Raw genomic sequence first — 55,846 nt, 5'->3', positions numbered from 1 at the left:
CGCCCCGCTTGAGGGGCCCTGGCCGGGGCCGGGTCGGGCAGCCTGGTCGAACCTGCCGTGGTCGCGTCCTGCTCGCGCGTTGGGGCGAAGTCGACGCCGCGCTTTGGGTTGTACCCCTCAGGCTGGACGATGCCTGCCAGCCATGGTCATCGCCCGGCCTGCTCCCGGTCAGGATGGCGGGGCAGTCAGGACGGCCTTGGCCGCCAGCCGGAGATTCCTGATCATCGGATTCGGGTCGCCCTTGCGGCTGACCAGGACGACCCTGCTGGGGGGTGCGCCCTCGATCGGGACGGTGACGAGGTCAGGACGTAGTGAGCTGCGCCGATCTCCGACCGGTAGTACGGCGATCGCTCTGCCACTCGCGACGAGTTCGAGCTTGTCCTCGTAGCTCTCGATCGACGGCATGTCGGCCCCGAGGATGCGGTAGGAAGTCCAGTCCGCGGTCTCGAACGCGCACGGCGCCGCCGTTTCGCCGGCCAGTTCTTCCGCGGTCACCGACGCGCGGTCGGCCAAGGGATGGCCGTGCGGGACCACGAGCATCCGGGGCTCCTCGTACAGCGGGGTGGTGAACACGGCGTCGTCGGCGAGCGGCAGCGGGGCTCGCGCGATCAGGGCGTCGACGCGCTTGTCGGACAGCGATCCGACGTCGCGGCAGCTCAGATACCGGGTGGCGATCTCGGCGTCCGGGTGACGGCGGCGCAGTTCCCGTACGGCGGCAGTGATCACGAGGTCTTCGAGGTAGCCGATGGCGATTCGTTCGGTCTGGGTTTGTTCGCGCACGGCCAGCTCGGCCCGGTGGGCGGCCTGCAGCAGGGCTTGGGCCCGGGGGAGGAATGTCTGGCCGGCCGGAGTGAGCCGGGTGCCCTGGGGGGTGCGGTCCAGCAGTCGTGTGCCGAGATATTTCTCGAGCCGTTGGATCTGGCGGCTCAGCGCCGGCTGGGCCACGTGCAGGTCGGCGGCGGCCCGGCCGAAGTGCTGGTGCGCCGCCACCACGGTGAAGTAGCGCACCAGCCGCAGTTCCAGGTCCTGTCCGAGATCGTTCACCCTTGCAGCGTACGTGTCATGCCGTTTCGGAATGACGAGGTTGCCGAACCGGTCTTGGACGGCCGTGCCGTCCTGGATCTTGACTGAAGGAGCAACGTCTCCCCGAGAAAGCGACGCGATGAAGGCGATTCAGTTCCACGAAGCAGGCGGGCCGGAAGTTCTGCAGTACGACGAGGTGCCGGTCCCCGAGATCGGCCCGGGCGAGGTGCTCGTCCGGGTCCACGCGGCGGGCATCAACCCGCCGGACTGGTACCTGCGTGAGGGGATGAAGGTCATGCCGGCCGAGATGAGGCCGGCGCTGGAGTTCCCCCTGATCCCCGGAACGGACATGTCGGGCGTGGTCCAGGCGGTCGCTCCGGACGTGCGGGGGTTCGCCGCCGGTGACGAGGTCTTCGGCATGCTGCGGTTCCCCGGATTCGACGGCCGGACATACGCCGAGTACGTGGCCGCACCGGCTTCGGAGCTGGCTCACAAGCCGGCCGGTATCGACCACGTGCAGGCGGCCGGGGCACCGATGGCCGTGCTGACGGCCTGGCAGTACCTGGTTGATCTCGGCCACGACGTGCCGTCTCCCTTCACCGGCCAGGTGCACCGGCCGGTGCCGATAACGCCGGGGATGACCGTGCTGGTCAACGGGGCAGCCGGTGGAGTGGGCCACTTCGCGGTGCAGCTGGCGAAGTGGAAGGGGGCACACGTCATCGCGGTGGCCTCGGGCCGGCACGAGCAGTTCCTGCGCAAGATCGGCGCCGATGAGTTCATCGACTACACCACGACGCGGGCCGCGGACGTGATCAGCGGCGTCGACCTGGTGATCGACACCGTCGGTGGCCCGGACAGCTCACACTTCCTGAGCGTGCTCAAGCGCGGCGGCACCATGCTTCCGGTGTTCTTCGCCGAGTACGACCCGGAAGAGACGGCGCGTCTGGGCATCACCGTCTCGAACATTCAGGTGCGTTCCAACGGCCCCCAGCTCGCCGAGATCGGGCGCCTGTTCGACGAGGGCAAGCTCCAGGTCGGGGTGGACAGCACCTACCCGCTGTCCGAAGCGGCTAGCGCACACACGCGCGCCGCGCAGGGCCACATCCAAGGCAAGATCGTGCTGACGGTGGTCTCGTGATCGCCGAACTCCAGCAGGCGGTGGCGCGCTACGCCCACGCCCTGGACGAGCTGAATGTGCCCGAGCTGGAAGCGGTCCTGGCCGAGGACACCACCTGGACCTTCACGATGCCTGGGCAAAGGGCGCTCGGCCCGGTCTCCGGACGCACGGCGGTGCTCGACTTCATCCGTGCCGGACACACGGCCCAGACCGGAAGAACACGGCACCACTTGAGCAATGTCGTGGTCACGACGGTGGACGCCGCCACCGCCGAGGTGCGGGCCTACCTGCTGCAGACGAGGAACACCGGCGAGAGCATCCAGATCATCTCGACCGGGGTCTATACGTTCGGCCTGCGTCAGTCCGACGGTGAGTGGCGGATTGCCGAGCTCAACCTGACGCTGGACAACGTTTTGTAGGGCGCCGCCGGCACGGGCAGTGCGTCCGGCGATCACCGGATGGCTGGCAGCGGCGCCCGGGCATCGATTGTGCCGACGCCGAACAGTACGGCCCCGTGCGGGGAGATGATCAGCCGGTCGACGGGTTGTTGAACGCCAGCGGGCCCGGTTGCCCCATGGCCGATCGGGCAGACGGTCGGGGACAGCCAGAGTGGTGATGGCCCTTCCGACGGTCGCGGGGTCGGAGCCTTCGACGTGGAGAGCAGGTAGGCGGCGATAGCGCCTGGCGGCGAGAGCTGTACGCCTTGTCACCGCTGACGTGACTGGGCCGGTTGCGGGGCTGCTTACCCTGCGGGCAAATACTGCAACTCTCGAATACCGACACTCCACCAGTGAAACAGGATGAATTGCATCTGATGCAACACTCCGCGCGGAGCCCGGAAGGCCATTTCGGCTGGTCGGCGAGGCGGGCCCCGAAGGGGCCCGCCGAGTCGATCAAGCCCTGACCTGCACGCTAGCACATAGACTCATCATTGTTGCGTTTGATACAACAGGCGGGTGAGCATGCAAGCACCCGGTTCAGCGCACCTTGTCCTGGCCCGCAACGTCATCCATCTCGACCCGGCGCCAGCGGTGTTCGACGCGATGAAGGAGGGGTGGGCGAGGCAACAGTCAGCTCGGTTTCTGAAGTCGTCGACGATCGACCCGCGGCTCCGGTTGATCGAGCGGTTGGAGGAGTTCACGGGCCAGTACCCCTGGCAGTGGACGCCAGCGGACGGCGAGGCGTTCATAGCGCACCTGCGAAGCGGCAGCACGCCGATCCAGATGTCGACCGCCCGCAGCTACGAGGTAACGATCGGCCTGTTCCTGGAGTACCTCCTCGACTCCCGTTACGGCTGGCTGCACGCCTGCTCGGAGCGGTTCGGCGAGGTGCCGCAGCATGTCTTCCACGAGGGCAACTCAGTCCTCCATACGGTCGAGTACGAGGGCGACCCGCGCCGCCGACCGCTGGACTACGACGAGATACAAGCCCTGTTCGACGCTGCCGACGCGCGGCCGAGCAAGATCCGCGGCCAGGGCCGCAAGGGCGCCCTCTGTGCTCTGTGCGACGCTGCCGTGCTCAAGACGATCTACGCCTACGGGACGCGCCGCACGGAGTCCTCCCGGCTCGACCTGGTCGACCTGCGGCGCAACCGAAAGGCCCCGCAGTTCCGCAACTACGGCAGTGCGATGGTGCGCTTCGGCAAGGCCCAGAAGGGCTCGCCTCCGAAGCGGCGGACGGTGCTGACCGTTCCGGAGATGGACTGGTGCGTCGACGTGCTGGATCAGTGGGTGACTGAGATACGCCCGCAGTTCTCGCCCGGGCGACACCCGGCGCTCTGGATGACGGAGCGGTGCGGGCGGCTGTCGCCCCGGTCGATCAATGAGGCGTTCGTCGCCGCCCGCAAGGCGGCCGACCTGGACGAGGATCTGGATCTGCACTGCCTCCGCCACAGCTACATCACGCACCTGACCGAGTTCGGCTACCCCGCCCGGTTCGTCCAGGAACAGGTCGGACACTCGCACGCGTCCACCACGGCGATCTACATGGGGGTCTCGAACGAGTTCCGTAACAAGCTGCTGGAAGCATCACTGAAGAACCGGCTGGGCGACGACTGGGACGTGACGACATGATCAAGAAGATGGGCTATCAGTGGCACCTGCGAAAGCTGATGGCCGAACAGGAGATGTTCCAGACCTCCGACCTGGTGCCGCTGCTGGCTGAGCGAGGCGTCACCCTTTCTCGCGAACAGGTCTACCGGTTGGTGACCCAACCGCCCCAGCGGATGAGCATGGACACCCTCGTTGCGCTCTGCGACATCCTCCAGTGCACCCCGAACGACCTGATCAAGCCGGAGGCCGTCAACACCCAGCTCCCCAAGGTCGTCGGCGACGCCGACCCCACCCCGATCACACCGCGCCGAGCCGTCGTTCGCCGCCCCGGGAAGCCGTGAACCAAAAGCAGAGAAATCAGCGGGACCTCGCGGAGGCCAGGGCCAGCATCATCGGTCACGTCCAGCAACGGATTCCGGAACTGACCGAGCAGGCGGCTCAGGCCGTTCTTGAGCGAGCGAAGGCATGGGGCCCGATACCCGCACGCGAGCTGGCCCGACACTTCGCCGAACGCGGTGACGCGCTCACCCCCTCGCCCCACTGTCCGGCCGCGCTGGACCGGCTCCTGCGTCAGCTGGATGCCGAGGGGTTCGGGGAGGCGGTCACCCAGTTGTCCTGCGCCATCTGCGGCCGCAGCGACCGGGAACTCTCCCGCCCGACCCCCCAGGGCCGCTGCTGCGGGTGGTGCGTGAGCCGCACCGAGCTTCGGCAGTGCGCCCGCTGCGGACAGGACGGCGTCATCGTCCGCCGACTCGAGGAGGGGCCGATCTGCAGGCGTTGTTACAGCAGGGACTCCTCCCTGTCCTGGCAGGAGTGCGCCGGCTGCGGACAGCGCAAGTTGCCAAAGAGCCGGCGCGAGGACGGCACGGCACTGTGTCAGTCCTGCGCTCCGAAGCCGAAGCGGAAATGGATCCGATGCGGAAAGCTCCGACCGGCCCAGGCCAACACCGAGGATGGACCGGTCTGCAACAGCTGTTACGCGCCCCCGCCTCGACTCTGCGGAGGCTGCGGCAGCATCCAGCGGATCAGAGTCCGTGCCGTCGACGGACAGCCCGATCTCTGCCAGAACTGCAACACGGGGCCGCTTGGGGTGTGCAGCGTCTGCAACCGTCAGGCGCGTGTCTTCCGCGTGAGGGAGCGACAAGGCGCCCTCCACTGCGACGCCTGCCGACCGCGCACGCTCGCTCCGTGCGCCGACTGCGGCCGCGAGCGTGACGTGCGGGCCAACTGGCCCATCGGCCCGGTCTGTGACACATGCTTCACTCGGCGCAGGCGGAACCCCGCACCGTGCTCACGATGCCAGACCACCCAGGTCCTGATCGGCTGCGCTGACGACGGAGGCGATCTCTGCGGACCCTGCTGCGGCACGGACATCACCTACAGCTGCAGTCGTTGCGGCTTTCCCGGCGACATCTACGCGGACGGACTCTGCCTCCGATGCGCGGTCGGTGACCGCGTGCACCAACTCCTCGCGCAAGGGAACGGCCCCGTCCCGCCGGCCCTCCGTCCGCTCGCGGACGCACTCGCCTCGGCCGACCATCCACGGTCCGTGCTGACCTGGCTTCGGACCAGCTCCGGCCCGAAGATCCTCGCCGAGCTCATGTCCCAGAACACGGAGATCACCCACGCGTCTCTGGACGCCCTGTCCCAGGACTACAACACGACCCATCACTTCCGGAAGCTCTTGGTGGCGACCGGCGTCCTGCCGGAGCGAAACGAGAACCTCGCCCGTCTGGAACTGTGGTCTGCCGATGTCCTGGCGCGACTTCCGCAGCATCAGATGAAGATCATCCGTCCTTTCGCCGAGTGGCACATCATCCGCGACGCACGACGCCGGTCATCCCGCGGCCGGTACACCACCAACGCCGCCACCAGCGATCGCAGGGACATCCGCGCCGCGATCGACTTCCCGAACTGGCTCGATGAGAAACAGCTCGACCTGGCCGCAGCCGGCCAGGAGGACCTGGACCTCTGGCTCACCACTCATGCCACACGCCGAAGGTCGATCGGAGCCTTCATCCGATGGGCCGGGGCCCGACGACTTAACAGGACGATGGCCCTCACGGCAGAGCGAACCGGTCTCCCAACCCAGTTCATCACCGAAACCGCGCTGAACGAGCAACTGAAACGCTGCCTGAACGACGACCAACTCCCCCTCGCCGTTCGCATCGCGGGCGCTTTGATCGGGCTCTACGCCCTGCCCGTCGTCCGCCTGGTCGAACTGACCACTGACCGGTTCGAACGCACTGGGGACGACGCCTACCTCACCATCGAACGCAACCCCGTCCTCCTGCCGCCCAAACTGGCACTGCTCATCGAGGAACAGATCGCACGACCGACGGTCCGCTCAATGCTCCGGCCGCCACAGGACGGTCGCCTTACCTACTTGTTTCCGGGCGTGCCCGCCCACCGTCCGATCACGGCCCAGAGGATCGTGAACAAGCTGCGAAAACACGGCCTGGAAGTCATCAGCGCCCGCAACACCGCCATGCTCGAAGCCGTGGCTGACCTTCCTCCCATCGTGATCAGTGACCTCTTCGGCGTCAGCGCAAGCAGCGCCCACAGGTGGGCTCGGTTCGCTCAGGACAGCTGGACGGACTACCTCGCAGCCGTCCAGGCCACCGACGTGCGCGGGTAAGAACCTGCTCGCGACTGACGGCGAACAGATCAACGCCAGGCCCCGCCGGATGGATCCGGCGGGGCCTGGCGTCCGCTGATTCTGCACCGCAAGAACCATGGACCTCCCCCGCTGAGCTGATCGCTCAACCGTCACTCCCGTCCGGCGGCGGGGGAGGGGTGGGCGCCAGATACCGAGTGAGGGTGTCGGCCGCCTCGGGGGTGAGGGGGGTGGTGGTGTCAAGGCCCAGGTGTCCTGCCAGGTCGCGGGCGTGCAGACGGGTGGCGGCTTCCAGCAACAGGGCGTACGCGTCGGCGGCCGCGCGCGTACGGGCCCGAGCGGTGAGGGCGAGTACGCAGGCGACCAGGGCGGCCGGCCACCACTGGACGGTGAGGGGCAGGTAGAGGAGGGCCCAGGCGGCCAGCGTGGTCGCGCGGGTGAGGGCCTGGCGGGCGGCGGTGACCTCGCTGCGGGGCCCCTCGGGGAGTGCGAGCCACAGGTGCGGCCATACGGTGGCCAGGTCGAGGCCCTGGTCGCGTTCGATTCGCACCGCCGCCGCGTTGAGGCGGTCGCCGCTCCAGGTGGGACGCATGGGTTCTTCGAACGCGATGCGCGTCATGGCGCGTTCCGCGGCCTGCCGGGCGGCGGGATCGGCGGGGTTCCTACGGGCCAGGGAGCGGATGTCTTCGTCGCGACGCCGGTGCCAGGTTAGGGCGGCGGCGATCCACGCCCGACGCCTGCGGGCCGTGCGCCGGGCGGCGAGTCGGCGGGCAGGGCGTGGCCAGGCGGGCCAGTCGGCGGCCAGCCAGAGCCGTTCCAGCAGGGAGCCGAGGGCCTGCGCGGCAAGTCCCGCCACCGCTGCGCCTGCCAGCACCGCCACCAGCAGTACCACCTGGCCGCCGCCCCTGGTCGCGGCCGAATGGTTGGCCCAGGCGGTGATCCGGTCGGTGACGCGGGACAGGTCGAACGGGTGGGTGTGACCGAGGGCGACGGCGGCGGTGGCGACGGCGAGGTAGAGGGCGCCGGGCAGGACGAGCAGGGACACCCACTTCTCGGCGAGTCTCTTGCCCACCTCCGTCAACAGCCCGCCCACCGGGTCAGAGCCGTTTCCTGCGCAGGGCGGCGCCGCTCATCCCACACTCCGGCACCGGTTCGGTGGCCCGCCGCGGCCACCAGGAACGCGTGCACCGGTCGGCGGGACACAGATACACGTGCTCACCCGGGCTCGGCCTCGCGATTCCGTCCGGCCATATCCCCCGCAGGCCGGATCCGTCGTCGGCGTAGCCGTCCAACCCCCATGGATCGCCGGCGGCCTGCAATACCGCGTGCAGCCCGTCTAACGCGCCTGCCACGTCGGCCCCGTCCCGTACGGCTGCCAGTACCCGTTCCACCGGGCCGTCGTCACCGCCGGGCACCGACCGCAGATCCCTGCGGATCTCGTCCAGGTGCCCACACACCGCGGCCAACCGCCCCGCCGTGTGCCCTCGTTCGTCGGCCATGGACCCCCCGTAGAACTGGTTCGGCCGCGGTCCCGCGCCACGGCCGACTAGTCTGACATCCCATCGGATTGTTGCACCAAGCAACGGGCGTTATGCCGGTTCACCCCCACGTACCTGGTAGGGCGTGGCCGCGGAGCGGGGTACTGACAGGGGGGCGTGGGGTGCGCGACGAGTTGTTGGCCGCGGTGTGGGCACGGCTGGGACGGCTGGCCGAGACGGGCGACCCTTCCGCAGTGATGGAGCCACAGGCCCTCGCCGACGCTCAGCGGCTCGCCGCACTCCTTCGTACCGCCGACAAGAGCGGGGACAGCGACGTCACGGCCTGGTACGCGCTCGGCTGGTTCCACTGGAACCGGTGCTCCGCGCTCCCCCCCGGCGTCAACCACACGGATCTGATGGCCGCGGTGGCGGCGTTCGTTCCGTGCTTCCTCGACGGCGCCAAGGGCCTGCCGGAAGGCGTGCTGCCGTTCGTCGCGGGGCACGCGGCACCGCACGCGGTCGAACTGTTCCAGCGAGCCACGAGGTCGACCGACCCGGACGTGCTCTCCGCCGCGGTGCACCTGTGGGAACGCGTGGTGAGCGCCACCCCACCCGGCTTCCCCCAGCGTCCGGTGTACCAGTCCTACATGGGGGGCGCGCTGCGTACGCGGTTCGAGCGGACCGGGGACCGTACGGACCTGGACGAAGCCATCGTCGTGGCACGAGACGCGCTCAGGGCCTTTCCCGCCGACGACCCGCAGCGAATGAACTGTCTGTCCCTCCTGGGAGACGCGCTTCGCGTGCGGTTCACGCGAGCCGGCGACCGGGCGGACCTGGACGAGGCCGTCGACCACCTCAGGGCCACGGTGAAGTCCATCCCTGCCGACGGCCCCGATCGGGCGGGGTATCTGTCCAACCTCGGGATCGCGCTGGTGCCGCGGTTCCAGCAGACCGGGGACCGGGCGGACCTGGACGAAGCCGTCCACAGTCTCCGGAGCGCGGTGGAGGCCGCCCCCGTCGGCCACCCCGATCGCGCGACGTACCTGTCCAACCTGGGGACCGTGCTGAGGACCAGGTTCGGGCGCTTCGGGGACCAGGTGGACCTGGACCAGGCCATCACCGTCGAGCGGGAGGCGGCGGACGCCGTCCCCACCGACCACCCGAGGCGCCCTCTGTACCTGTCCAACCTCGGGGTCGCGTTGATGGAACGGTTCGAACGGACCGGAGACCGGGCGGACCTGGACGAAGCCATCCACAGTCTTCAGAGCGCGGTGGCGGCCACCCCCGACAACCACGCGGAACGCGCCACGTACGTGTCCAACCTCGCGGACGCGTTGCAGGCGCGGTTCGAACGCACCGGGAACCAGGCAGGTTCCGACGAAGCTGTCGTTGCCGCGCGGGAGGCGCTGAGCACTCTTCCCGCCGACCACCCCGACCGGCCGAGTTACCTGGCCAAGGTCGCCATCGCGTTGATGGCACGGTTCGGGCGCACCGGGGACCGGGCGGACCTGGACGAAGCCATCGACGGCCTCCGTAGCGTGGTGGCCGCTGTCCCTGACGATCACCGCAACCGGGCGGGGTACCTGTCCAACCTCGCAGTCGCTTTGCAGTCGCGGTTCGACCTCGCCGGGGACCGGGCGGACATGGACGAAGCCATCGACGGCCTCCGTAGCGCGGTGGCCGCCGTCCCCGACGACCACCCCGACAGGGCGGGGTACCTGTCCAACCTCGGAACCGCGTTGCAGTCCCGGTTCGACCACGCCGGGAACCCGGTGGACATCAACGATGCCATCGCTTTTGAACGGGAGGCGGTAGCCGCCACCCCCAACGAACACCCCGACCAGGCCGGCTACCTGTCCAACCTGGGAGTCGCACTGCAGTCGCGGTTCGACCGCGCCGGAAACCAGGTGGACCTGGACGAGGCCATCACTGTCCTGCGGAAGGCCGTGGACACCACCCCCGACGACCATCCCAACCGGGCCAGGAGCCTGTCCAACCTCGGGCAGGCGCTGCGAGCCAGATACGAGCGGACCGGGGACGCGAGGGACCTGGAAGAGGCCGTCACCGTTGAGCGGGAGGCGGTGGAAGCCGCCCCGGACGACCACCCCGACCGGACGCTACGGCTGTCCAACCTCGCGGTAATCCTGCAGGCGCGTTTCGGGCGCACCGGGAACCAGGCGGACCTGGACGAGGCGATCCGCGGTCTCAGGACCGCAGTGGCGGCCACCCCCGACAACCATCCCCAGCGCCGTTTGCTCCTGTCCAACCTTGGGCAGGCGCTACGGGCCGGATTCGAACGGACCGGGGACGTAACGGACCTGGACGAGGCCATCACTGTTGAACGGAAGGCGGTGAAGGCCACCCCGGACGACCACCCCGATCGGGCGCGGCACCTGTCCAACCTCGCGGCCGCCCTGCAGGCACGATTCGGCCGCACTGGGGACCGCGCGGCCTTGGACGAGGCCGTCGACCGCCTCCGAGCCGCAGTGGCGGCCACCCCCGTCGAACACCCGGAACACGCCAAATACCAGTCCAACCTCGGAACCTCGTTGCTGTCGCGATTCGACCGCACCGGAAACCCGGCAGACCTGGACGAGGCCATCACTGGTCAACGGAAGGCGATGGAAGCCACTCCCGACGGCCACGTCATCCGAGCGCAGCACCTGTCCAATCTGGGGCATGCGCTGCTGGCCGGGTACGAGCGCACGGGAGACCGGGCGGCCTTGGACGAGGCCGTCGACCACCTCCGAGCCGCAGTAGCGGCCACCGCGGTCGAACAGCCGGAACACGCCAAATACCAGTCCAACCTCGCGGTCGCGTTGATGTCGCGGTTCAAGCGGACCGAGGAGGAGACGGATCTGGACGAAGCCATCGACCGCCTCCGAGCCGCGACAGCAGCCGCCCCCGACGACCAACCAGAACGCGCCACAGGCCTGTCCAACCTGGGTACCGCGCTGTGGACCAGGTCCGAGCGCACCGGGAACGGGGCGGATCTCGACGGAGCTGTGGCCGCGTACACCGAAGCGTACGAATCGGCTACGGCAACCCCGACGGTCCGCGTCAAAGCGGGAAGTGCCGTGGCCGCGCTGCTGGCCATGTCGGACACGGGGCGGGCGGCCGACGCAGCGGAGGCCGCGGTGCTGCTGCTGCCCGAGCTGGCCGCACGGCAGCTGGGGCGGGGCGATCAGCAGCACGCACTCGGTGAGTTCGCCGGTCTCGCCGCGCATGCCGCAGGTCTTGCCCTGGCCGATCCACGAACGGGCCGGCACGAACGGGGCGCCAGAGCAGTGCGGTTGCTGGAGGCGGGGCGGGCGGTCCTCTACAGCCAGGCGCTGGACACCCGTGACGACATCACCGACCTGAAGGGCCGCCACCCGGACCTGGCCGCACGGTTCGTACGCCTGCGCGACCACCTGGACCAGCCCGCCGGCGACTCCCCCCTCGACGCGCTCCTGGACACGGCCACACTCGCGGCACACCAGGAGCACGGCGCTGCCCCCGACCGGCACGACCTGGTCCGCGATCTCGCCCGGACCCTGAGCGAGATCCGCGCGCTCGACGGGTTCGGCTCGTTCGCCCTACCGCCCAGCGTCGAGGAACTCCTCGCCGAGGCCGCCCAGGGCCCGGTCGTGGTGTTCAACATCAGCCACTTCCGCAGCGACGCCCTGGTACTCACCCACGACGGCATCACCCACCTGGAACTCCCCGGCATCACCGTCCCAACCCTGAACGAGCAGATCATCACCTTCCACCAGGCACTGGCCACTGCCTCCACGGGTGCGAGCGCCGCTCTCCGGCGCGCGGCGCAGGACGACATGACAGCAGTCCTGGAATGGCTGTGGGACAACGCGACAGGACCCGTGCTCGACCTGCTGGACCATCACCGGCGGCCGTCGGCGGAGGCCGACTGGCCGCGGGTGTGGTGGGTGCCGGGTGGAGCGCTGGGGCTGCTGCCGTTGCACGCCGCAGGCCACCACACCGATCCCGCCGACGACGCGTGCCGACGTACCGTCATGGACCGGGTGGTCTCCTCCTACACGCCGACCGTCCGCGCCCTGCGCCACGCCCGCCGCACCAGTGGCGGTCGGGTCCTGTCCCCCGACGCGCTCGCCCGGGGCCTGATCGTCGCCATGCCCACCACTCCCGGCGTGCCCGGCCTCGGCCGCCTTCCTTACGTGGCGGCCGAGGCGGAACTGCTGCGCCGGCACCTGCCGGGTGCCGTCCTGCTTCGTGAGCCCGACCCCACGGAACCGGACGGACCCGCCACGGACCTGCCCACCAAGGCCGCCGTTCTGCGCCACCTGCCCGACTGTCCGATCGCGCACTTCGCCTGCCACGGCGCCAGCCACCCCGCCGACCCCTCCCGGAGCCTGCTCCTGCTCCACGACCACGCGTCCGACCCGTTCACCGTCGCCGGTCTCGCCCCCGTCCGCCTCGACCACGCCCAGCTGGCCTACCTGTCGGCCTGTCGCACCGCGGCCGTCAGCAACGCCGAATTGCTCGAAGAGTCCATCCACCTGACCTCCGCCTTCCAACTCGCCGGGTTCCCCCATGTGGTGGGCACCCTGTGGGAGATCAGGGACCAGACCGCCGCCGCCGTCGCCGACGCCTTCTACACCCACCTGCGCACCCCCACCGGAGCACTGGACACCGGCCGTTCGGCCTGGGCACTCCACCAGGCGGTACGCGACCTGCGCGACGGCCACGACCTGCCGGGCACGCTGGACCGCGCGAAAGTCCCCTTCCTGTGGGCCGCTTACCTCCACACCGGCGCCTGAACGCCCGAGGCTTCGCCGGTGCGTACGAACGGTGACAGCCCCGTTGCAGGAAATGTGACCCGGATCGCAGATCCCGCGCCCCCGCCTTGGTGAACTCACCCGGTGGCGTACGCGCTCCTGATCCTCCCAAGAGCGTTCGCGGCGCGTCACCCCTGACAATCAACCACGCACACCGAATAGCGCAGGGTTGGAACACCGCCTCTTCACCAGTCCGCCCACTGAGCCGGGCGCCGTCCCGATCACCGCCATGCGGCACCCCGCCGCACCGGCAACCGCCACCATCATCCCCACCCCTGACCAAGGAGCGCCCGCCACCTGGGCACCCTGACGGACGCGACTGAGCATGGGGAAGGCCCGTACTCCCGCGAAGAAGGGTTCTCGGGAGAGGGACTTCGCCTTGCTGCTGGACGCCGCCCACCAGCAGCTCGGCGGCAACATCGTGCTGGTGTGGGACAAGTGCGCCGTGAGGCGCTTCGTTGTATCCCCGACTCACTCGGGAGGAATTTGGAGGAACATTCCTGGGCCACCGGGCTTACCTGGAGGTGAAAGCCGAAGGGGACAACAGCATGTCCGGAAAGCGATGACCGCCCGGAGGCGTCCGAGACGGTGCGTCGCAAGGCCCGCGCGATATGGCCAAAGCTGGATTGCCTGAAGTCCAATCTCCTGTGGTGTAAAGACCCACCCGTCGGAATGACGCCTGATACCGACGCCACACCGTGCCCGACCTTGATTGTCCCGGCCGGGCAGCCTCCACGGTGACGGACACCGCCCAGCGAGGGCGGTCAAGGAGATGAGTGGGCGGCCTACGTCGCGCTCGATACGTACAGCGAAGACGTACCACGGGATCGCCTAAAGGGCGCGAGCCCCAAGGTGACAGGGCTTGATCAAGTTCCGTTGGGGTCGGGCTTGTAGGTGATGCCCAGGATGGGGAGGGCTCGTTCGGGTTGGTCGCGGATGGCGCGGGTGGTCTTCGCGATGTTGGTCGCGCCGAGGGCTTTGAGGGCTCCGATCGCGAGGTTGCGGAGGGTGGCCATGACGCGGGGTGCGTTGCCGGCGTGGACAGTGGAGGCGTCTTCGGCGAAGGTACGGTCGCGGATGTGGTGCTGGGCTTCCACGGTCCAGTGTCCGCGCAGGTGAGAGGCGAGTTCGGCCGGTTTCGCCTGGTGGGCGTCGAGGCTGGTGACCGCATAGACGGTCTCGCGGGTCTCCTTCCTGCCGGTCTCTTTGCGGCGGCGGTGGACGCGGAGGGCGAGCTTCGCGTGGGGGAAGGCGATGCCGCCAAGGTTGTCGGCGATGGCGAGAGTCTTGATCGAGCGGGACTCGCGACGGCCGTGTCCCTTGTTCGAGGCGGTGTGCTGGATGGCCACCGCATGCCAGTCCAGTCCGTCCAGTTGGGCCCAGGCGGTGGGCTGATTGGGCTTGATCACGGCTACGTAGTGCGCCTTCTTGGTCTCGGCCAGCCAGGTGACATTGGCCTTCACGGAGTGCAGCGCGTCGAAGGTGAGCACGTCTCCGTCCAGGTCGAGCGGTGCAAGCAGGGGCTGGAAGTGCCGTGTCTCGTTGGTCTTGGACCCAACCTCAGCCTGGGCGAGGGTGACCGGGCAGCCGTGGGTGACGGCGGACAGCAGGTGCCGGCGGGGCTGGTCCAGGCGGGCGGAGCCGCGCAGTGCCTTGCCGTCCACGGCGATCACCCGTCGCCTGCCCGGGGCTGCGGCGGTATGGCGGTGAGCGAGCCAGGCTCCCACGGCCGCGTCGAGTGCGTTGGTGTCGAGACGCTCGAGGACCCTCCCGATGGCCGACCTGGACGGTGCATGCCGCCAGTTCTCTCGCCTATTGCGAGCTGTTGCTTCCAATATCCCGCCGAGTACCGGTCTCAGCCGTGCCCGCAGCCGGTGCACCTGTAGCGGCCCTGTTCGGCGGACCGGGACAGGTTCGAACAGCAGCACGTTCTCGCACGCAGCTCAGTCACGGGAAAGAGCGAGCCGGGCTGAGGCCGGGAACCGGAAGAAGGGCCGGAGCCCATGGGCGGTTTCTAGGGTTCGGCCCTCCATCATGCGTACATCGATCAGGCGGCGCCGGACGCGGCCTCGCCGTGGATCAGACCGATGACCTCGACCAGCTGCGTGGCGACCTCGGCATCGTCGGAGGGGTGCGTCTCGGCGAAACGGACCACGGAACCGGCGATGGACGGCTTGGCGTCCTCCAGCACCCTGGCGCCGACGATGCCCGCGGCCTTGCGGGTCGCGTTCTGCGCCCAGACGCCGCCGAACTGGCCGCGCTCAACGAGTGATCGGGCGCTCCCGCGTGTCTTCCGGGAGCAGGGAGTGTTCCTGGCCTGTCACTCAGTAGGGCTCGGAGCCTCCGGTGCCGGGAGCAGGCGTCGCAGCAGGGACTCCTCCAGCTCGATCAGGACGTCTTCGCTGCCGGCGACGGGGCTCGGCAGGGTACGCCACAGGACGAGCTGGCCGTGCAGGGCGGTCCACAGGTGGATGCCCAAGTCCTGCGCCTCCGCCCGACGGTCGGGGGCTGCTTCGGTGAGGTAGGCGTCGGCCGTATCGGTCCACGCCTGGAGCACGGTGCCGATGGGGTGGTCGGCGGAGGGATGGTGCTGGGGCTCGTATTCCAGGCTGAACATCAGTCGGTAGCGGCGGGGCTTGTCGATGGCGAACCTGCGGTAGGCCGTGACGGTGGCCCGCGCGCGCGCCCACGGGTCCGCGCCTGCGGCGGCGGCCGACTCGCCGGCCTCCCTCATCGCGACGGCCAGTGCGCGGTAGGTGGCGTCGAGGACGGTGGAGACCAGGTCGGCCTTGTCCTTGAAGTGCCGGTAGACGCTGGGCGCGGAGATGCCGACCTCGCGGGCGACTCCGCGCAGGGAGAGCGCGTCCTCGCGGCCCGTCTCCTCCAGGATGCGGGTCGCCGCGTCGAGGATCTCCTGCCGCAGCCGCTCGCCCTCGCCCCGCACATTGGGCACCCGCTTGACCTGCGACTTCATGGCCTCCTCCTCGCTGCCCGCAGCAGCCTACCGACCCTCGTGCGCCCCGCCTTCAACGGTCGGCGCTTCGTCAGGTCCGACGTGGGGGCTTGACGATTCCTCGATTAACACTGTTAGTCTAACAATGCTTCGACTAACAGCGTTAGCCAATGTTGGAAAGGCACAGCCATGACCTCATTGCCGACCGTCCCCGCGTTCACGCTCACCCGCCCGCAGGACGCTCCCCTGGACCCCCCTCCGCTGTATGAGCGGCTGCGTGAGGAACAGCCCGTCACGCGTGTCTCCCTGTGGGAGGGGCGCCTCACTCCGTGGCTGGTGACCCGCTGGGAGGACGCCCGGGCGGTACTGGGCAGCCCGGCGTTCAGCACCGACCCGACGCACCCTGGCGCACCCAACTTCAAGGAAGATGAGCAGCCGGCCCCGCGCGGCTTCTTCCAGAACTACGACGACCCCATCCACGCGGCGATGCGGCGCACCCTGACCCGCGAGTTCATGGTCAAGCGCGTCGACGCGCTGCGCCCGGCCATCGCCCGCCTGACCGACGAACTCCTCACCGACCTGAGTGAGCTGAGCGGCCCCGCCGACTTCGTGGAGCACTTCGCGCTGCCGCTGCCCTCCCTGGTCATCTGCGAACTGCTCGGCGTCCCCTACGAGGAACACCCGTTCTTCCAGGAGCAGTCGAAGACCCTCGTAGACCTGAACGCCACGGGAGAGGAGGCCGCCCGGGCGTTCGCCAACCTCGGCGAGTATCTGCTGCGCCTCGTGCAGACCAAGCGCGCCACCCCCGGCGACGACGTGGTCACCCGGCTCGCCGCACAGGTGGACGAGGGCGTCATCACCGACCAGGACGCCGCCGACCTGAGCGCCTTCCTGCTGTTCGCCGGGCATGAGACGACGGCGAACATGATCGCGCTGAGCACCATCACCCTCCTCAACCACCCCGACCAGATCCCGCACATCCTCGGCGGACCGGACCAGGTCGCGAGCGCGGTGGAGGAACTCCTGCGCTACCTGTCCATCGTGCACGGCGGACTGCGCCGCACCGCCATCGACGACGTCACCATCGGCGGCGTGACCATCCACGCGGGCGAGGGCGTGATCATTCCCGTCAACGTCGCCAACCGCGACCCGGAGTTCTTCACGAACCCCGACGACCTGGACCTGGAGCGTGCCAACGTCCGCCAGCACCTGGCCTTCGGCTACGGCATCCACCAGTGCCTGGGCCAGCCGCTGGCCCGCGCCGAACTCCAGATCGTCCTGCCCGAAGTCTTCCGCCGACTTCCCGACCTGAAGATCGCCGTACCGATGGAGGAGATCGCCTTCAAGCAGGCCACCGCCGTCTACGGCGTCCGCGAACTGCCCGTCACCTGGTGACCGCAACCACCCGATCCCCCCCACCGAGAGCAGGGAAGAAACGTCATGCATGTAGAAGTCGACGTCCCCAAGTGCGTCGCGTCGGGCCAGTGCGTACTGCTCGCCCCCGACGTCTTCGACCAGCGCGACGAGGACGGCATGGTCGTCCTCCTCGACGACAACCCGCCGGCCGAACTCCACGACGCCGTCCGCGAATCCGCCACCGTCTGCCCCGCGGCCGCCATCCGCCTGGAGGAGTCGTGAGCGCGACCCCGGCCGGCCGCGTGGTCATCGTCGGCGCCTCCGCGGCCGGACTCGCCGCCGCCGAAACCCTCCGCCGGGAGGGCCACACCGGCCCCCTCACCCTCATCGGCGACGAACCCGCCGCTCCCTACGACCGCCCGCCCCTGTCGAAGGAGATCCTCTCCGGCGCCTGGCCCCCCGACCGACTGCCACTGCGGACTCCGGCCGACCTCGACGCCCTTGACCTGGACACCCGTTACGGCCGCGAGGCCATCGGCGCGAGTGTCGCCGAGGGCACCGTGCTGCTCGCCGACGGTACGGAGGTGCCGTACGACGGACTGATCGTGGCCACCGGAGTGCGCCCCCGGCGCCTGCCCGGCGCACCGGCCCACGTCCTGCGCACCCTGGACGACGCCCTCGCCCTGAAGGACCGCCTCGGCCCCGGCCGCACACTGGCCGTGGTCGGCGCCGGATTCCTCGGCGCCGAGGCCGCGTCGGTGGCGGCCGGCCTGGGCACCCACGTGACCCTCCTGGAACCCGCGCCCGTCCCGCTGGCCCACGCGGTCGGCGAGGACATCGGCCGCATGCTCTCCCAGGCCCACCTCGACCACGGCGTGGACCTGCGCACCGGGACCGGGGTCAGCGAGGTCGTCCCCGGCGGCGTCCGCCTCGACGACGGCAGCGTGGTCGAGGCCGACACGGTGCTGGTGGCCGTCGGCTCCCGGCCCAACACCGAATGGCTGACCGGCAGCGGCCTCCCCCTCGAAGACGGGCTGGTCTGCGACGAGTTCTGCGCCGCCGCACCCGGCGTGTACGGCGCGGGCGACGTGGCCCGCTGGCACAACCCGCTCTTCGGCACGTCGATGCGCATCGAGCACCGTACGAACGCCGCCGAGCAGGGCATGGCCGCCGCCCGCAACCTCCTGGGCGCCCAGCGGCCCTTCGCGCCCGTCCCCTACTTCTGGTCCGACCAGTACGACCTGAAGATCCGCGCCTACGGTCACCTGCGCAGCCACGACGAGATGCTGATCGCCGAAGGCAGCCTGGAAGAACGCAAGTTCACCGCCGTCTACCGCACCGGCGACCGTCTCACCGGCGTCCTGGCAGTCGGCATGCCGCCCAAGACCACCCGCCCCTGGCAGCAGGCCATCGCCGCCAGCACCCCCTGGAGCCAGGCGACATCCCTCCTGGAAGGAGCGGCAGCATGACTGACACCACCGACTTCGAAGGGCGGGGCGTCGTCGTCACCGGCGCCGGATCCGGCATCGGACGCGCCACCGCGCTGCGGTTCGCGAACCTGGGGGCCAGAGTCCTTGTCGCGGACATCAATCCCGTCGGCGCCGAGGCCGTCGCCAAGGAGATCGAGACGAACGGCGGCACCGCCCGCACGGTCGTCGGCGACCTCAGCGACCAGGGCACGGTCGACGAAGTGATCACCACCGCCGTCGAGTCCTTCGGCAACCTCGGCGTGCTCGTCAACAACGCCGGAATCATGGACACCATGACCGCCACCGCCGACGTGAGCGACACGGAATGGGAGCGGATCATCCGCATCAACCTGACCGCCCCGTTCCTGCTCACCCGCGCCGCCCTGCCCCACATGCTGGCCCGCGGCAACGGCGCCATCGTCAACACGGCCTCGGAGGCGGCTCTGCGCGGCAGCGCCGCCGGCACCGCGTACACCGTCTCCAAGCACGGCATCATCGGCCTGACGAAGTCGACCGCGATCATGTACCGGGACCGCGGCATCCGCGTCAACGCCATCGCCCCCGGCGGCACCCGGACCCACATCACCGACACCGTCACCTTCGACGGCGACGGCGCCTCGATCGTAGGCCGCTACCAAACGAACGTGGGCCGCGTAGCGGCGGCGGAGGAAGTCGCCGCGGCCATCGTGTTCCTCGCCTCGGACGCGGCGAGCAACATCAGCGGCGCCGTGCTCCCCGTCGACAACGGCTGGTCGGCCGTCTGACCCAGCCACCCATGCGGTGCCCGGCCCACACATCGGGACCGGACACCGCATGCCCATACCCTGTGAGACCGCTTCCCAAGGGGCAAGCGGATCCTCGTGCGGGCGCGGACGCGGCACAGGACGGAGTGCGCGTCCCGCTGCGGGCACGGCCCGACCGGGTGCGGCCCTCACGAGCCGACGGTTGCCGATGCCCTCCCGACGGAGCGCCGGCATGCAGGAGTTGCGCAGTGCAGCGGCTGGAGGCGCTCGGCCTCGGCACAGGGGCCGACACCGGCCGGGCCGAGGGCGGGTTCAGTTCGGGTCTGTGCTGAGGTCGAGGGCCGGGGTGATCATCGCGAAAGCCTGGTCGACCAGCTCGTCCATGGCCTTGGTGCCGTCGCTGTCCACCCAGCGGCGCAGGGCGGTCTGGAACGCGCTGAGGGCGACACCGGCGGCAAGTGCGGGGCTCAGGTCGGCGTCGGGCTCCACTCCGGCGCGTCGGGCGAGGATGTCGGCCATCTCGGCCTGCCACTGCGACTGCCGGCGCTGTCACGTTGTTGGGTGGGTAGGGCCTGACGGTGTGTCGAGGCATGAGCGACTCTGTCGGGGATCTTGGTTTTCCTTGATCACTGTCCTTGGCGCCACCAGCGGGGGCGGGGCAGTTCGTGGTCGTCGAGGTACTGCTGGAACGCCGTCGGTGGTCGGGGCCGGTAGTTGGAGTCTTCTGGCTCCTGGGTGCTGAGGCGTTCGATGTTGACGGCGATCGCGGTCAGGACGTGCTGGACGTGGGCCTTGGCCACGCCGTGGTAGCGGCAGCGGCGCATCCGGTGTCCGTTGACCAGCTCGTTCATGGTGCCTTCGACCCCAGAACGGGAGGCGTAGAGCCGCTGCCACTGCGGGTCTTGTTGGTCGGCGCGGTTCTGGGCCTGGAGGTCGTGGAGACGACGGGGGAGGAAGTAGACGGTGCGTCCCTTGCGTGGGTCGTTGGAGCGGGTGCATGAGGCGCGGTGGGGGCACGGGCTGCAGTGCCGGGTGTCGAACGGCACGACCGTGTAGGGCGCCTGGGCGGGCGGCTCGGTCCAGTTTCCGCTGACCTTTCCGCCTGGGCAGGTGACCTGGCGACGGTCGAAGTCGACGGTGAAGTCCTCGCGGGAGAAGCCGGTACCGGCCTTGCGCTGCCAGGAGTTATCGGGCGAGACCGGTCCGATGACCTCGATGTGGTGGGTGCGGGCGGCGGTGTCCATCAGCGTGACGGAGGTGTAGCCGCCGTCGACCAGGTGCTGGGCGGGGAGTAGTCGGCGTCGCTTGAGCCGGGTGTGGATGCCGGGAAGGGCGACGCTGTCGCCGGTGGGGGCGGTGGTGGCCACGTCCGTGATGACGTTGACGCTGCCCTCGTCGCAGGTCTCGGTGGCGTGAGCGAGATAGCCGGTCCAGGTGCGGTGACCGCGGCGGACGTAGCGGGCCTCGAGGTCGTAAGGAGACTCCAGGCGCCGCCCGGTGGGTGGCAGACCGTCCTTCTCCGTCCGTGGGCGCAGTCGGCCGCGGGCGTCGATGAGGAAGTGCTGCACCATGATCTGCCGCAGCGCCTCCGCCGCAGGCCCCGGCGCCGCTCCCGGACGCTGGCTGTGGATCCGGTCGAGGAGGTCGGCGGCGTCGGCGCCGGCCTGTTTGAGCCGGGCGGCCGGATGGCTGGGCTGGCTGACCAGACGGACCTGCCGCCCGTAGCGCAGCGCCCAGTCCTCGGTCACAAGACCGTCGAGGATCTCGGGCGAGGTGCGGGCGCACTCCTCCAGAGCAGCTCGAACTGCTTCCAGCACCAGCTCCAGCCGCGTCAGTTCACGAACCGCGGCCCGTAAATAGGTGGAGTCGGTACGCTGCCGGCCCCGCGCCTTGACCAACCCGGCTTCCTGCAACCGGGCAAGTGCCAGATCGAGGAGAGCGTCGGCGCGGTCGTCCTGGGCCAGCCGGTCGCGGAAGTCGGAAAGCACGCTGTGATGAAAGCCGGGATCTTCGAGATCCAGCGCGAGGGCGTACTTGAAGTCGATCCGGCAGCGCACCGCCTCCGCCGCCTGCCGGTCGGAGAGGTTCAGCAGGAACTGCAGCACGCTCACCGTGGCGAGTTGGGCCGGCGACAGCCCGGGCCGTCCGTCCCGCGGATACCAGGCGTCGAAGTCCTCGTCGTGCCACAGCCCGTCCAGCCGGTCCCGCACCCACATCGCCGTCGTGCCACGGGGATTACTCGCCCGCGCCACCCGCGCGGTCGCGGAGGGCACTTGTTCACCACAACGGGGGCGAAGGGACACCGGCTCACCTCGGAGAAGACGCACGACCTGCGAAACCAAGCCGAGCCTGCCCGATCACCATGCCCTTCCGCCTGAGAATTCCAAGATCCCCGACAGAGTCGCCCACTCGTTGAGCGCGGCCAGTTCGGCGGCCTCTGGGCGCAGGGCGCGGCCCACAAGGCGGCGGGCATCGCCGGCGCCAGGGTGCTGGAGGACGCCAAGCCGTCCATCGCCGGTTCCGTGGTCCGTTTCGCCGAGACGCACCCCTCCGACGATGCCGAGGTCGCCACGCAGCTGGTCGAGGTCATCGGTCTGATCCACGGCGAGGCCGCGTCCACCGCCGCCTGATCGATGTACGCATGATCGAGGGCCGAAGCCGCATAGGCTCCGGCCCTTCTTCCGGTTCCCGGCCTCAGCTCGCTCGCTCTTTCCGGTTCCCCGGTCTCAGCCCAGCTCGGCCGCGCGCCGCACCGCCGTGGCCACGAACTGCTCGATCCAGGCCGCCTGCTCACCCGTGCGCGGACCCAGCATCACCGTCTCGATGCCGAACTTGGCGTAGCCCTCGATGTCCCGGACGAACGCCTCGACGACGTTCTCGACCGGAGCGTCGCCCATGCAGATCGGAGTCGAACATCTCCGGCACGTGCTCGGCCGCGGTCGTCCATGGACAGGAAGGAACTCGCCACAAGACCAGGCTCGGCGGATTCCTGCGCGACGCGAGTAGTACGCCTTCGATTCCCGCGCCGGCCGGATCACCGAAGTCCGCGACTGCTACACCTTCACGCCGCTCCGCGCGGATGGCCGGTCCCAGGTCGAGCTGGAGAACTTCGACTGCGGCGCCTGCTGGGGCTACCGCCCGTCCTGCCCGGTGCATCGCCCGCATGCGGACGCCGAGTACGCCAGGAGCGGTGGTGCACAGGCCACCGGCTGCACAGTGACTCGCCGACAAAGCAGGCCGCTGCAGGAGCCGGCACCCGCGGTCGGCCGTTCTCGGGCCGAGGCCGCACACCTGGTGTCAGTGTGCGGCCCCTGGATGGTTGGCTCGCCGGAAGGACGGACTCAGCCGGCCAGTGCGTGGAAGCCGCGTTGGAAGTAGACGGTCGCCGGGTCCTGTCCGAGTCGGACGTCGTGCACGCGTCCCACCAGGATGGTGTGGTCGCCGGAGACGTGACGGTCGTATGCGGAGACGTGCAGGCGCGCCGACGCGTCGGGTAGGTAGGGCACGCCCTCGGGGTCGAGGTGGAACTCGTCGCCGGCGAACTTGTCCGCGCCGCGGGTCGCGAACCGGCGGGCGAGCGGTTGGTGGCCGTCGTTGAGGATGTTGATGGTCCAGTGCGTGGAGCGCTCGAACACCGGGTGGCACTCGGCGGTCCGGGACAGGCACACCAGGACGAGCGGCGGTTCGGCCGAGACCGAGGAGAAGGCGCTCGCGGTGAACCCCCAGGGGCGTCCGTCCTCATCCACCGTGGTCACGATGGTGACGCCGCTGGGAAATGAGGCCATGGCCTCCCGGAAGCGTCCGGCGAGTTCGAGGTCGTCGGGTGCGGTCATGGGAGTTTCTCTTCTTGTACCGCGCTGGGCGAGGCGGTCATTGCCGGCGAGCCTGTCAGACACGGACGTAGACCTCCATGCCGGGGACTTCTCCGGCCAGGTGGTAGCCGCCGACGAAGTACTGTGCCGCATCGACCTTGGGGTCGTGCTGGGAGAAGGTGCGGATGTTGCGCCAGAAACGGTCGATGTTGTACTTGGCGGCGGCGCTGCGGGTCCCGGTGAGGTCGACGATCCCGGACGCGACCTCGACGGCGATGCTGGTCGCGGCGGTCTTGGCGGAGAGCGCGTCGATCATGAGCTGGGCGATCTCGGTTTTGTCGTCGGCGTTCTCCACGGCACGGACGAGTTCCATCAGCAGGGCTCGGGCCGCGTCCAGCTTGATGCGGAACTCGCCTATGCGCCGGCGGACGAACGGGTCGGTCTGGATCGAGTCGTAGATCTTCACGGTGGGAGTGGTGGAGGCCCTGACGTAGTCGATCGCCGCGTCCAGTGCCCCGTAGGCAGGGCCGAGAACGATGATCGCCTGGCCGGCCTGTGCCACGGGGAACAGCAGGGGGTCGCGCGTGGCCTGGACGGTGTACCAGCCGTCGGGGACGAAGACGTCGTCGTAGGTGATGCGCTGGCTCTGGGTGCCGCGCATGCCCATGACGTCCCAGTCGCCGTGGAGGCGAACGGCCAGGGCGTCGAGCGGGATCAGGGCGGTGACCAGGGACGTCGAGCCCTCCAGTTGGGCGGAGACGCTTGCGTAGCCCTCGGCCGCGCTGCCGCTGTTGCTGTTGAAGGACTTGGTGCCCTTGACCAGCACGCCGCCGTCGACCTTGCGCGCGGTGGTCGGGCCGGTGGCGACACCGGTCTCGGAGGCGGACGCGACGAAGCGGAACCTCCGGCCGGTGGCGATGTCCTCTGCCACCTGACGCTTGGTCGCTTCGGGAAGATCGCTGCTGAAGAGCTCGGCCAGGACGACGGAGCCGACGACGGTGTTGAGCAGGACGGCGGCGTCTCCTCGACCGATAGACAGATAGATCTTGTACAGGGCCTCCAGGCCGAACGCGACGCTGCCGTCGCTGTACCCGCCGTATGCGGCCGGGACCTGCAGACGCCAGAAGCCGGCTTCATTGAGCAGCTTCATCGCCTCCGTCGGGTCCTCACTCAGGCTGTCCGAGCGGTTGCCGATTTCAGCCAGCCGGGGAACGAGTTCCGCAGCTTTGTCAACAAGCTCCTGAATTTCACTGTCCGTGATTTTCGATTTCTGTCCCATGGCTTTCTCCTCAGAACGGCGGCACCGGGAAATTCCTCGTGTTGACCGCGCCATGAGCATCACGGTATGAGTGACTATCCATAGAAGCAAATAGTTCATTTGCTTACCTGCTATAGAATGCTTCTATGGGTCACGTGAGGAGAAACCGATGAACCTGCGCCAGTACGAATACGCCTTGGCCATGGCCGAAGAGGGCTCTGTCACTGCGGCCGCCGCCCGGCTCGGCGTCGCCCAGCCCACGGTCTCCCATCAGGTCGCGGCGCTGGAGAAGGATCTCGGCGTCCGCATCTTCACCCGGATCCCGCGCGGAGTCGCGGTGACCGTCGCCGGGCGGGCCTTCCTCAAAGAGGCCGAGATCGCCGTGAGCGCCGCCCGCCGAGCCCGCGCCGCGGCACGTGCCAGCGGAGGCGATCTGACGGGCGAAATCCTCGTGGTCGCCTCAACCGGCCTGGCGACCAACCAGCTTGCCGCCGCCCTGGGAGAGTTGCGGTGCATCCATCCGCGCCTTCATGTGACTCTCGTGGAAGAACCCACGCCGGTGGAGATGGAACACCTCGACCACTTGGGTACGGTCGATCTGGTGCTGTACCACCACCTCGCACCCGAGTGCGGCTACGACGTCCACGAACTGGGCGAGGAGCCGTATGCCGTGATCCTTCCTCCCCAACACCCCCTGCACCGGGCAGACTCCGTACGACTGGAGGACCTGGCCGGCGAGGGCTGGGTGCGGTTCACCCGTGGCGGCCTCCTGGACGAACAGATCGGCCAGGTTCTCAGGCGCGTCGGGATCACTCCCTCGACCGTGGCACGCGCCTCTCAGATCGCCACGGCGGTACAACTGGTCGCGCATGGCCTGGGTGTGACCATGGTCCCCGCCTCCACCGTCCCGCCCCCCTATACCCAGCTGGCCAGGCCGCTGGCCCCCGCCCTCTCCGAACGGGTCCTGGTCGGCGTGCGTCACGACCCGGGGCCAGCCGAAACCGCCCTGCTGGACCTCCTTCGCCAACAGGACTGGTCAACGCCCGCTGCCTTCAGCAGCGCGCGGGCCCTTGCCGCCTCCTCGGCGTGACGCCGACCGGGCTTCCGTGCGCCGCTGAGGAAGTGTCTTGTCGTGGCGGGTGGCCAGCCTCCGCCCTTCCTTGAGCTTGTTGATGGCGCGCTCGACTGTGTTGCGGTCTTTGTAGAGCGTGGCTTCGTGGCTGCTCTACCTGATGCATGTCAGCAGCGAGGACCCGGACGTGGTCTGGATGTGCGCATGCTTCGCCGACGAGGCGGCCTTCGAGCGCGCCGTGTCGCTGGTGCGCGCGGAGGTCACCAAACGCCTCCGCGAACTCCGCGGCGCGGGGACGGAACACGTACCGGCTCGGCCTGGTCGCCGGGAAGGGGCTCCCCGCGGCGCCTTGAGACAACGACGCGTCCCGACGGTCAGGCGCCGCAGGCCCCGTTTCCGCCGAGGCCGATCATGGCGCGGTACAGCTGCTCCTCGGTGAGCGGCGGCGCCGGCAGCGGGTGGGCGCGGTCGGTTCGGAAGCCGTCGAGCAGAAGGTAAAGGTGGCGGCGCCAGGCGTCCGGGGCGATGGCGTGGGTGGCCTCGGTGACGCGGCTGTGCGACCAGATGACGAAGGCAAGGTCCTCGGGGGTGAGGTCGGGGCGCAGGCTGCCCTGCTCCTGCGCACGCTCGACGATGTGTACACCGAGTTCACGGATGCGGGTCTGGGCGCCCGCAAGGCAGGCGCTCTCCGGCAACCGCATGGAGGCCAGATCGTTGAACCCCCGGTCCTGTGACTGGAGTTCGCACATGGTCTCCAGAAAATGGCACAGCCCCGCCCAGGCGTCATCCATGGTGACGGCCTTCTCGGCGGCCTCCCGCCAGAGGGCCAGCTTCCCGGCGAAGGTCGCCTGCACCAGGTCCAGCCGGGTGGGGAAGTGCCGGTACAGCGTGCCGATGGCCAGCCCGGCCCGCCTGGCCACCTGCTCCAGGGGGGCCTCCAGGCCCTGCTCGGCGAAGCAGGAGCGGGCCGCGGTGAGCAGGGCCTCGCGATTGCGCTGCGCGTCGCGCCGCAGGGGGCGGACAGGGGCCGGGTTCCCGGCGGAGGCGGACGGAGGGTCGATGGCCATGCCCCTCAGCCTACCAACCGGAGGGATGCCTCATTTTCTCTGCTACGATCCAAGAACATGAGGCTGCCCTCGACTTTCAGTCCCGACCGCTGTCGGGGCGGGAGGTGCCCCTCATCCGTCCAGCCCGTCCGACCACAGGAGCACCACCCATGCCCGTCATCGCCGTCATCGGAGCAGGCCCCGGCCTGGGCCTGTCCATCGCCCGCCGCTTCGGAAGGGAGGGTTTCCAGGTCGCCCTGGTCTCCCGGACCCAGGACAAGCTCGACGCGCTCGCCGCGCGGCTCGCCCAGGAGGGCATCGAGGCCGCGGGCTTCGCCGCGGACGTGACGCGTCCCGACTCGCTGCAGTCGGCGCTCGCCGCGGTCGCCGACCGGTTCGGGGCCGTCGACGTACTGGAGTACTCACCCGCCGACCCCACGTTCGCCGGCGCCGCCGCCGTCGACGCCACGGCGCAGGACCTCCACAAGCAGCTCGACTACTACCTGTACGGAGCGGTCGCCGCGGTCCGTCAGGTGCTGCCCGCCATGGTCGAACGCGGCAGTGGCACCCTGCTGTTCTCCACGGGCGCCTCCTCCATCCGGCCGAGCGGCGGCGCGTTCGGCAGCATCGGCGTCGCGGCGGCGGCCCTGCGCAACTACGCCATGGCCCTGGGCATCGACCTCGCCGAGCGCGGAGTGCACGCCGCGCACGTGGCCATCGGGGTGTTCATCGGCAGCGGTCCCGGCACCGAGCCCGAGACCATCGCCGAGCACTACTGGGACGCCTACACCAAGCGCGACCAGGCCGAGATCGTCCACACCGCCCCCGGCGGCATCCGGTGAGCACCTCCGGCACACCCGCGGCGAACGCGACCAGGCCACCCATGGTGAAGATCTTTAGAGCCGCCAACAAGGTCGTACGGCCGCTGCTCGCCTCCCGCTTCCACAAGCCGCTGAGCGGACGCCTGATGCTCCTCACGTACAACGGGCACAGGACGGGCCGCGAATTCACGGTCCCCATCGGCTACTTCGACTGGGATCCCGGCACGGTGCTCGCCATGTCCTCCCGGCTCGGCTGGATCCCCAGCATGCGCCAAGGGTCCGCCGTCCGGCTGCGCATCCGGGGCCAGGACCACGGCGCCGTCCCGACGGTCGTCGAGGACCCTGAGGAAGTCGCCGCCCTGCTGGCTGAGTTCGGCCGGCGCAAAGGGCCCAAGGCCGCCAAGGGCCTGATGCTCGGCCTCCCAGGCGACCGGCAGCCCACCGACGACGAGCTGCGCACGGCCGCCGCCAAGACCCGCTTGGTCTGCTTCCGGATGGAGCCCGAGCGGCCGGGCCAGTAGCACTCGACCGGCTGATGCGGTCGACGGAGTTCCCCATCCCAGACACGCATCGCAGTTCTTGTGACACGTACCAGGCTTGGGAAAGGGTCAGCGCCGCGACCGCCTCGCGCGTCAGGTGATGCTGGTGGGGAGGCTCCGGACGGGGCTGGGCTGGGTGCTGTTGTCGGTGCGCCGGTCCAGCTCGGTGCGGAGTTCGTGGATGACCTGGGCATAGACGGCGACGCGCTCGCGGAGCCGGCCGTTGTCTTCCCGCAGTGTGCGGGCGGCGGCTTCGGCGTCTACTACGCGGGCGTGCAGATGCTGGAACGCGGGCGGGATGCCGTTTGCCTCGGACTTTCGGCGGGTGAATTCTTCTTTCAGGTCGACGTGCTTGTGCGTGAGGACCCAGCGCTTGACGCCTGCCTCGGCGGCGAGTTGCAGCGTGGTGAGCGCCCCCGTGGACCGGGTTGGACGGCCGTCGAGCAGCCGCTGGATCGCTGCGGTGATGGCGTCGCGTTCGGCGTCGCGGTCAGTGGCCATCGTGGGGTTCTCCGGTGTGGTCGTGGGCGGTGACGATGCGTTCCAGGCGGTCGAGTTCGTGCTGTTCGCGGGCGTGGCGGAAGGCGGGAGCCAGCGGGTCGTCGACGAGCGGCCGTAGCCGTTCGATCTGGACGTGGACGTGTTCGATGTCGCGATCGGTCCGGGCGATGTTGACGCAGTTCGGGCGGCAGTCGTCGAGGTCGGGGGTGCGGCGGGTGCCGTCCTCCTCGCTGCGCAGGCGGCAGGCTGCCCTCTTGGGGTCCAGGACGCAGGTCATGCCCTTGCCGGGGAAGATCTGCAGGTCGGGGTTGGTGAGCATGGCGTTGGCGTGCCGTTTGGTACGCAGGACTCGGCCGGCGAAGCGCGTGGCGGCCTGGACGCGGTGCCGGTAGGTCTCGGCTGCTGGGCCGCTGACCTGCTCGCCTTCACGTAGGCGCTCGTGTGCGTCGGCGAGGGTGTCCAGTCGGGCCAGCCAGTCCTCGAACGCGAGGTCGTCGGGGAAGCCCGAGGCGTAGCTTCCGGCGTAGCCGAGGGTCATCTGGACGCGGAGATGTCCGTATTGGATGGCGGCGGCGACCAGACCTCGCGGTCGGCGGACGATGAACCAGGCCAGGGTGCGGCGCAGGCGCCCGGTGTAGATGACCGGGTGGACCGGGTCGGGCGGGATGTGGTCGCTGCGGCCGTGCTCGGTGCAGTAGGTCTCGACCCAGGCCAGGAACTCGGCGATGTCGTGGTTGATCCGGGTCTCCGACCGGGAGCCGCCGACGCGGCTGCGGAGGATGGTCGCGCTGTCGCGGCCGTCGGTGAACATCGTCGCCGGGAACAGCCAGGTGCTCGTGTGCAGCCGTTCCAGGACGGCGACGGCGGTAGCGACGGCCTCGGTGACGACCCACGGATCGGCCCGGATCTCGCCCTCGGGCATCTTGTCGCCGGCAGCGTCGCGGACGCCTTTCCAGTGTCTGCCGCGCAGGAGGACCAGGCCGTGGGCGTGGTCTCGTTCGACGCAGCCGCGTTCAAGGCTGAGGACTTCGCCTGCCCGCATCCCTGACAGGTAGCTGATCACGATGAAGCAGGCCGTGCTCAGGTGCCGGGCCAGCGGACCGGCCTCGGTGTAGTCGATGGCCGCGTCGTGCCAGGGCCGGCCGTCCAACCGCCCGGTGACCGGCGCGTCCAGCGGTGCGCCCTCGATGACGGGCAGTCCCATCTCGGCGAAGACGGCTCGGTTGCTGGGGGCGTTCAGCGCGCCGCGGGCCGTGTCGAGCACCTTTCCCAGATGCGAGAGGTTGACCCGGAGCATGCCGTCGTTGTCACGGATGCCAGGAAGCGGACGTCCCCGCTCGCGGTAGCCGTTCAGCAGGACGCGCAGGTCGTCGGTCAGCGCGCCCTTCGGGCGCCGCGGTGGGGGAATGTCCCGGCCCATGCGGCTGCGGCCGCTGCGCTCGCTGAGCACGAGGTACTCGTCGAAGGCCGCGGTGATGTCCTCGGCGAACGTCTCGACGAACCGCAGGGCCCAGGCCAGCAGCACGGACATCGTCTCGGGGTGGATGCGGGGGGTTCGGTTCTCTTCGCGGATGGTGCGCCGCTGCTGGAGGATGTCCTGGATGCGCTCGCCGCGCCAGGGCGGTGTCTGCGGCAGCCGGTCGTCCTCGGGCAGCAGGTCCCGGTAGGACCACACCCGGTTCACGATCGAGAGCCGGTCTTCGCGCTGGGCATGGCTGGCCTCGGCCGCTTTGACGTGCGCGGCGTAGTCGTCGAGGTCAGCCAGGGACACCTCGCCGAAACAGGTCCGGCCGCACTGGTGAAGCCAGTCGGTGAACAGCCGCAGGTTCCGGAACGTGCAGGTGATCGTGGTGATCGCCAACGTGCGCGGGCGGAAGTAGAAGGTGGAGACGCCGGCGCTGGTGTGGTTGAGCAGCAGCCAGGTGAGCGTCTTGACCGTATGCAGGAACGGCGCGGCGATCGGGCTGAAGTCGATCGAGAACGCGGTGGTATGGCCCTCGAAGACGGCGGGCGAAAGGCGCCAGCGCTGGTCAGCGAATACCGACAGGGTGCTGGGGTCGGTTCCGGGGCGCAACGGCCGGTTGAGCAGTACGAGTGTGCCTGGCTCGGGCAGCAGAGCCGCAGATGTGGCCGGGGCCGTGTCCGGGAGGATCATGTCAGGTCGAGTCCTCGGGTCAGGAACCGCTCGACCAGGGCGCGCTGCTCGGCGGTGATCTCGGTGCGGGTCGTGGCGATCGTCGCGGTGGGGAAGCTGGCGAGCAGATCGGCCAATTGCGCGACGGGCCCGGCGAACCGTTCGGCCCAGCGCAGAGGCGTCATCTCCTGCTTGCGGGCCTGCAGCCCCTCGTGGACGGCGATCAGCACCGGCAGGTGCGCCGGAGTCGCGCGGGCGCACGGGCAGGACAGGCAGAGCAGGAACGAGGCTCGGCAGGGCTCGCCCGCCGGGCTGTGCGGGCCGGCCAGGTGGTCGGTGCACCCTCCCAGCACGGTGTCCAGTTCCCCGGCCAGCAGCTTGCTCAGGGTGGCCGGGTCCAGGCCGTGGCGCCTGGCGACGGCCTCGGGCCTCTGCCGGGCCTCGGCGACGTCGACGGCCGTCAGCACCCGCATGACCTGCGCGGCCCTCGCGCCGGCCAACTGCTCCTCCAGCACGGCCGCGACGACCTTCTGGTACCCGGCGAGGTTGCCGCGATTGCGAGCCAGATACTCGTTCGCCAGCGTCCGTTCCGTGTGCGCGACCGGCTGCTGGTGGCGCTCCAGCCAGCTCATCCGCAACCGTCGGCTGTCGACCACCAGCGGAATCGGAAGACCGTCCTCGCCAAGGGCGTCGGCGCGCAGGTTCGCGCCACGGCTCCAGCTGGCCAGGATCGCATTGGGCAGGCCGGTACGAAACCCGCGAGCCTTCTCGACGCCCTTGGAACAGAAGAAGACCAGGAGCAGATCCGTTCCGACGTGCGCCCGCGCCGCACCGGCCAGATCGACCAGCAGCGCGTAGACCCCGAACGGCGTGTGCAGATCGAACTGCCGGTGAGGGCTGCCGCCCGGCCCGCCGGGCGCGCTGGAGGAAAACGCGGTCGGCATGTGTGCGCGGTCCCGGCCGCGGCGCGGCTTCACCAGGTCCACCACCGCAGTTGCGGTGGTCCCGGTGTGCCCGTCGGCGCGGTGGTGCGTCGCCGTGGCTGTGGAGATCGTGCTGTAGTTCTGCCCGGTCAGGCAGAGCAGCAGCACGCCGGCCGCGCCGACGTCGGAGAAGGTCAGGTGCAGGTCCGCCATCAGCCGGCCCGCCCCGAACGGGCGGACGCAGTAGTCGGGCTGCCGGCCCCAGCGGGTGTCCCTGCGCGGGACGTCGCCGTGGCGCTCCACGTAGTCCAGCAGCTCGCCGTGCTGCCAGGTTCGCGGATCCGCTTCGGCGTCGATCTGTCCGGCCCGCCAGCGGGCCAGCAGTTCCCGCCCGGCGAAGATTCGGTCGGCGGCCCGCCGCAACTGGGAGCGCGCGGTGGTGGTGATGCGGTCGAACTCGGCCGTGGTGTAGCTGGCGGCGGGCGTGGAGTTGCGCTCCAGGCCCTTGCTGGCCAGCCGCGCCAAGAAGTCCTGCCCGGCGCCCTCGGGTGCGAACCGCAGCACCGAGCGCAGCGTCGGCAGCTCCCGGTTCAGGTTCGGCGTGCCCAGTCCGGCCATCTGAAAGCTCTCCAGGTGGGCGGCTCGAAGCTGCGCCGGATGGGCTGGCGGGCGGTTCAGCGAGGCCAGGTGGTGTGCGAATCGGCGCAGCAAGCCGAAGGCGCTCGTGGCCGAGGAGGTCGTCCGGCGCCGCCCGGCCGGGGCGGTCGACCCGGCGAACGCGGTCGCCAGCCACACCACCAGCTCGCGGGCGATGGGGAAGGCGGCGAAATCGTAGTCGACCGGCGGGCCGCCGCGCTCCGGGAAGAAACGCACCAGGCACTGCCCGTCGTCGAGGAACAACCGTCGCGGCGCCTGGTATCCCGGTTTCGGCAGCGCAGCCGGGCGCCCCGCAGCGCGGGTCATGACGGCTGTCCGGCGAGCGGGTCGGACAGCACCTGTGGGTGCCCGGCGAACATCGACGCCATCAGAGCCGACAGCGCAAAACCGTGAGCGTGCTCGATCAACAGCGAGACGTCCAGGTCGCGGAAGGGCTCCAGGTAGGTATCCATGGTGGTGGTCACGTCGGCGTGCCCCAGCAGCGTCTTGACCAGATACCAGGTGTCGCCGAACCGGGCGCGGAAGTCGCGTACCTCCTCAGCGTTCAGGTGCGCGACCTGCCGCTCGTAGAGCAGTCGGCCGACCGAGTACCAGCGCAGCGCGAACGAGTGCCGCATCATGTGTGCGTTTGCCTCAAACGAGGTCAGTCCAGCGCGGGCGACCCGCTCGTTGCCCGTGTCGAAGGTGTGCTGCCAGCCGTGCGCCTCGCGCGGCAGGCCGTCCTCGTTCAGCCAGATCGCCAGCGGTTCCAGTCCGGCAGCGGTCCGGCGGAACAGCCTCTTGCGGGCGCCGGGGTCCAGCGAGTCCAGCGACGCGGCCACCTGGCGGCCGTCGGTGTCGCGCATCTCCAGCCGCCGGTTGCGGGTCCTGCGCTCGACCAACAGCAACCGCGGCAGCCGCTCGTAGCGGCAGGCACGCTGGGCTCGGCGGACCGCCGCGGCGCGTTCGCCCTCCTCGTAGGCCAGTACGTCGGCCAGCACACTGCGCGGCATCCAGAACCGGCGCCCGCGTCCACCCTTGGCGCAGGCCGCTGACAGGCGGCAGGTGTAGTAGGTGCGGGTCTCGTCATCGGCGGGCAGCTCCAGACGCAGGACGCTGGCCCACTCACTCAGCCGCAGCCCGGTGCCGTAGAGCCCGTCGACGAACGCGCAGTCACGCTGGCTGTTTCGCCCGCGCCACCCGTCGATCTCCTGACCGCGCAGGTCCAGTCCGCGCAGCCCGACGTCGACCCAGCGGGCGTAGCCGGCCGGGTCCAGCCACTTCACGTCCTTGCCGCGCACGATATGCGGCCCAGCCTCGAACGACTCCGTACTCGTGCCCGGATCAGGGCCGGGAACCTGCCGCCGGGCCACCGGATCGCTCACTCCGAACCGGGACCCGGCCCAGCGGTAGAACGCGCTGATCGCGACCAGGTCGTCCAGCACCGTCCCGCCGGCCACGCGCCGGACGTTGGCTTCGTCGGTCATCCGCCAGAACTTGAACCCGGCGACGTCCTCTTCGTCGGCGTCGTGCCAGGCCCGGCCCGCCGCGTCAAGGAACCCCAGCCAGACGGCTACTGCGAAGGCGTACTTCCTCCGCGTGCCCGCGCTCGCGTTGCGCATCCGCGCCGAGGCGAAGAACCCGTTGACCTCCGGCACCGACCAACCATCGGCCCGCAGCAGCACCGGCTGTCCGCTCTGCGTGCCGTGCGCGTGCGCCCACTCCGCCAGCGTCGGCAGGCCCGCCAGCAGCGGATCGGCCGCGTACCACGACAGCTCCCGCCGCGGGTCGCACCAATGCACCTGCCACCGCGCCAACGGACCGGCTTCCACCTCAAGTTCATCGATCATCAACGAGTAAACGTACAGCCACCCACAGTCACTGAAATCCCAGCAACAGTTGCTTGTGGCTAGAGACCTCCTGCGCAGCAGGTGACGGCGCACGCCCAGCGTGGCGAGCAGTCCTGCGTCGGCGCGGGCGCCCCACTCGGCGAGTTCGTCGATGGTCCGGGCTCCCGAGACCGCGGCGGCCGCGCAGACCAGCAGAATCGAGGTCAGCGAGTACCAGCGGCCCCGACGGGAGCGCGGATCGGGCACCGCCTCCAGGAAGAGCCGCAGGTCAGACATGCCGTCCGGATGGAGCGGACCCAACTTGGCCAACACGGCAGGAATCGGGGAAGATGAGACAGCGGACACGGGAACCCTCTTGATCACTTGGCTTAGACACCTGAATGATCACGGATCCCGTGTCCGCTCTGTCATCCACCCCAACCCGCAGCCTCCTCACGCCAGTTGGGCGATCCCGGGAACTTGCGCAAGCCCTGCCCTGAAGAGCGGCGGGCCGCACTCGATGCGCCTCATGGGCGCTGAAGGCTTCATCCAAGCCTGCTGCGACCTCGCCTCGCAGACCGTGCTCGCCTACGGTGGGGACTCTGCCGACCTTCCCAAGTGGCCGGAACCTGAGTGGTCGGGGCTCTCCGCGGAACGGCGTCCGTCGCTGCCGCTGTTGGACTGATCACTTCCGCCCGGCTACTTGCTCCATCGCTCACTGTTGTCCACATCGTTGTCCGGTGCACTGACGGACGCCGCACCCACTACCCGACAACAATCCGGCGAGATCAGTAGGACCCCGTCCGGGGCGCCGAGCCGCTGGGCCACGTACTCCTGCACGTCGTCCCGGAGTTCGTCGGGGTCCCATCTGCTCCGCGACAGCAGGTGCTGCAGCCCGTACGGGCCGTTGTGACCGGCGCATTCAGCCAGCTGCCAGCTGTTCGTGCGGCCGACCGGGCCCCAGCAGGCCCCGGACGTAATCCGCGTCCGGCGCGGTACCTCGACCCGGCCGAACCGTCCGCTCACCCGCCTCCCCTCGTCAAGCCCCGCTCCAAGGATCCGCCTCGCGTGCCAGCTTCGTCGCGCGGTGGCGTACGTCCGGGGGGAGGTGGTCGAGGAGGGTGCGGACCGCTCGGCGGAGGGTTGGGGAGGAGGTGGTGCGAAGGAGGAGGCTGTGCGGGAAGGTGGTCTGGGTCGGGTGGCCTGCGTACAGGCAGAGTTGGCTGGTTGGGCCGGTCCAGCCCGGGGTCACCAGGCGGGGTGGTGTGCCGGTCCGCGCCGCGGTAAGGCGGAGGCCGGCGGCGTTGGGGCCGTCGTCGGGTGGGCTCAGCCGGGCTCGGCGACCCACCCCCAGGAGTTGGGCGTTTGCCCAGACCAGGTGGGGGCCGGGTGGCATCGGGTGGCCGCCGCTCAGAGTGACCGGGTCGATGACCGTGTCTCCGGTGAGGATGACGCGGTGGCGGCCGGGGCCCAGAGGCTGGGTGCGCGGGGACAGGTCGGCGGGCGGGAACCACCACAGGTTGCGGGGCGTGTCGTGCACGAGGATCTCGGCGTGGGCGTGGCTGAGGGGGTGGGGGGCCTCCCAGTCCTCGGCCCCCTTGATGCCGGCCAGCAGGTCGGGGTCGAGGAGCAGGCGGCCGTAGCGTTCGATGAGGGCGAGGGGCCGGCCGTCGGGGTGGCTCATGCCGAATGTGGTGGTGATGTGGAGTTTGTCGGCGTACCAGTGGATGTCGTCGACCGTGAGCTCAGGCTTGAGGTCCTTGGTGCGGCGGGCGAGTTCGACGAGGGAGTCGAGGTGGCCTTCCTCCAGCAGGTGTGCTCGGAGCCTGGTGAGGGCGGGGAGGCCGTCGCGTACGCCGGGCGGGTAGGCGTCGAGGGCCATGCGGCGTACGACGGTGAAGTAGCGCTCGAGGGCCTTGCCGGTGCGTTGGAGGACGCGGGGTTCGCCGACCGGGCGCAGGAGTTCGACGCGGTAGGAGCGGCGGAGCAGGTGGTCTTGCAGGGGACCCGGCCGGGTGTCCTGCTTGATGGCGTCGACGACTGTGCGGAGGTGGCCGTAGTAGTCCTCGGGGGTGGCGGCGCGGCTGCTGGTGTTGCCGCCGTCGTCGCGGCGCTTCCATACGTAGCAGGGGTGGTCGCCGAGGATGGAGACCGTTTTGGCGCGCAGGTAGGCGCGGACCATGAAGAGCTGGTCCTCCAGGCGTACCGGTCCCTCGGGGAAGGTGATCCCCTCGCTGAGGAGGAAGTCGCGGCGGAACATCTTGTGCGGGGTGAGGCTCTCGAAGAGGGGCGCGTCCTCGACCGTGCAGCGCTCCACATTGCATCTGAAGACGTTGCTGGGGCCCTGCATGGTGCCGATGACCTTGCCCAGCACGATGTCGGAGCCGTTGCGGACGGCCATGCGGTGGAGGTGTTCGAGGGCCTCGGGGGTCAACTCGTCGTCCTGGTCGACGAACTGGACGTACTCGCCGCGGGCCAGCCGGACCCCGACGTTGCGGGGTTTGCCGGGCCAGCCGGAGTTCTCCTGGTGGACCACGCGTACGTGCGGGTGCTCTGCCGCCAGTCGGCCGAGGCGCTGCGCGGAGTCGTCGGTCGAGCCGTCGTCGACGTAGACGATCTCGTACGCGTCCTCACCGAGGGTCTGATGGAGGAGCGACGGCGAGCAGAGATCGATGTACCGGCCCGCGTTGTACACCGGCACCACGATGCTGACCTTGAGCGTGGGCGCTTCCTCCGCCGGGGGGCAGGTCTCCTGTTGTTCCATGGCCGTTCATGCTCTGGCATGGAGCGGCCGCGGCGGCGTCGTTGAGGCGAGTGTCTTGTGGAATGACCCGATCGCTTCGTACAGGGCCCGCGGCTGGTCCAGGTGTACGTCATGCCCGGCGCCCGGGAAGCAGGTAGTCGCCGTCGAGGGCGTGGGCCCCGTGTAGTTCCATGGCGTCGCGCCCGGTGGCGGCGGCGAGTTCCTGCCCGGTGTGTTTGGCGCCGATCAGCACGCTGTCGCAGGCAGCTCCTTGGTCGAGGAGGTGGACGGCGTGGTAGGCGGTGCAGGTGGCGTGGTGCAGGCGGGCCTGCATGGCGCCGAGGCGGTCGCGGACGACGGGGAGGTCGGCGAGGTGGGCGCCGTAGCGTGGCCGCGCTTGCAGCCAGGTGGCGGTGGTGGCGACGAAGGCTTCGTGCAGGCCGAGGCTGAGGGCGGTGAGGTTGGGGCGCCCGTAGACGATGCTGCTGCTCTGCGCGACGTGCAGGCCCTGGCCGAGTTCGCCGAGGATGGCCGTGGCGGGCACGCGTACCCGGTCCAGGATGAGGCGGCCGGCGCTGAAGCCGTGCAGGCCGAGGCGGGCCTGGTGCGGGGCCAGGCTCACGCCCTTGCGGGCGTGTTCGACGAGGAAGGCGGTCAGGGCCCTCGAGGCGGTGGTGTCGGCCGGTGCGGTGCGTGCGACGACGACGTGGAGGCCGGCGAGGTGGCTGTTGCCGATGTGGAGTTTCTCGCCGCTGATCACCCACTGGCCGTTTCCCGCGGGGACGGGTGAGGGTGCGCCTCGGGGGATCGGGGCGCCGTGCTCTTCGTGTTGCGCGTCGGCGGGCCTCCGCGCTCGCGCCGGACGCAGCCGGCGCAGCAGACCGGGCGTGGGGCAGCAGGTGGAGGTCGACGGGATCACGAGAAATGACGTCAGTGCATGGGAAGGCCCGCCGCCCTCACGGGCGGCGGGCCGTCGAGGCGGGTCAGGCTGAGGTCAGCCAGCTATGGCGGAGTCGAGATGACGGGTGTCACCGAGGCTGACGACTTGGCGGTTGTGGAAGAAGTCATCTTCGCGGAGCGTGGTGATGCTGCCGGAGGGCGCCCGGAAACTGGCATAGCCGGCCGACTCGATCGGCATCTTGATCCAGGACGCCACGACGAATGTCAGTGAACCGCCGTGCGTCACGATGATCTGGTGCTCGCAACGGTTCTGCAGGATCCCGTCCATGGCCGCATAGATGCGCTGCGCCCACGCAGCCTTGGTCTCGGAACCCTCCACGCCCTCGTCGTGGTCCATTCGCTCCCCGACAGCGGGCGGTGGGATGAAGCGCCGGTCCAGCCACTCCTGCGGCTTTCCCCCTGCCTCACCGTAGGACTTCTCCCGCAGCCTGCGATCCACAATCGGCTTCACACCGAACAGTCCGGCCACCTCCTCGGCCGTCCGCAGGGTGCGCTGCAGATCCGAGGAGAACAGCTCCGTCTCGGCGCCGTCCGGGATCTGGGCCCGCAACGCCTGGGCGATGGAGACCGCTGCACGGACGCCAGCGGGCGTCAACTGCGAGTCATGCCATCCGCCGACGACTCCTTCGACGTGGTGCGTCGCCTCCGGATGGGTGACGACGTAAAGAGTGCGCATCAGTGCATGCCCTCCTGTAGATAACGTCCTGCCTGATTGCAGTCCGCAACTATGGAAGAGACAGCTCAGAACCCTCAAGCGGGTTCTTCGGCCCGGGCTCGGGTGCTCGCGAGGCGGTAGGAGTCGGTTCCGGTCTCGATGATGGTGCCGTTGAAGGTCAGCCGGTTGACGATCGCCGCGCAGAGGCGAGGATCCGTAAACGTCTGGGTCCAGCCGCCGAAGGTCGACGCGCCCGTAGCGGGCGATCGTCTTGTTCAGCTGCTTCTCGTCGGCGGCCTCGATCAGATCGTCGCCAGTTGGCGCAGTGTCAGGTTCGTCCGCCAGTACGCGGCGACCAGCAGCACGCGGTCCTCCAACGGCAGGCTCCACGGCCGGCCCTTGGGCACCGGATCCGCGCCCTCGCGCCGCACGTTCCTCGATGTTGCCGCTATCACCGGATTAGGACGGCTCCGACGCCGTGATCACACCAGCCACACCAAGATCATTTCATAGAGGGACTGGCGACCGACCTGCCTCTCAGCTGCCGCTCAGCGGAGACGCCCAGGTGGGGTCGTGTCGGGATCTCCTCGTGAGGTGGGCCAGCAGGTGCTCCGCCGCGATGGAGGCGGTGTCTTGGGGCGCGCCGACCACGGCCAAAGCGGCCATAAGCCTTGCCGATGCTGTATCCGGCATGTCCGGGTCGGTGAGGAGGGGAAGCAGCAGCAGGAAGCGGATGGCAGTGTCCTGGACGCCATCGGCCGCAAAGGACGGGCTGTCAGCAATCCGGATCAGTTCACGCCATGTCAGCCCAGTGCCCGAGAAGTCGACGTCCCAGCTGGCGATCTGCTCGGCGCAGCTTCTGCCGGGATGGGTGAGGAGGTAGTCGGTGCCGTAGTCGCCATCCAGGTTGCGGTAGATCACCACAGCTCCGGGGCCGTCTTCTGCCGGCACCCTGAACACCGGCCAGCGTTCGGGATCGAAGAGGACCTCGGACAGGGCATCGACATCGGCGCCGTCCTCACCGAACCACTCTGGAACCGGCCGCTCAGCACACCCCCCGTCGCTACACATCGACAGAAGGTAGTTCGACCAGAAGCCCGGGCGGGCCAGCAGTGACTCGCCCGCCACCAACGGGCTGACGTCGTATCCCTTGATCAGCACCCGTCGATTCTGGCACCAGCCACCGACACGGTCCGATCCGGGATCGGCAAGGGGGACCCGTCAGTTACGGGACAGCCCTTAGGTGCAATGCTGTTGTTTTAGTCTGCGGGCGTACGCTGCTGCGTAGTGCTTCCCGGGGGTGGTGCGGGTGTCTGCGGATGTCGGCGAGTTATCGGGGCTGGGGCTGCTGACCTGGGTGTATCGGCCTGGGTTGGTGGATCGTGTGGTGGCCGCTTGCGGTCGTGGCGAGCAGCGCAGACGTCTGCTGCCGGCCCGATTGGTGGTGTATTTCGTGCTCGCCCTTGCCCTGTTCTCGCCGGCTCCGTATCTGGAGGTGATGCGGCATCTGGTCGAGGGCCTGCGGAGCCAGGGCCTGTTGGGTGAGTGGCGCATCCCTGCGAAGTCGTCGCTGTTTCGGGCTCGCCAGCGGCTGGGATCGGAGCCGCTGCGGGTGCTGTTTGCCACGACCGCGAAGCCGATGGGCACGGAGACCACTCGGGTTGCTTCTGGCGAGGGCTGCGGCTGCTGGCAGTGGACGGCACCTGCTGGGACGTGGCCGACAGTGTGGCGAATGAGGCCGCCTTCGGCCGTCCCGGGAACAGCCGTGGCCACGACAAGTCCTCCTTTCCTCAGGTGCGGATGGCCTGTCTGATCGAGGTGGGCACCCACCTGGTCCTGGATGCGGAACTGGCCGGCTGCCGCACCGGTGAAGTCACCCTGGTGGGCCGCCTGCCACGCTCCTGTCAGTCCGGCGAACTGGTCCTGGCGGACCGGGAGTTCCTCGGCGTGCCGCTTTGGCGGGCCTTCACCGATGGGTGTAGATCTTCTGAGGGTGCCTCGTTGGGGTGATTCGCAGAGGTTCGGGATGCGGTCGGTCGTGCTGACTTCTACCGTCGCCGGGGTCGAGCCCGCCGTGAGGCGTGCGGGTGCTGAGCGAGGGTGGGTGTGGTGTGCCGTCGTTGATGGAGGCGTTGGAGGCCAGGCGAGCTGAGGTACTGGGCCATGCCGAGCGGCTGCGTGAGCAGATCGCTGGTCTGTCCGAGGAGTTGTCTGGGGCCGAGGAACGGCTGGCGCGGTTGCAGATCGCGCGGGAGACGGTGGAGGAGGTGTTGGCCGCGCCGTCTTCGCCGGTGCCGGGCTCGGACGGCGCGGGTGGGCGTGACGGCGGGGTCGCCGTGGCGCTGTTGAAGGCCGAGTCGGAGCTGGATGTGACGGTGATGTCGCCGGAGTACCGGGAGATCATCGCCTTGTTCGCGACCTCGGGAGCGGCGATGCGCTGCAAAGAGGTCTGTCGGCAACTGGGTCTGGGGACCGAGCCGCGGCACGTCGAGGGGATGCGCTCGAAGCTGAAGCGGCTGGTGGAGCGCGGAATCCTGGCCGAGCCTTCGTCCGGGCTGTTCAAGGTCGACGGCCGAAAGCAGGGGTGGTGAGCGTGGTGAGGCCGTCCGATGGTGCGCTCGCGGAGTGTGAGGACGCTTTCGCCGCCTCGGCGGGTCTGTTCGCCGCGGCGTGTGCGGAGCTGGCGGCTCCGGAAGCTGCGGTGATGACGCACGCGCGGTTGGAGGACCTGCTGGGTGCGCGGATGCGCGAGGTCACCCGGCAGTTGTTCCAGGACCACCTGACCCTGCGGGCCAGGGACGAGGTGCGCCGTGAGGACGTCGTGGACGCTGCCGGTGCCGGGCGCTCCCGGATCGAGCGGGGCCGGCGCCGGATGCTGGCCACGGTGTTCGGCAAGGTCACCGTGGTCCGGATCGCCTACCGCGGCACCAGGGTGGCGGACCTGCACCCGGCTGACGCGGTGCTGAACCTTCCGGACGCACTGCACTCGCACGGGCTGGCCAGGCTCGCCGCGATCGAGTCCGCCCGCGGCAGCTTCGCCGATGCCTGCGAGCGGATCAACGCCGTCACCGGCTCCGGAATCGGGCACCGGCAGGTCCAGGAACTCGCCGTCGGCGCCGCAGTCGACATCGACGCGTTCTACGACGCCCTCGTGCCGGCTCCCTGCACCGGCACCACGCCGCTGATCTTGTCGGTCGACGGCAAGGGCGTGGTGATAAGACCCGAAGCACTGCGTGAGGACACCGCGAAGGCTGCGGCCGCCAAGGGCGGCAACGCGATGAAGACCCGGCTGGCGTCCGGGGAGAAGCACGGCAGGAAACGGATGGCCACCCTGGGAGCCGTCTACGATGCCGAGCCCGCGCCGCGCACGGTGGACGACATCTTCGCCGACCCCGACCGGCAGGACGACGCCGCCCACGGCGCGACGCCCGAGCGCCGCCAGGGGCCGAAGGCCCGGTCGAAGTGGTTGTGCGGCTCGGTGACCGACACCGCCGCGCAGGTGGTGTCCGCCGTGTTCGACCAGGCAGAGCACCGCGACCCCGGCCACCGCCGTTGCTGGGTCGTCCTGGTCGACGGGGCCCGCCATCAGATCGACCTCATCAAGGCCGAAGCACTACAGCGCGGCGTGGACGTCCACATCATCGTCGACCTGATCCACGTGCTCGAATATCTGTGGCGAGCAGCCTGGTGCCTGCACGACAACGGCGACGCCTCCGCCGAGACCTGGGTCGCCCGCCACGCCCGCACCCTCCTGGCCGGCGGCGTGCAGCAGACCGCCGCCGCCATCGAGGAAGCCGCCCGCACCGCCGGACTGCGTGGCGCCCAGCGCAAAGGCATCGACGAGGCCGTGAACTACCTGACCGGCAAGGCCGAACACCTGCACTACGACACCGCCCTTGAACGCGGCTGGCCGATCGCCACCGGAATCATCGAGGGAGCATGCCGGCACCTGGTCAAAGACCGCCTGGACATCACCGGCGCCCGCTGGGGCCTGTCCGGAGCTGAAGCCGTACTCAAGCTGCGCGCCGTCCGCGCCAACGGCGACTTCGACGCCTACTGGACCTGGCACCAGCAGCAGGAATTCACCCGCAACCACCAGACGCGCTACCGCGACCAGGTCATACCTACCTGATCGACAGCGCCCTCATTAGATCTGCACCCAAGGGCAATTGGCCCTTGGGTGCGGATGAGTTGGCAGCGTAGGGGGCCGCCCTAAAGGGGTGGGGCGGCGCCTTTGGTCGGGCCAGTGGCCTGCTCTGCTCGCTGTCGGCGGCCTGTGAGAAGTATGCGGTTACGTTGGAGAGGCGCTGATCAGCCGTTGGCCACTGGAGGACGGCGGGAGACGAGGGCTGGACACGACTGCCTGGCGGGCGCAGGACGTTTGGCCTGCGCCTTCACCGCACCGACGGACTCGGCGAGACCGTGCTCTTCGCCTGCGGGGTGAGGACGACCTGCGGCTGGCCCGCGACCGGGGGTGGCGGGGTCGTGTCCCGGGCCGGGAGCTTGGGCGGCGTGGTTTGCCGGAAGACGGCCTGGTCGAAGTCGACCAGGCCGGTGTTCTCCATGACCGTGATGTGGTCCAGGACGGTGTCGTTGACCTGGTCGGCCAGGGCGCGGATCAGTGAGTTCTTCGTGGTGGTGCGGACGTTCGCGATCGTGGGGAGGAGCTGGCCGTTCGTCGCGCGCAGGATGGTGGCCATGTCGGCGTCGAACTGCTTGCCGCTGTCCACGTTCAACTGGGCCACGAAGCCCTGCTGTTGCGGCGACGGCTGGTCGGGCAGCGTGATGGCCAGCTCGCCGGCGACTCCGCGGCAGGCGGCGTCCAGCGAGGCATGCCCGTCGATCAGGTGCTCCCCGGCAGTCTTGACCGCCCTGGTCGTGCCCTTCTGTAATGCCATCTGACCGACGGGGTACTCCCATAATCCGGCCGCGCGCACCTGGACGACGAAGTCGCGGTCGGCTTCCGTGAGCGGTCCGGTGGCCGGGTGGGCGATGACCCGGTCGGGCGCGCTGGTGACCTTCTGGACTCCGAGTATTGCGGGGTAGAGGAGGGCGCCGAGGGTGAGGGCGAGCGCGCCGCCGACGAAGAGAGTTCCCGCTGCTTTGCGTGAAACGAGCACCGTGTCTCCTGCTCCGGTTCGGGGTCCCGCACGTACGGGAGTACGGATACGGGGTCCCGCAGAATCTTTCGGATTCGCAATGAGTTCGCAAAATCGATCAGTGTTCGGCACCCTGCCGGGAGGTCGAGCGAGTCCAGAGACAGCCCACCAGGGCGAGGCCGGCACACAGGCCACACAGATCCAGCGTCCCTGCCTGCGGCGGGGGCGTGCGGGAGTCACCTCGATGGGACAGTCTCGCCGCAGCTGCTCGAACCGGAACCGTGGGAGCCGCTATGACGTATGGCTCCAGCGCTATCACTCGTTCTGCCCGACGTGCCCGGCTCCACTTGTGGAGACTGGACCAGGCCGCGGCCCGTGGACCGGGGCATTTCGGGTACTGAGGTCGTCCAGTCGGGAGTCCGCTCGCCAATGATGGTGGCCGGCGCCGACCGAGGGACGTTGGGCGGACCGGCCGTCCACTACTCTTGAAGAGTTCTTCAATTCGCTAGTTGCCATGTCAGCCAGATCATAGGGGAGGTGGTCCTCGGGTGGGCGGTTTCACCGAGGCCGTACTGGAGCGGGTGTGCACGGCGCGTACCGCACTGTCGGCGGCCCTGGAGGCTGAGGACGCCTACGAGGTGGCCGTGGCGCAGGACGAGCTGGACGACGCGCTGCGGGTGGCGCGACGGCACGGCATCGACGCCGGCGCGGACGTGGCGGCGGACGAGGGGTGATGAGGACGTTGGTTCCGCTGTACGAGGCGAAGGCCGAGTTCTTCCGGATGCTCGGCCACCCGGTGCGCATCCGGGTCCTGGAGTTGCTGCAGGACGGCCCGAAGCCGGTGCGCGACCTGCTCGCGGCGATCGAGGTCGAGCCGTCGAACCTGTCGCAGCAGCTGGCGGTGCTGCGCCGCTCCGGGATTGTCACGGCCACCCGTACCGGGTCGACGGTGGTCTACGAGCTGGCCGGCGGCGATGTGGCCGAGCTGATGGCCGCAGCCAGGCGGATCCTGTCCATGTTGTTGGCCGGACGGCAGGACCTGCTGGCCGAGCTGCGTGGAACGGAGTCGGCCCTGTGACCGGCGGCCCCCGCCGCTTCCGGATGCCGTGGCATCGGGGCAGACCCGTCGCGCAGGTCGAGCACGTTCTGCCGCCGGCGCGGCGACACATAGTCTCGGTGCAGATGGGGCCCGACGCGGTACGGGAGGCCCGCGAGAGTGTGGCCGGGCACTTTGCCCAGGCCGGTGTCGCCCAGGGGTCCTCCTTCGTGGACGCGGTGCTGCTGGTGGTCAGCGAGCTGGTCACGAACGTGCTGCGGCATGCCCCGCACTCGCCCCTGGCGGATGTGGGGATAACGGTCGCCGACGACACGCTGGTCGTCAGCGTCGCGGACACCGAGCCGCGGCTGCCGGATCTCACGCTCGAAGGCATGGGTGCCGGACTGCGGATGGTGGCCGAACTGGCCGCTGACTACGACGGGGAGTTGAGCGCCGAGTCGGCCGTGGAGCACGGCGGCAAGGTCGTCCTCGTCCGGTTCGAGATTCCGCTGTAGACAAACGCGGCAGGACTGAGGAAGGGAATGAAGCGGTGAGCGATGCCAAGAAGCGCAAGCCCCGGGACGCCGAGGATCAGAAGGAGCGTGGCGTGGCGCTGCGCGCCGGCATCTACATCTTCGGCACCCACCTGGTCGCCGGGTTCGTATACCTGCTGTTCTATCTGGGCGGGCACGCCAATAAGTAGCGTGGCGGCCGTTTGGGAAGGGCCGATCGGCCCTGGACGCGGTCGTGGCACGGGCGGCTACCCTGTGCTCGATTGAAGACTTCTTCAATTTGCTAGTTGTTGGGATGTGCACGTGTGGAGAGAGGGTCGCCGGAAGTGATCGCTGTTGTGGGGCATCCCGATCTCACCGCGCCCACGTTGGCGATGATGGAGGAGGAGCTGTACTGGCGGCTGGCCGAGTTCGTACGGGCCGGCAAGGCAGGGCTGGTGCGGGCCGGGCAGGGGCTGCCGATCGTCTTCGGGCGGGCCGCGCGCGCCGCCGGGCTTGCTCTGGTGACCGTCCTGCCGTCGAAGAACGGGGTGCCGGAGGTGCTGGACGCGTGCGACCGCAGGGCCGCCGGTGAGTTGCTGCTGCTGTCGGAGCAGGTGCGGCTGCTGGAGTACGACCCAGCAGACCGCGATGCCTGCATAGCCGCGGACGAGAGTCTGCTGCGTTCCTGTGGCCGACTGCTGGCGGTGTGGGACGGCTCGCCGTCGAACAGTGAGGACGCGACGGCCCATCTGGTGGCTTATGCCCGCGCGTGCGGCGTCGACGTCGAGGTGTTCTGGCCCGCCGACGCCCGGCGCATGGCCGTGGAGGGAGAGCGCTCGTGAACCTCGTGTCCTCCGGACCTGCGCCCTTGGCGCGCATGTTCGAGGTGAGCCGCGATGAAGCCCTCCGGCTACTGGGCACCGTGCAGTTGGGGCGGATCGCCTTCACGGAGCAGGCGCTTCCCGCGATCAGGCCGGTCAATCACGTCCTGGCCGAGGGCGACATCATCGTCCGTACACACGGCGGGTCGGCGCTGCTGCGGCGTGCGCTGCTGTCCGAGGTGGTGGCGTACGAGGCCGACGAGATCGACCCGGTGACGCGGACCGGGTGGAGTGTCGTGGTCACTGGCACGGCGACCCGCGTGACCGGTGCCGCCGAACTGGCCCGCTACCAGGGACTGCTCATGCCTTGGATCGATGCGGAGATGGAGCAGGTGGTGCGTATCCGGCCGGAGATCGTCAGCGGTTACCGGCTGGCGCGGAATCCGGTTTCCGGTGTCCCGAGTACCTGACGTCATCCCCCCGATGGTCTCGTTCCTGCCTGTACCTCCCGCGTCGCACCCGCCGCCGCTTGCCCCGGAACCCTGGACACGCAGTACCCCTCAGTAGGCTTGTGCGTTGAACGAAGGAGTGCAGCGCATGCGCTTTCGCCTAGAGGCGATCACCCACGAGGAACCTCTGGGCTTCGTCAAGACCCTGCCCTCGGTGAGCCACATGCAGGTTCCCTCGTGAGGGGACGTGAAGCCGGACTGACGGACGGAGAGTCTGGGCTGGTTCGACGAGGGCGGGCGTCTGGTGGGCGTGGGGCTGGTGCTGCTGCGACCGTTGCCGAAGGTGAGGCGGTACCTCGCCTGCCGCACGAGGACGGATGGCGCGACGAGCACCTGCACGCCCTGGTGCAGGCGGCCATCTGAGGTCGTCAGAGATCGTTGCCCGCGTAGGAGAGGTTGAAGCTCTTGTTGGTCAGCGGGAAGTCCGGGACGATCGTGTCCGTCAACGCCACCGGCAGGGCAGGCCAGTTGAAGAAGGACGGGTCGACCGGCTTGACGCGGGCCAGGGTGCCGTCGGGGGCGAGTTCGACGCGGGTGGCGATGGTGCCGCGCCAGCCCTCGACCAGACCCACGCCGGTGCCGGGGCCCGCACCGGGCACGGCAGACGGGCCGAGTACGGCGCGGGGAGCGGACAGCCCTTCGGCGAAGTACTCGATCAGGGCCAGCGACGTGTCGATCTCCTCCGCGCGCACCAGGAAGCGGGCCAGCACGTCGCCGGTGCCATGGAGGGGCACGTCGAGCCGGGTGCCGTAGGGCGTGAAGGGGTGGGCGATGCGGGCGTCGGCGGCAATGCCGCTGGCGCGGGCGACGTAGCCGAGGCAGCCGATGGTCCGGGCGGCGTCGGTATGGAGGATCGCGGTGCCGGTGAAGCGGTCGCGCACGGTGGAGTGGCCGAGGGCGAGGTCGGTGATCTCGCGAATGTCCGTGCCGATCGCCTTCATACGGGCGGGATCGGGCAGAGCCTGGAGTGCCGTGCCACCGGGGACGACGCCGCCGCGCAGCAGTCGGTGGCCGGTGATCTCCTTGTTGAGGCGCAGGAGTTGTTCGCGCACGCGCTGGGCGTGGGCGTTGAGGACGCCGTGGCCGACGTCGTTGCAGAGCATGCCGAGGTCGGCGATGTGGTTGTGGATCCGCTCCAGTTCCAGGAGCATCGCGCGGGCGCGCTGGGCCTCGGCGGGAACCTCGGTGGCGGTGGCCTCCTCGACGGCCAGGCAGTAGGCGAGGGCGTGGCCGACGGCGGTGTCGCCGCTGATGCGTTCGGCGAGCGGGAGTCCGGCGGCGATCGAGCGGCCCTGGAAGAGTTTCTCCACGCCCTTGTGGACGAACCAGAGGCGGGCCTTGAGTTTGAGGATGGTCTCGCCGACGACGGAGAAGCGGAAGTGGCCGGGTTCGATCAGGCCGGCGTGCACCGGGCCGACCGGGATCTCGTAGACGCCGTCGCCTTCCACTTCCAGGAAGGGGTACGGGCCTTCCTGTTCGCCGAAGGTCGGTGGTGGTCCGGCGTCGGGCCGCATGGGGTACCAGCCGCGCGGCCAGTGGAAGTGGCGTACGAGACGGCGGGGCAGTGGGTGGTCGAGGGGGACGATGCCGAACAGGTCCCGCATCTCGCGCTCGAACCGGCCCGCAGGGAAGGAGAGATGGGCCAGGCTGGGCACCTCGGGGTGGTCCGGGTGGAGGCGGATGTGGAGCTCCACCCGCGCATCGGGTGGGCCGGCCACGAACAGGTACATCACCCGCGGTCCGGGCTCGTCGGTGTGCGCGGCGACCAGAGCGAGTCGGTGGCCGCTGGTGAGCAGGTCCTCGGCGTGCTGGGGCAGGGTGGCGGGGCTGATCTGGTACGTCTTGCGCATGGCGTCAGTGGCCTCCGATCGCCTGGGCGGCGGCGTCCAGCAGGTCGGTGAGCGGTCCGGTGGTGATGCCGAGCGCGGCGCAGGCGGCCAGGCCCAGGGTGAGGGGCCAGGTGGCGAGAGTCGCGGCGCTGTCGGGCTCCGCCGGTGCGGGTGCGGGGCCGAGCAGCATCCGGGCGGTGCGGGCGACGATGGCCGCGAAGGCGACGAGCACCAGCAGCAGTGCCCCCGCCGTGGCCCAGCCCAGGCCCGCTCCCGCGGCGAACCCGGCCCGGGCGATGCCCAGTTCGGAGGCGAAGAGGCTGAAGGGTGGGAAGCCGAGCAGGGCGACGACCGCGAGGCCGAACGCGCCTCCCAGCAGGGGAGCCCTGGTGAGCAGGCCGCGTACCCGTCCGATCCGCGTCGTACCGGTGAGGCGGAGGAGGTGCCCGGAGGCGCAGAAGGCGACGGACTTGGCGAGCCCGTGCCCTCCGATGTGCAGCAGTGCGGCGGACAGGGCGAGGGGGCTGCCGATCGCTGCGGCCAGGGTGATCAGGCTCATGTGCTCCATGGACGAGTAGGCGAGCATCCGTTTGTAGTCGCGCTGGGCCAGCAGCAGTCCGGCGGCCAACACGAGGGTGAGCAGGGCGATCCCGGCCAGCAGGACCCGGGTGAAGTCCGGGCCGAGGGCCGCGTCGGCGATGACCCGGTAGCGCAGGATCGCGGCGAAGGCGACCGACAGCAGCACCCCGGACATCAACGCGGAGACCGGGGCGGGGGCCTGGCTGTGGGCGTCGGGCAGCCAGGCATGCAGCGGCACCAGGCCGGCTTTGGCGCCGTAGCCGAGGACGACGAGGGTGATGCCGAGGCGGGTGACCGCCGGGTCGAGGCGGTCGGCGCGGGCGACGAGGGTGGGCCAGTCCAGTGCCCACGCCTCGGCGATGCCGGCCTGCCGGGCCGCGTAGTAGAGGAGGACCGTGCCGAGGAAGGCGAGCGCGATCCCGGCCGAGCAGATCACCACGTATTTCCAGGCGGCCTCCACCGACGTACGGGTGTGGCGGTGGCCGACGAGGAAGGCGGTGACGATGGTGGTGGCTTCGATCGCGACCCACAGCACGCCGAGGTTGGCGGTGAGCACGGCCAGGCTCATGGCGGCGAGGAAGCCGTGGACGAGTGAGTGGTAGCGCGCCGCTGTGCGGCCGGTGGCCCTCTCGCCTGCGAGGTAGGCCGGGGCCGAGGCGCAGGCGACGAGCGCGACGGTGCCGATGACCAGCAGCATCCAGGCGGTCAGCGCGTCGGCGCGCAGCAGCCCGGAGTACACCGCCACCGGGCCGTCGTCGATGACGTCCGCCGCCAGCAGGCTTGCGCACAGCAGGATCACTGCGGGGGAGAGGAGCCCGGCCCAGGCCGTCGGTGGTTCGGGCTCGGGTGCCTCCGCCACCAGGACGGAGACCGAACCATGTGCCGCGGGCACGGTGACGGGTGCGGGTCGGCGCGTGCGCAGTCCCGTCAGGGCGTATACCCCGGCGAGGGCCAGCGGCACGGCCGCGGGCGCGGTGAGCAGCAGCGCGGAAGCGGTAGGGCTCATCAGTCGTGCAGCTCCCGCAGGTCGTCGATGTCGGTGGTGCCGAACGCCGCCCGCATCCGGGTGGTGAGGATCTGCAGCACCAGGACCGCGAGCACCACGTCGAAGGAGACGCCGAGTTCGACGATCAGCGGCACGCCGGAGGTGGCCAGGAAGGCGGTGGCGGTGATGCCGTTGTCCAGCAGCAGGAAGCCGACCACCTGGGCGAGCGCCCGGCGCCGGGTGACCAGGACGAAGAAGCCGATGAGGACGACGGCGAGGCCGACCGGCAGGGCACGGGTGGCGGGGGTCGGGTTCAGCTCGGTCAGGGGCTGGGCCACCACGTAGGCCAGCAGCGTCAACAGGGCCGCGGTCAGCAGCGAGGCGGCGACGTTGACCAGCGGCTGCGTCTCGCGCACCTCCTCGCTGTACGTATGGTCGGCGGTGAGTGCGGTCAGGGCGCGGCGCATCAGATACGGCAGGGCCCCCGCCCTCAGCACCCCGATGCCGACGCCGATGACGATCAGGTCCCACCGTTCCTCGTGTGCGCCGAGCACTACGGCGATCACGCCGAGGGCGAGGCCCTGCAGGGCGAAGACCCGCACGATCGCGGTCAGTTCGCGCCGCCACAGCACGATCACGGCGGCCAGCAGGAAGGCCCCGCAGGCCAGGTCCAGGAGTTGGGTGTACAGGCCCTCGCTCATGACGTTCCGCTCAGGAAGTAGGAGGCGGTCACCGCGAGCAGGGCCAGCAGGAAGGACCCGGCGAGCAGTTCGGGCACCCGGAACAGCCGCACCTTGGCCCAGAACACCTCGGCCGCCGCCAGCACGGCGCCCAGCAGCGTGACCTTCGCCGCGAACAGGACAAGGGCCACCACGAGCGCCGTCCACGAGGCGCTGGTGGCGATGCCCCACGGCACGAACAGTGAGGACAGCAGCCCGAGCAGCAGGGTGAGCCGCATCTGGGCGCCGAGCTCGACCAGTGCCAGGTCCGGGCCGGCGTACTCCAGCACCATCGCCTCGTGGATCATCGTGAGTTCGAGGTGGGTGGAGGGGTTGTCCACCGGGATCCGTCCGGTCTCCGCGAGCACGGCGACCGCGAGTGCGGCGGTGGCCAGCAGGCCGGCCGGGGAGGTGAGGCGGGCCGGTTCGTCGACGGCGCCGTGGACGATCGCGGGCAGGTTGGTGGTCCCGGCCGGTATCGACAGCGCGAACACCGAGAGCAGGATGGTCGGCTCCACCAGAGCGGCGACCGTCATCTCCCGGGAGGCGCCCATCCCGCCGAACGCGGTGCCGGTGTCGAGTCCGGCCAGGGCGAGGGCCAAGGTGCCGAGCGCGATCAGCGCCACCACCACGATGAGGTCCGCGTGACCGCTCACCGGGGTCTCGGTGGACAGCAGCGGCACCAGAGCAGTCGCGACCACCGTGGTAGCGACCAGCACCGCCGGCGCGACACGGAAAGCGGGACCGGTCCCCACCGGAGTGATCGGTTCCTTGCGCAGCAGCTTGCGGGCGTCCCGCCAGGGCTGGAGCACCCCGGCCCCGGCCCGGCCTTCCAGGCGGGCGCGGACCTGCCGCATCCATCCGGTCAGCAGCGGCGCCCCGGCGCCGACCACCACGACCTGGCCGACCACGGCCGCGTACCCTTCAGTACTCACCAGCCCACCGCCAGAATCAACAGCAGGACCACCAGGCCCGCGAAGCCGTAGCCGAGGTAGAGATGGACGCTCCCGCCCGCGAGCCGCCGCGCAGCCTGCCCCGCCCCGGCCAGCGCGCGCAACACCGGCTCGTACAGCCGGTGTTCGATCCGGTCGGGCATCCGGTGCTGGAAGCGCACCCGCTCCACCAGATACGCCGACTCGCGCACCGGAGTGACGTCCACGTCCTGCTCGGGCGCGACGACATCGTCGAAGACCCGCTGCAACGGCTCCGCGAACGAGGTCGCCGTATAGGCCATGCGCGGAGTCGGTGCCCCGCCGCCACAGTCCCACAGCCGGGCGTCCTTCCGGCGCCGCCGATGTCCGTACAGGCGGGGCAGCCCTGCGGCCAGCATGAGCGCGACGGTCAGAGCGGCCACCAGCCAAAGTGGCGACAGCGATGCTGAGATGTCCGTGAGCCGCACCTTCAGTTCGCCGCCCGAGACGGCGCCGCTGCCTGGCAGCCCGGTCGCGGTCACGGACCGGTCCAGGCCATCGCCCAGCAGGCCCGGCACCAGAGCCAGGGCCGCACACAGGCCGGCAAGCAGGCCCATCCCGGCGAGCATGAGCACCGGTGATTCCTTGGCCGCGGCGGCCTGCTCGCTGCGCGGCCGCGCGAAGAAGCCCACGCCGAGCGCCTTGACGAACGCCGCTGCGGCGATTCCCGCCGACAGGGCGATCAGGGCTACCGACAGCGGCAGCACGACCGCCACCGCGACTCCCGGCACCGCCAGGCCGTGGATCAGGGACTGCAACAGCAGCCACTCACTGATGAACCCGTTTCCCGGGGGCAGCGCCACGGCCCCGAGAGCGGCCAGCGCGAACAGCCCGGCGGTGGCCGGCATCCGGACGCGCAGCCCGCCCAGCCGGTCGAGGTCGCGCAGGCCGGTGGCCCGCAGCACCGACCCGGCGGCGCAGAACAACAGGGCTTTGAACGCCGCGTGGTTGACCACGTGCAGCAGGGCTGCCGCCAGCGCCAGTGCGGCCAGCGGCCGGTCGCCGTAGGCGGCGAACAGCCCGGACGCCCCCACCCCGATCTGGACCAGGCCCATGTTCTCGCTCGTCGAGTACGCGAGCAGTCGCTTCAGGTCGGAGGCCATCGCGGCCTGCAGGATCCCATACACCGCGGACAGTCCGCCGACGGCCATCAGCCCGAGCCACCACCACGCAGGCCCGCCGCCGAGCAGGTCGAGACCGGTGCGGACCAGGCCGTAGACACCGAGGTTGACCATGGCGGCGCTCATCAATGCCGAGACAGGACTGGGTGCCTCCGGATGCGCGCGCGGCAGCCAGGCATGCAGCGGCACCGCTCCCGCCTTCGACGCGAACGCCGACGCCACCAGCACGAACACCAGCCCTCGCACCGTCGGCGAGACGGTGTGCGCGCCCGCTCGCAACACGGCGAAGGTCTCGCCCCCGGTCTGTGCGGCGAACAGCGCGAACCCGGCGAGCAGCAGCGCCAGGCCCAGGTGCGTCATCACCGCGTACCAGATCCCGGCCAGCCGCACGGAAGCCCGCTCGCGGTGCTCGGCGAGCACGAGAAGCAGCGAGGCGAGCGCCATCAGCTCCCACAGCACCAGGAACGTGGACACCGAAGCCGCCGCCGGTACGAGGACCAGGGTGAGCGCGAACACCGGCAGCACCGCCTGCGCCGTACGCGAGCCGAGCCCGTGCGGGCCGTGGCCGGACGCGTAGCCGATGCCGTAGACCGCGACGGCCGCCACCACGGCCCCGGCCACCGCCATGAAGAGACCCGCCAGCGCGTCCACCGTCAGATATGCCCCGGCCAGCGGCAGCAGCCCGGGGAACCCCTCTGCCCAGCGGCTGCCGCCCAGTGCAGCCACACCCGCCGCACCACCCGCCACCCCCACACCCGCCGTCAGGACGCCAACGACGGGAATTCGCACCCGGTACGGCAGCGCGCATCCGGCCAGCGCGCCCGCGCCGCCCAGTGCGGTGGCCGTCGCGAGGGCGGCCGGGATCATGCTCACCGCCCGGTCACTCTCCGCAGGGCCGCCACGATCTCCTCCGGCTCCGGCGGGCACCCGGGCACGGTCAGATCCACTGGTACGACGTCGGCTACGGCACCCTCGACGCCGTACCCGCCCGCGAACTCCCCGCAGTTGATCGCGCAGTCCCCGACCGCGACCACCAGCCGCGGCTCGCCCATCGCGGCGACCGTGCGGCGCAGTGGCTCGGCCATGTTCCGGGTCACGGGCCCGGTCACCAGGGCCACGTCTGCGTGCCGGGGCGAGGCCACCAGACGGGCGCCGTACCGTTCGGCGTCGTAGACCGGGTTGAAGGCTGCCGCGATCTCGATTTCGCAGCCGTTGCAGGAGCCGGCGTCCACGCACCGCACCTGCACCGACCCGCCCAGTTCCCGCGCCTTGTCCGGTACGTCACCCTCCGGGCGCGGTGGAGCGGGCTCGGCCACCCGTCCGGTGGTGCGGATCTTGCGCAACAGGCCCATGACCCCTCCCTGAGATGGTGAGGATTGTCCGCAGGCGACCAACAGGATCACCCACGTATGGAGTTACGGCACTTTCCCGATCCTTTGCCCTGGTGGTGCAATCTGGTGAAGGCGGCCGCCTCCCGCTCTGCGGAGTGCTGTCCATCTCCAGGGAGACGGCCGCCGATCAAGGGCCGTCGTTACGACGGCGGTTTTGCCTCCCCCTGCGCGGCCTGTAGGTCGGCGAGCAGTTCGGCTTGCCCGGCCAGCACGCCTGACAGGATGGTTCGCGCGACTCTCAGCAGTTCGGCGATGTGCGGGTTGGTCATCGAGTAGTACACGGTGGACCCCTCTTTGCGGGTGATGACCAGGTTCGCCCGGCGTAGTACCGCGAGTTGCTGGGAGAGGTGCGCGGGTTCGATGCCGACCTCGGGCAGCATCTCGGCGACCGCGTACTCGCGTTCGCTCAGCAGTTCCAGGACTCGGATGCGGGCGGGGTGCCCGAGGGTTTTGAAGAACTCGGCCTTGAGTTGGTACAGCGGCGTGCTCACCAGCCCGTCCCCTCTCCGACGCAGCAGCACGGCCGCTCCGGCCGGACGTCGGTACATCGCATCCATCCATTCGTCACACACATACGGCCATCCTCGCGTGCGGCACCGGTCAGACCGAACCCGCCCCGAGGAACCCCAGCAGGTCCGATCCAGCAATGATGACCTCAGGAATTGCTAACATTAGCAATTCCATACGTCGTGTGAGGGAGACTTGCATGAGAATTACTCCGCTGCGGGGGCTGGGCGTCACCTGGTTCAAGTGCCCGTCCTGCCGTCTCAAGTGCAGTCCCACCGCCGTAGGCCCAGACGGCCACTGTCCGCGCTGCGGCCACGACCGCATGCTGAAGCTGTCCTTCGGCGGCAGGGTTGCCCAGTCGGCACCGGACCGCCCGCGCGGCTGACCCCCGCACCGCATCCGGTTCCTGGGAGGCAGAGGGATGGGAGACTGGGCCGCTCAGTCCGGCAGTGGGATCCGCTTCGAATGGGGTCCGGCCGGTGCGGGCCGCCTCGCCGCGCAGGCCGCCTGCCTGGTCATCGTCGACGTGCTGACCTTCACCACGGCGGTAAGCGTCGCCGTCCAGCAGGGCACCCGGGTTCTGCCGTTCTGGCTGCCCGGCGGCCACGCCACCGCGGCCGAGCGTAGTGCGGCCGAGAGGGCGGCCAAGGTTTACGCGCAGCAGTCGGGTGCGCGGCTGGCCGTCGCCCGCCATGCCGTCACGCCCGCTACTCCGTGGTCGCTCTCCCCGGCCCATCTGCGCAGCGCACCGTTTGTCGTCCGCCTGGTGCTGCCGTCCACGAACGGTGCAGCCATCGCCGCCGCTGCACCGCCCGGGGTGCGGGTGGTCGCCGCCTGCCTGCGTAACGTCACCGCCGTCGGCGGCTGGCTCACCGCCCGCGGCTACGGTACGCCTGAGCAGCCCGTGGCCGCTCGCCGCGGGTGAGCAGTGGCCGGACGGCAGTCTGCGACCCGCCCTGGAGGACCTGCTCGGCGCCGGCGCCCTCATTGTCCGTCATCCGCGGACACGGACGAGCCCGCGCACCGGAAAGATGACACTGGCCCCGTCGCCGTCGCCGTCGCCGTCGGCACAGAGCCATCCGCGCGGCGCTTCGGCCAGCTGCGTCACCAGCTCACCGGCACACTCCTGCCTGGGTCTCGGATCACGGGTGCGGATGTGCACGAGGTGCGTCTCGCCGCCCGCGCCGTACGCGTAGGTGGACGTTCAGACGATGGGCCGCCATGACACCTCACCATGCTGTTTCGCACATCGA

At 69.9% G+C, this 55,846-nt stretch carries 51 protein-coding genes and 8 pseudogenes (1 of these 59 only partly in view); 27 read left to right on the top strand and 32 right to left on the bottom strand.

Annotated features, from left to right (window positions below; genetic code table 11):
• Window positions 1-168: 168 nt before the first annotated feature.
• On the bottom strand, window positions 169-1,044 hold the full coding sequence (locus OHU89_RS01385; protein WP_405639025.1) for a LysR family transcriptional regulator: 876 nt from the start codon (window positions 1,042-1,044) through the stop codon (window positions 169-171).
• A gap of 118 nt (window positions 1,045-1,162) precedes the next feature.
• Between OHU89_RS01385 and OHU89_RS01380 the strand changes: the two genes are divergently transcribed.
• The 5 genes from OHU89_RS01380 (at window position 1,163) to OHU89_RS01360 (ending at window position 6,829) form a co-directional block, all read left to right on the top strand.
• Window positions 1,163-2,161, top strand: a complete 999-nt coding sequence (locus OHU89_RS01380) for an NADP-dependent oxidoreductase (protein WP_405639024.1) — start codon at window positions 1,163-1,165, stop codon at window positions 2,159-2,161.
• Window positions 2,158-2,559, top strand: coding sequence for a nuclear transport factor 2 family protein (locus tag OHU89_RS01375; RefSeq protein WP_405639022.1), 402 nt, complete (start codon window positions 2,158-2,160; stop codon window positions 2,557-2,559). Before OHU89_RS01380 ends, OHU89_RS01375 begins: the two co-directional genes overlap by 4 nt.
• Before the next feature lie 543 nt (window positions 2,560-3,102).
• Complete coding sequence (locus OHU89_RS01370) at window positions 3,103-4,212, top strand: tyrosine-type recombinase/integrase (protein ID WP_405654254.1); 1,110 nt, start codon at window positions 3,103-3,105, stop codon at window positions 4,210-4,212.
• Window positions 4,209-4,532, top strand: a complete 324-nt coding sequence (locus OHU89_RS01365) for a helix-turn-helix domain-containing protein (RefSeq protein ID WP_405639020.1) — start codon at window positions 4,209-4,211, stop codon at window positions 4,530-4,532. Before OHU89_RS01370 ends, OHU89_RS01365 begins: the two co-directional genes overlap by 4 nt.
• 1,346 nt (window positions 4,533-5,878) lie before the next feature.
• Window positions 5,879-6,829, top strand: coding sequence for a hypothetical protein (locus tag OHU89_RS01360; protein WP_405639018.1), 951 nt, complete (start codon window positions 5,879-5,881; stop codon window positions 6,827-6,829).
• Between the two features lie 124 nt (window positions 6,830-6,953).
• Here OHU89_RS01360 and OHU89_RS01355 read toward each other — a convergent pair whose 3' ends face one another.
• On the bottom strand, window positions 6,954-7,880 hold the full coding sequence (locus OHU89_RS01355) for a hypothetical protein (protein ID WP_405639016.1): 927 nt from the start codon (window positions 7,878-7,880) through the stop codon (window positions 6,954-6,956).
• 25 nt (window positions 7,881-7,905) lie between these two features.
• Window positions 7,906-8,307 (bottom strand): hypothetical protein, encoded by a 402-nt coding sequence (locus OHU89_RS01350; protein ID WP_405639014.1) that lies wholly within the window; start codon window positions 8,305-8,307, stop codon window positions 7,906-7,908.
• Between the two features lie 161 nt (window positions 8,308-8,468).
• Between OHU89_RS01350 and OHU89_RS01345 the strand changes: the two genes are divergently transcribed.
• Entirely contained in the window at window positions 8,469-13,064 is a 4,596-nt protein-coding gene (locus OHU89_RS01345) for a CHAT domain-containing protein (protein ID WP_405639012.1), read from the top strand.
• A gap of 884 nt (window positions 13,065-13,948) precedes the next feature.
• Here the strand turns inward: OHU89_RS01345 and OHU89_RS01340 are convergent.
• The 3 genes and pseudogenes from OHU89_RS01340 to OHU89_RS01330 all read right to left on the bottom strand — a co-directional run bounded on the left by OHU89_RS01340 (window position 13,949) and on the right by OHU89_RS01330 (window position 16,056).
• Window positions 13,949-14,962, bottom strand: coding sequence for an ISAs1 family transposase (locus tag OHU89_RS01340; RefSeq protein ID WP_405639010.1), 1,014 nt, complete (start codon window positions 14,960-14,962; stop codon window positions 13,949-13,951).
• A gap of 167 nt (window positions 14,963-15,129) precedes the next feature.
• A pseudogene (locus OHU89_RS01335) lies at window positions 15,130-15,339 on the bottom strand (FMN reductase); the annotation flags it as partial.
• A 63-nt stretch (window positions 15,340-15,402) separates the two neighbouring features.
• On the bottom strand, window positions 15,403-16,056 hold the full coding sequence (locus OHU89_RS01330; RefSeq protein WP_405639008.1) for a TetR/AcrR family transcriptional regulator: 654 nt from the start codon (window positions 16,054-16,056) through the stop codon (window positions 15,403-15,405).
• A 168-nt stretch (window positions 16,057-16,224) separates the two neighbouring features.
• Between OHU89_RS01330 and OHU89_RS01325 the strand changes: the two genes are divergently transcribed.
• From OHU89_RS01325 to OHU89_RS01310, 4 genes are read left to right on the top strand one after another with little or no spacing between them, the layout of a single operon-like run.
• Entirely contained in the window at window positions 16,225-17,430 is a 1,206-nt protein-coding gene (locus tag OHU89_RS01325; RefSeq protein WP_405639007.1) for a cytochrome P450, read from the top strand.
• A gap of 45 nt (window positions 17,431-17,475) precedes the next feature.
• Window positions 17,476-17,673 (top strand): ferredoxin, encoded by a 198-nt coding sequence (locus OHU89_RS01320; protein ID WP_266658367.1) that lies wholly within the window; start codon window positions 17,476-17,478, stop codon window positions 17,671-17,673.
• Complete coding sequence (locus OHU89_RS01315) at window positions 17,670-18,860, top strand: NAD(P)/FAD-dependent oxidoreductase (protein ID WP_405639005.1); 1,191 nt, start codon at window positions 17,670-17,672, stop codon at window positions 18,858-18,860. Before OHU89_RS01320 ends, OHU89_RS01315 begins: the two co-directional genes overlap by 4 nt.
• Window positions 18,857-19,624: an SDR family NAD(P)-dependent oxidoreductase gene (locus tag OHU89_RS01310; RefSeq protein ID WP_210534350.1), complete on the top strand. Its 768-nt coding sequence runs from the start codon at window positions 18,857-18,859 to the stop codon at window positions 19,622-19,624. Before OHU89_RS01315 ends, OHU89_RS01310 begins: the two co-directional genes overlap by 4 nt.
• A 291-nt stretch (window positions 19,625-19,915) precedes the next feature.
• Here OHU89_RS01310 and OHU89_RS01305 read toward each other — a convergent pair.
• Together OHU89_RS01305 and OHU89_RS01300 are read right to left on the bottom strand one after the other, a co-directional pair.
• A pseudogene (locus OHU89_RS01305) lies at window positions 19,916-20,134 on the bottom strand (TetR family transcriptional regulator); the annotation flags it as partial.
• A 95-nt stretch (window positions 20,135-20,229) separates the two neighbouring features.
• A complete protein-coding gene (locus tag OHU89_RS01300) occupies window positions 20,230-21,876 on the bottom strand; it encodes an IS1182 family transposase (protein WP_405639002.1) in 1,647 nt (548 codons plus the stop codon).
• A 147-nt stretch (window positions 21,877-22,023) separates the two neighbouring features.
• On the opposite strand from OHU89_RS01300, the pseudogene OHU89_RS01295 reads away from it, so the two are divergent.
• Window positions 22,024-22,233, top strand: a pseudogene (locus OHU89_RS01295) (FMN reductase); the annotation flags it as partial.
• Between the two features lie 96 nt (window positions 22,234-22,329).
• On the opposite strand, the gene OHU89_RS01290 reads toward OHU89_RS01295, so the two are convergent.
• The 3 genes from OHU89_RS01290 to OHU89_RS01280 form a co-directional block, all read right to left on the bottom strand.
• Window positions 22,330-22,500 carry a hypothetical protein gene (locus tag OHU89_RS01290; protein ID WP_005483531.1) on the bottom strand — a complete coding sequence of 57 codons (171 nt, stop codon included), beginning with the start codon at window positions 22,498-22,500 and terminating at the stop codon, window positions 22,330-22,332.
• Between the two features lie 444 nt (window positions 22,501-22,944).
• Window positions 22,945-23,436, bottom strand: coding sequence for a flavin reductase family protein (locus tag OHU89_RS01285; protein WP_266658421.1), 492 nt, complete (start codon window positions 23,434-23,436; stop codon window positions 22,945-22,947).
• A gap of 55 nt (window positions 23,437-23,491) precedes the next feature.
• Window positions 23,492-24,565 (bottom strand): acyl-CoA dehydrogenase family protein, encoded by a 1,074-nt coding sequence (locus tag OHU89_RS01280; protein ID WP_393454745.1) that lies wholly within the window; start codon window positions 24,563-24,565, stop codon window positions 23,492-23,494.
• 277 nt (window positions 24,566-24,842) lie between these two features.
• On the opposite strand from OHU89_RS01280, the gene OHU89_RS01275 reads away from it, so the two are divergent.
• Window positions 24,843-25,763 (top strand): LysR family transcriptional regulator, encoded by a 921-nt coding sequence (locus OHU89_RS01275; protein ID WP_210534357.1) that lies wholly within the window; start codon window positions 24,843-24,845, stop codon window positions 25,761-25,763.
• A 33-nt stretch (window positions 25,764-25,796) separates the two neighbouring features.
• Here the strand turns inward: OHU89_RS01275 and OHU89_RS01270 are convergent.
• Together OHU89_RS01270 and OHU89_RS01265 are read right to left on the bottom strand one after the other, a co-directional pair.
• Window positions 25,797-25,895 (bottom strand): annotated as a pseudogene (locus tag OHU89_RS01270) (IS5/IS1182 family transposase); the annotation flags it as partial.
• A 224-nt stretch (window positions 25,896-26,119) separates the two neighbouring features.
• Entirely contained in the window at window positions 26,120-26,812 is a 693-nt protein-coding gene (locus OHU89_RS01265) for a TetR/AcrR family transcriptional regulator (RefSeq protein WP_405638999.1), read from the bottom strand.
• Window positions 26,813-26,961: 149 nt separating this feature from the next.
• Between OHU89_RS01265 and OHU89_RS01260 the strand changes: the two genes are divergently transcribed.
• Together OHU89_RS01260 and OHU89_RS01255 are read left to right on the top strand one after the other, a co-directional pair.
• Complete coding sequence (locus OHU89_RS01260; RefSeq protein WP_405638997.1) at window positions 26,962-27,633, top strand: SDR family NAD(P)-dependent oxidoreductase; 672 nt, start codon at window positions 26,962-26,964, stop codon at window positions 27,631-27,633.
• Window positions 27,634-27,674: 41 nt separating this feature from the next.
• Entirely contained in the window at window positions 27,675-28,133 is a 459-nt protein-coding gene (locus OHU89_RS01255; RefSeq protein ID WP_405638995.1) for a hypothetical protein, read from the top strand.
• A 111-nt stretch (window positions 28,134-28,244) separates the two neighbouring features.
• On the opposite strand, the gene OHU89_RS01250 is transcribed toward OHU89_RS01255, so the two are convergent.
• From OHU89_RS01250 to OHU89_RS01205, 10 genes and pseudogenes are all read right to left on the bottom strand, one after another.
• Complete coding sequence (locus OHU89_RS01250; protein WP_266658413.1) at window positions 28,245-28,652, bottom strand: hypothetical protein; 408 nt, start codon at window positions 28,650-28,652, stop codon at window positions 28,245-28,247.
• Entirely contained in the window at window positions 28,642-30,807 is a 2,166-nt protein-coding gene (locus tag OHU89_RS01245; protein WP_405638992.1) for a hypothetical protein, read from the bottom strand. The genes OHU89_RS01250 and OHU89_RS01245 overlap by 11 nt, the downstream gene beginning before the upstream one ends.
• Entirely contained in the window at window positions 30,804-32,672 is a 1,869-nt protein-coding gene (locus OHU89_RS01240) for a hypothetical protein (RefSeq protein WP_405638990.1), read from the bottom strand. The genes OHU89_RS01245 and OHU89_RS01240 overlap by 4 nt, the downstream gene beginning before the upstream one ends.
• Window positions 32,669-34,471, bottom strand: coding sequence for a transposase family protein (locus tag OHU89_RS01235; RefSeq protein WP_405638988.1), 1,803 nt, complete (start codon window positions 34,469-34,471; stop codon window positions 32,669-32,671). The genes OHU89_RS01240 and OHU89_RS01235 overlap by 4 nt, the downstream gene beginning before the upstream one ends.
• A 742-nt stretch (window positions 34,472-35,213) precedes the next feature.
• Window positions 35,214-36,938 carry a glycosyltransferase gene (locus OHU89_RS01230; RefSeq protein ID WP_405638986.1) on the bottom strand — a complete coding sequence of 575 codons (1,725 nt, stop codon included), beginning with the start codon at window positions 36,936-36,938 and terminating at the stop codon, window positions 35,214-35,216.
• A gap of 109 nt (window positions 36,939-37,047) precedes the next feature.
• A complete protein-coding gene (locus OHU89_RS01225; RefSeq protein WP_405638985.1) occupies window positions 37,048-37,836 on the bottom strand; it encodes an acyl-CoA dehydrogenase family protein in 789 nt (262 codons plus the stop codon).
• Window positions 37,837-37,911: 75 nt separating this feature from the next.
• Window positions 37,912-38,553 (bottom strand): histidine phosphatase family protein, encoded by a 642-nt coding sequence (locus tag OHU89_RS01220; RefSeq protein WP_405638983.1) that lies wholly within the window; start codon window positions 38,551-38,553, stop codon window positions 37,912-37,914.
• Window positions 38,554-38,627: 74 nt separating this feature from the next.
• A pseudogene (locus tag OHU89_RS01215) lies at window positions 38,628-38,844 on the bottom strand (ATP-binding protein); the annotation flags it as partial.
• Window positions 38,838-39,027: pseudogene (locus OHU89_RS01210) on the bottom strand (transposase family protein); the annotation flags it as partial. The pseudogenes OHU89_RS01210 and OHU89_RS01215, both read right to left, overlap by 7 nt.
• A gap of 42 nt (window positions 39,028-39,069) precedes the next feature.
• Window positions 39,070-39,693, bottom strand: coding sequence for a hypothetical protein (locus tag OHU89_RS01205; RefSeq protein ID WP_405638981.1), 624 nt, complete (start codon window positions 39,691-39,693; stop codon window positions 39,070-39,072).
• Window positions 39,694-39,832: 139 nt separating this feature from the next.
• On the opposite strand from OHU89_RS01205, the pseudogene OHU89_RS01200 reads away from it, so the two are divergent.
• The 4 genes and pseudogenes from OHU89_RS01200 to OHU89_RS01185 all read left to right on the top strand — a co-directional run.
• Window positions 39,833-40,144 (top strand): annotated as a pseudogene (locus OHU89_RS01200) (transposase domain-containing protein); the annotation flags it as partial.
• Window positions 40,078-40,542: a transposase gene (locus OHU89_RS01195; RefSeq protein ID WP_405638979.1), complete on the top strand. Its 465-nt coding sequence runs from the start codon at window positions 40,078-40,080 to the stop codon at window positions 40,540-40,542. The pseudogene OHU89_RS01200 and the gene OHU89_RS01195, both read left to right, overlap by 67 nt.
• Window positions 40,543-40,643: 101 nt before the next feature.
• Window positions 40,644-41,123, top strand: a complete 480-nt coding sequence (locus OHU89_RS01190) for a hypothetical protein (protein WP_405638640.1) — start codon at window positions 40,644-40,646, stop codon at window positions 41,121-41,123.
• 5 nt (window positions 41,124-41,128) lie between these two features.
• On the top strand, window positions 41,129-42,664 hold the full coding sequence (locus tag OHU89_RS01185; RefSeq protein WP_405654216.1) for an ISKra4 family transposase: 1,536 nt from the start codon (window positions 41,129-41,131) through the stop codon (window positions 42,662-42,664).
• Between the two features lie 262 nt (window positions 42,665-42,926).
• On the opposite strand, the gene OHU89_RS01180 is transcribed toward OHU89_RS01185, so the two are convergent.
• Complete coding sequence (locus OHU89_RS01180) at window positions 42,927-43,652, bottom strand: DUF4142 domain-containing protein (protein ID WP_405638977.1); 726 nt, start codon at window positions 43,650-43,652, stop codon at window positions 42,927-42,929.
• 527 nt (window positions 43,653-44,179) lie between these two features.
• On the opposite strand from OHU89_RS01180, the gene OHU89_RS01175 reads away from it, so the two are divergent.
• The 7 genes and pseudogenes from OHU89_RS01175 to OHU89_RS01145 form a co-directional block, all read left to right on the top strand.
• Window positions 44,180-44,365 carry a hypothetical protein gene (locus OHU89_RS01175; protein WP_405638975.1) on the top strand — a complete coding sequence of 62 codons (186 nt, stop codon included), beginning with the start codon at window positions 44,180-44,182 and terminating at the stop codon, window positions 44,363-44,365.
• Window positions 44,365-44,709 (top strand): ArsR/SmtB family transcription factor, encoded by a 345-nt coding sequence (locus tag OHU89_RS01170; RefSeq protein WP_405638974.1) that lies wholly within the window; start codon window positions 44,365-44,367, stop codon window positions 44,707-44,709. Before OHU89_RS01175 ends, OHU89_RS01170 begins: the two co-directional genes overlap by 1 nt.
• A gap of 104 nt (window positions 44,710-44,813) precedes the next feature.
• Window positions 44,814-45,182, top strand: a complete 369-nt coding sequence (locus tag OHU89_RS01165) for an ATP-binding protein (RefSeq protein ID WP_405638972.1) — start codon at window positions 44,814-44,816, stop codon at window positions 45,180-45,182.
• Between the two features lie 35 nt (window positions 45,183-45,217).
• A complete protein-coding gene (locus OHU89_RS01160; RefSeq protein ID WP_405638970.1) occupies window positions 45,218-45,370 on the top strand; it encodes a DUF6126 family protein in 153 nt (50 codons plus the stop codon).
• A gap of 135 nt (window positions 45,371-45,505) precedes the next feature.
• The gene (locus tag OHU89_RS01155; RefSeq protein ID WP_405638968.1) at window positions 45,506-46,003 is read left to right on the top strand and encodes a hypothetical protein; all 498 of its coding nucleotides are present in this window, start codon (window positions 45,506-45,508) and stop codon (window positions 46,001-46,003) included.
• Window positions 46,004-46,038: 35 nt separating this feature from the next.
• Entirely contained in the window at window positions 46,039-46,452 is a 414-nt protein-coding gene (locus OHU89_RS01150) for a pyridoxamine 5'-phosphate oxidase family protein (protein ID WP_405654252.1), read from the top strand.
• Between the two features lie 127 nt (window positions 46,453-46,579).
• Window positions 46,580-46,792, top strand: a pseudogene (locus OHU89_RS01145) (peptidoglycan bridge formation protein FemAB); the annotation flags it as partial.
• A 67-nt stretch (window positions 46,793-46,859) separates the two neighbouring features.
• Here the strand turns inward: OHU89_RS01145 and OHU89_RS01140 are convergent.
• The 7 genes from OHU89_RS01140 to OHU89_RS01110 form a co-directional block, all read right to left on the bottom strand.
• A complete protein-coding gene (locus OHU89_RS01140; RefSeq protein ID WP_405638966.1) occupies window positions 46,860-48,341 on the bottom strand; it encodes an NADH-quinone oxidoreductase subunit C in 1,482 nt (493 codons plus the stop codon).
• A gap of 4 nt (window positions 48,342-48,345) precedes the next feature.
• Window positions 48,346-49,905 (bottom strand): proton-conducting transporter membrane subunit, encoded by a 1,560-nt coding sequence (locus tag OHU89_RS01135; protein ID WP_405638964.1) that lies wholly within the window; start codon window positions 49,903-49,905, stop codon window positions 48,346-48,348.
• Window positions 49,905-50,585, bottom strand: coding sequence for a hypothetical protein (locus OHU89_RS01130; protein WP_405638962.1), 681 nt, complete (start codon window positions 50,583-50,585; stop codon window positions 49,905-49,907). Before OHU89_RS01130 ends, OHU89_RS01135 begins: the two co-directional genes overlap by 1 nt.
• The gene (locus tag OHU89_RS01125) at window positions 50,582-51,538 is read right to left on the bottom strand and encodes a respiratory chain complex I subunit 1 family protein (RefSeq protein WP_405638960.1); all 957 of its coding nucleotides are present in this window, start codon (window positions 51,536-51,538) and stop codon (window positions 50,582-50,584) included. The genes OHU89_RS01130 and OHU89_RS01125 overlap by 4 nt, the downstream gene beginning before the upstream one ends.
• The gene (locus OHU89_RS01120) at window positions 51,535-53,562 is read right to left on the bottom strand and encodes a proton-conducting transporter membrane subunit (protein ID WP_405654250.1); all 2,028 of its coding nucleotides are present in this window, start codon (window positions 53,560-53,562) and stop codon (window positions 51,535-51,537) included. The genes OHU89_RS01125 and OHU89_RS01120 overlap by 4 nt, the downstream gene beginning before the upstream one ends.
• A gap of 2 nt (window positions 53,563-53,564) precedes the next feature.
• Entirely contained in the window at window positions 53,565-54,047 is a 483-nt protein-coding gene (locus OHU89_RS01115) for an NADH-quinone oxidoreductase subunit B family protein (protein WP_405638958.1), read from the bottom strand.
• A 179-nt stretch (window positions 54,048-54,226) separates the two neighbouring features.
• Window positions 54,227-54,577, bottom strand: coding sequence for an ArsR/SmtB family transcription factor (locus OHU89_RS01110; RefSeq protein WP_405654247.1), 351 nt, complete (start codon window positions 54,575-54,577; stop codon window positions 54,227-54,229).
• Between the two features lie 215 nt (window positions 54,578-54,792).
• Here OHU89_RS01110 and OHU89_RS01105 point away from each other — a divergent pair, with 215 nt between their 5' ends.
• Together OHU89_RS01105 and OHU89_RS01100 are read left to right on the top strand one after the other, a co-directional pair.
• Entirely contained in the window at window positions 54,793-54,978 is a 186-nt protein-coding gene (locus OHU89_RS01105; RefSeq protein ID WP_405638956.1) for a hypothetical protein, read from the top strand.
• A gap of 36 nt (window positions 54,979-55,014) precedes the next feature.
• Window positions 55,015-55,518 carry a hypothetical protein gene (locus tag OHU89_RS01100; protein ID WP_405638954.1) on the top strand — a complete coding sequence of 168 codons (504 nt, stop codon included), beginning with the start codon at window positions 55,015-55,017 and terminating at the stop codon, window positions 55,516-55,518.
• A 279-nt stretch (window positions 55,519-55,797) separates the two neighbouring features.
• On the opposite strand, the gene OHU89_RS01095 is transcribed toward OHU89_RS01100, so the two are convergent.
• On the bottom strand, window positions 55,798-55,846 hold the end of the coding sequence (locus OHU89_RS01095; RefSeq protein WP_405638953.1) for an SseB family protein. The gene runs 371 nt beyond the window's last position; only the last 49 of its 420 coding nucleotides appear in the window; its start codon lies beyond the right edge, outside the window — the gene reads right to left on this strand; it ends in the stop codon at window positions 55,798-55,800.

Source organism: Streptomyces sp. NBC_00019 (assembly GCF_045041015.1).
In the GTDB taxonomy this organism is placed as follows: Bacteria; Actinomycetota; Actinomycetes; order Streptomycetales; family Streptomycetaceae; genus Streptomyces.
This window is presented reverse-complemented; position numbering and strand designations above follow the sequence as displayed.

Coding starts and splice junctions, on each gene's coding strand:
- OHU89_RS01120 (WP_405654250.1), bottom strand. CDS start 53,562: ATGATCCCGGCCGCCCTCGCGACGGCCACCGCACTGGGCGGCGCGGGC.
- OHU89_RS01365 (WP_405639020.1), top strand. CDS start 4,209: ATGATCAAGAAGATGGGCTATCAGTGGCACCTGCGAAAGCTGATGGCC.
- OHU89_RS01275 (WP_210534357.1), top strand. CDS start 24,843: ATGAACCTGCGCCAGTACGAATACGCCTTGGCCATGGCCGAAGAGGGC.
- OHU89_RS01310 (WP_210534350.1), top strand. CDS start 18,857: ATGACTGACACCACCGACTTCGAAGGGCGGGGCGTCGTCGTCACCGGC.
- OHU89_RS01100 (WP_405638954.1), top strand. CDS start 55,015: ATGGGAGACTGGGCCGCTCAGTCCGGCAGTGGGATCCGCTTCGAATGG.
- OHU89_RS01255 (WP_405638995.1), top strand. CDS start 27,675: ATGGTGAAGATCTTTAGAGCCGCCAACAAGGTCGTACGGCCGCTGCTC.
- OHU89_RS01290 (WP_005483531.1), bottom strand. CDS start 22,500: ATGGGCGACGCTCCGGTCGAGAACGTCGTCGAGGCGTTCGTCCGGGAC.
- OHU89_RS01325 (WP_405639007.1), top strand. CDS start 16,225: ATGACCTCATTGCCGACCGTCCCCGCGTTCACGCTCACCCGCCCGCAG.
- OHU89_RS01265 (WP_405638999.1), bottom strand. CDS start 26,812: ATGGCCATCGACCCTCCGTCCGCCTCCGCCGGGAACCCGGCCCCTGTC.
- OHU89_RS01370 (WP_405654254.1), top strand. CDS start 3,103: ATGCAAGCACCCGGTTCAGCGCACCTTGTCCTGGCCCGCAACGTCATC.
- OHU89_RS01285 (WP_266658421.1), bottom strand. CDS start 23,436: ATGACCGCACCCGACGACCTCGAACTCGCCGGACGCTTCCGGGAGGCC.
- OHU89_RS01240 (WP_405638990.1), bottom strand. CDS start 32,672: ATGACCCGCGCTGCGGGGCGCCCGGCTGCGCTGCCGAAACCGGGATAC.
- OHU89_RS01105 (WP_405638956.1), top strand. CDS start 54,793: ATGAGAATTACTCCGCTGCGGGGGCTGGGCGTCACCTGGTTCAAGTGC.
- OHU89_RS01150 (WP_405654252.1), top strand. CDS start 46,039: ATGTTCGAGGTGAGCCGCGATGAAGCCCTCCGGCTACTGGGCACCGTG.
- OHU89_RS01250 (WP_266658413.1), bottom strand. CDS start 28,652: ATGGCCACTGACCGCGACGCCGAACGCGACGCCATCACCGCAGCGATC.
- OHU89_RS01165 (WP_405638972.1), top strand. CDS start 44,814: ATGGGGCCCGACGCGGTACGGGAGGCCCGCGAGAGTGTGGCCGGGCAC.
- OHU89_RS01230 (WP_405638986.1), bottom strand. CDS start 36,938: ATGGAACAACAGGAGACCTGCCCCCCGGCGGAGGAAGCGCCCACGCTC.
- OHU89_RS01170 (WP_405638974.1), top strand. CDS start 44,365: ATGAGGACGTTGGTTCCGCTGTACGAGGCGAAGGCCGAGTTCTTCCGG.
- OHU89_RS01280 (WP_393454745.1), bottom strand. CDS start 24,565: ATGAAGCTGCTCAATGAAGCCGGCTTCTGGCGTCTGCAGGTCCCGGCC.
- OHU89_RS01130 (WP_405638962.1), bottom strand. CDS start 50,585: ATGAGCGAGGGCCTGTACACCCAACTCCTGGACCTGGCCTGCGGGGCC.
- OHU89_RS01235 (WP_405638988.1), bottom strand. CDS start 34,471: ATGTCTGACCTGCGGCTCTTCCTGGAGGCGGTGCCCGATCCGCGCTCC.
- OHU89_RS01320 (WP_266658367.1), top strand. CDS start 17,476: ATGCATGTAGAAGTCGACGTCCCCAAGTGCGTCGCGTCGGGCCAGTGC.
- OHU89_RS01245 (WP_405638992.1), bottom strand. CDS start 30,807: ATGATCCTCCCGGACACGGCCCCGGCCACATCTGCGGCTCTGCTGCCC.
- OHU89_RS01380 (WP_405639024.1), top strand. CDS start 1,163: ATGAAGGCGATTCAGTTCCACGAAGCAGGCGGGCCGGAAGTTCTGCAG.
- OHU89_RS01260 (WP_405638997.1), top strand. CDS start 26,962: ATGCCCGTCATCGCCGTCATCGGAGCAGGCCCCGGCCTGGGCCTGTCC.
- OHU89_RS01220 (WP_405638983.1), bottom strand. CDS start 38,553: ATGCGCACTCTTTACGTCGTCACCCATCCGGAGGCGACGCACCACGTC.
- OHU89_RS01140 (WP_405638966.1), bottom strand. CDS start 48,341: ATGCGCAAGACGTACCAGATCAGCCCCGCCACCCTGCCCCAGCACGCC.
- OHU89_RS01135 (WP_405638964.1), bottom strand. CDS start 49,905: ATGAGCCCTACCGCTTCCGCGCTGCTGCTCACCGCGCCCGCGGCCGTG.
- OHU89_RS01115 (WP_405638958.1), bottom strand. CDS start 54,047: ATGGGCCTGTTGCGCAAGATCCGCACCACCGGACGGGTGGCCGAGCCC.
- OHU89_RS01330 (WP_405639008.1), bottom strand. CDS start 16,056: ATGAAGTCGCAGGTCAAGCGGGTGCCCAATGTGCGGGGCGAGGGCGAG.
- OHU89_RS01350 (WP_405639014.1), bottom strand. CDS start 8,307: ATGGCCGACGAACGAGGGCACACGGCGGGGCGGTTGGCCGCGGTGTGT.